A 57,671-nucleotide genomic window follows, 5' to 3' on the forward strand; every position below is an offset into this window, starting at 1 on the left:
CCATGGTAAAGGTTCAGAAGCAATAATGAGAGCAGAGGCACTATACAATATTGGAGATATTGAAAGTGCGGAAATATTATGCCATAAAGCTATATATATGGCAGAGAGCAGAGAACAGCATAGCATATATCTGTCAAGTCTTACATTACTTGGCAAGATAGCGATATATCGTGGTGAGTATGATACATTAAAAGATATAAAAGAACAGATTGAAAAGAAAAAAATTGTAAAGTCAGTAAAGATGTTTGGCAATGTTGATAATAGAGAACTTGTAGATCTAAGTATTGCTACACTTATGCTTAATGTAGATAATAGTGAAGCGATAGCTGATTGGCTAAAAGATGAGAATGAGATAGAGAATAGAGTAAGTCTGCTCAGCATGGGATATGCAGACATAATATATGGTAAATATCTTATACTTACAGGTCAACATATAAAACTTCTTGGAATAAGCGGTCAGTTCCTTGGGATAGCATCGAAGTATCCACAGGTATTGACAAAAGTGTATACATACATATATATAGCAATAGCTAATGAACGTATCGGCAATAAAGAGAAAGCTGACAAGATGATAAAGCTTGCTCTAGAAGATACCACATTGGACAAAGTATATATGCCATATGTAGAAAATTATAAATATATAAGAGATATTGTAAACAGAGTAGCTGTTGTTAATGGATATAAAAAAGATTTAGAAGCAATCGAAAAATTATATTCAGTATACAGTACTAATGTACGGGAACTGATAAAAATAATACAAGGTGAAGAGAATTATGGTCTTACAGGAAGAGAATGCGATGTTGCAAGGCTTGCAGCAATGAGACTTTCTAATAAAGAGATTGCAGAAAGACTGTATATAGCTGAGAGTACAGTTAAGTCAAATATGAAGACTATCTTTAGCAAACTTGGAATAAGAACGAGAACAGCACTTGCAGATTTTTTTACAAATACCCCCGAAAAGTAGGTAGTCATTTGAAAAATATCAGGGTATAATTAACTTGAATTATATAATTCATATAAAATATGGGAGGCGTTTAATGGCTTTAATTGACAGCGTTACACCAGGCGAAGGATACTTAATAGCTGTCTGTATGACGGGAGGAGATAAGATTACAGTGAATCTTTCTTCAAAAATTAATACTTGCAGATTTAAAAGCCTGGTAAACAGGGAGACATATTACAATGCGAAAACCGATGGTATATTTGTAATATGGAATAATGGAGAAGTGAAACTGAGCGTAAGTGAATTGCGCCAGTTAAGTAATCCGAAAGTCTGATAATATTACAGACCGAAAAAAGCTATAAAATTATGATTATGTCATATTTTATAGCTTTTTTTGAAAAATCATAATTCTTAATTATAAAGATGCCGATTATATTATAAGATTTATATGTCCTGTTATTGCGGATATATAGTTGAAAGGGGAACTTATATGGACATAAATGTTAAGAATTATGATACAATAGTTGGAAAATTTGAATTTGAACCGTATGGTGAATATGTGATTCGTAGTGTTGATATTAACTTTTGTAATATTATTGGCCTTGAAGAGAGTGCTGATATTACAATGAATGAGATATTAGCAGATGATTCATATGGTTTTTTTAAAGATGCAGTAGACGAAGCTAAGAATACCGGATGTGAGATGAGAGTTTGCGTGACCCTTGACACGACTTCTGAACACAATATAGTTACATATATTACGGGTGTCTATGATAAAAATGAGAATATAATAAAAGCATCTTTAATCGATATAACAATGATGAGTACCGGACTTGATTTTAATTCAACAGTATATTCAAGGACAGAATATGAATTTATACTCAATAATATTGAATGTCCTGTTATGATGTTTGATTTTAATATGGAACCAAAGATTATATTCGCTAACAGAAGTTATTATTCTATGATTGGATACAGTTCAGAAGAAGTGATTCAGGTATATAATCGAAGTGCAAATGCTTTTGTTAGATTCGAAGACAAAGAAAAGTATACGTCAGAAGAAGATATTAATCTAAAAGATGACAAATTTACTATAGCACTTACAATTAATACAAAACTAGAAGGTCCACTTCCTGTAACTATGATAGGTCAGAAGATAACACTTAACGATGGACGTATAGTAGCTTTGTGCGTTTTTTATCAAAATAAAAAGGAAATACAGTTAAATAAGATGGTTGAGCATTATCGTGACAGATTTGATATGACACTCAAACTTACTAATGATATTTTCTTTGAAATAGATTTTATAGCGCAGAAGATAACATTTTATAATTATGAATTTGATAGAATTAAACCGGGAACACCTATAGATTTTGAAGAAAGTACATTTAATAACAACAATCGCTTTCATCCAAAAGATTATACAAGATTGTGTGAATTAGAGTTTAACTCTGAAGACAGAGAGATTAAGACTACAAGTATAAGGATGATGAATAAAAAAGGATTTTATGAGAAATATACATTGGATATAATGCCAGTATTTGATGAAGATGGTGAGAATACAGCATTATTTTTCAAAGCAGTTAATGAGAATAGCGAGATGTATTCATCAAAAATGTCTAATAGGATTAATAATAAATTAGGTGTTGTGAAATTTGATGAGTGCAGAGAGATAATTAATGGCTATATTAATGCATATAGAGATGTACCGGGCATTGTTCATGAGATATTACTCATAAATATTGATAACTATGAGACATTAAAAGAGGCATATACAGAAGAAGAACTAAATGTATTCAAAGAAATGTTTATAAAAGTACTTAAGAGCATGATGAGAAGAGAAGATATTGTATCGCAGATAGCAGATCAGATGTTTCTTGTATTTGAAGGTGGAATGTTTGGATATGAATGGGCTAAGGTGATACCAGAAGACATAAAAGAGAGCATAGAGGCAATGAATGTACCTGATAATGCGATAAAACCTAAGTTAAGTATAGGTGTATCTATATGGCCGGATAATGGCGAGAATTATGATATGCTTTTTGAAAAAACACTTATAACACTTAATAGACAGCGTAGGAGTAGAGAATCTGGTATACTATTTTACAATAACGAGTTTAGTAAGCTTATATCTGATGAGAGTTATAAAGAAGACATTAATTACAAAGCTATAGAAGAATATATAACTAATCAGTTCCATAAGATGGCAGGTACATTTTTTACAGATACAAGTGATAAAGCAGTTGCAATTCATTATATGCTTGCATCAACAGGAAGTTATTTTGGACTCGATCGTATTAAGATTATTGATTTATATGATGATAATGAACGTATTATGTATTTTTGGAATAAAAGCGGTATTAAGAACAATAATGATCTTGAATGGCAGTATATGCAAAAACATAATAGAAAAATAACTAACGGTGAGAATGTATATATAGTAAATGATTTTAACGAGATATCGAATGAACACATAGCGCAGATAGCAGCAGAACTAGAGATAAGTGCGATAATGCAGCATAACATTGTAGTTGCAGGTGTAACAGTAGGATATATTCTCTTTGAAAAAGCATTAGGTGCTCATGTATGGAGCTTTGCAGAGAAGATAGCAGCAGACTTCATAGTTGATATGTTAGGCAAAGAGATCTATGAAAAAGACTCAAAAGCAGCATTAGAAAGAGAACTTCCAGGTTATATGGCAGATGAAAGTGTTCCGTTGTATGTTGTTGACAAAGAGACTATGAAGATAGATAGTAATAATCTTGCCTTTGATAGAATATTTGGCAATAATTGTAAAGGACAAAAGTGTTATAAAGCTATATTTGGTTATGAATCACCTTGCAAAAATTGTGTACTTGCATCAAAAGCTGTTAACGGAATAAAGACCAGAGAAGTATATGATAATAAAAGAGATGTATGGCTTAGCCAAAGAGCAGCAAAAAGTTCTGAAAAAAGCGAAAAATACTATGTTACAATCGTTGATATAACATCATTTGTAGAACGCATTAATGCTAAGGATGCACTTACAAAACTTGATTCTGTAGACGTATTTAAGCATAAGATGAAGAAAAAAATGGCCAATATATCTGAATATGGTTATGGACTTGCAACAATAGACTTTGATAAGTTTAAAGATGTAAACCAGACTATTGGATATGCAAAAGCTGATGAGCTTATAGTTGACTATTCAGAATATATGACAGAAATACTAAGTCCAGAAGAGATGCTTTGTCATGTTTCAGCTGATAAATTTATGTTGCTTTTTGCATATAAAAAAGACGATGATATATTACAATATATATCTACAAAGAATGATGCTGTTATAGAAAAAATCAATGATAAGTACAAGGCAGTGCAGTTATCAACAACAACCGGAATATATTGTATGAAGCCAAGTGATTATGACATTAATATAGCAATTGATAAGGCAAATATTGCGTCAAAAACTGTTAAAAATGTAAGACATACTTCGTATGCTATATATGATGATGAGATGGAACGACAGGCTATAAGGGAAAAAGAAATTGAAAACAAGATGTATAGAGCACTTAAGAATCATGAGTTTGTTATATATTATCAGCCAAAGACAGATCTTAAGACAGAAGGTGTAACAGGTGCAGAAGCACTTGTCAGATGGCAGGATAAACCGGGACATCTTGTTCCACCAATGGATTTTATCCCATTGTTTGAACGTAATGGATTTATAATAGATCTTGATTACTATATTTTTGAAGAAGTATTTAAGTTCATACGCAAGACAATAGATGAAGGACGCAGACCTATACCAGTTTCACTAAACGTATCAAGAGCACATATATATGAGCCAGATTTTGTAGAGAAGCTTATGAAGATAAAAGAAAAATATAATATTGATACGAAATGGATTGAACTTGAACTTACAGAAGGAACATTCTTAACAGATCAATATATGATACTTAAACTTATGAAAGAATTAAAAAAACTTGGGTTTAAGATATCAATAGATGATTTTGGCTCGGGATTCTCATCACTTAATATGTTAAAAGATCTTCCGATAGATGTACTAAAACTCGACAAAGAGTTTTTCCCTAAAGGAGATATGGATGAAAGAGTAAAGACTATATTCGTAAATGTTGTACGAATGACAAAAGAGCTTAATATAATACCACTTACAGAAGGTGTTGAGACAAAAGAACAAGCAGAATTCCTAAGAGAAGTTGGCTGTGTATTGGCACAGGGATATTACTATTCAAGACCACTTTCGGAAGCAGACTTTATAAAGTACTTAAGTGAACATGAGATTATAGAGATATAATGTCTGTTATCAGTTTTAAAATTATAAGAAAGTTTATCTGAGCTTAAAAAAACTAATTATATATGGCAGATAAAAATGACAAAGATAGTGACAAGTCTTTGTCATTTTTTTGGACATTTACCTGGTATGAGAGAAAAATGCCGGTTTTTTGTCAAATGTGTGAGAATTCTATATTGAAACCTGATACATTAGTATTAGGCATTTTAGATATAATTACAGACATCATACTTGAGATCGCAAATGCATATATGCATAAAAGATAGTTAATAATTGACAATAAAGTCATTTAATTTTATAATTGTTAAGGTGTTACGAAATTAGATATAGATTAATATAAACAAAGGAGTTTTTTGATATGACAGTATATGACGAATTAGTTGAAAGAGGGCTTATAGCACAAGTAACAGATGAAGAAGAGATAAAAGAACTTGTTAATAATGGAAAAGCTGTATTCTATATTGGATTTGATCCAACAGCAGACAGTCTTCATGTTGGACACTTTATGGCATTATGTCTTATGAAGCGTCTTCAGATGGCAGGTAACAAACCAATAGCTCTTATTGGTGGTGGTACAGCAATGATTGGAGATCCATCAGGAAGAACAGATATGAGACAGATGATGACTAAAGAGACAATTGCACATAATGTAGAATGTTTCAAAAAGCAGATGTCAAGATTTATTGATTTCTCAGATGATAAAGCACTCTTGGTTAATAATGCAGATTGGTTAATGGAGCTTAATTATGTTGACGTATTAAGAGAAGTCGGACCACATTTTAGTGTAAATAGAATGCTTACAGCAGAATGTTATAAGCAGAGAATGGAAAGAGGATTAAGTTTCCTTGAATTTAATTATATGATAATGCAAAGTTATGATTTCTTCGCATTATATCAGAAATATGGCTGTAATATGCAATTTGGTGGAGATGACCAGTGGAGCAATATGCTTGGTGGTACAGAATTAATCAGAAGAAAACTTGGCAAAAATGCATACGCAATGACAATTAATCTATTACTTAATTCAGAAGGTAAGAAGATGGGTAAGACTCAAAAAGGTGCTGTATGGCTTGATGCTGCCAAGACATCCCCATTCGAATTCTTCCAGTATTGGAGAAATGTTGCTGATAGCGATGTAATCAAATGTCTTAAGATGTTAACATTCTTACCATTAGAACAGATAAAAGAGATGGAAAGCTATGAAGGAAGCAAATTAAATGAAGCAAAAGAGATTTTAGCATTCGAACTTACAAAGCTTGTTCATGGTGAAGAAGAAGCAACAAAAGCTTTAGAAAGTGCCAAAGCATTATTTAGTGCAGGTAATGCAGCTAATATGCCAGAAGCAGAGATAACAGAAGACAATCTTACAGATGGAAGCATAGATATTATATCAATACTTGCTTTATCAGGACTTGTTCCATCAAAATCAGAAGGAAGAAGAGCTGTACAGCAGGGTGGCGTATCTGTTGATGGCGAGAAGATTGCAGATATAGCACAGTCATATACAGCCGAACAGTTAAAAGGCGATGGAATTATTGTAAAACGTGGTAAGAAGAACTTTAGAAAAGTATTTATGAAATAATATAAGTATATTTATGCGAAACTCATAGATAGATAGGTGTTTTGGATTGCCAGAGTATAAATATAATCAACAAAAACACGCTTGCGCTAAGTGTACATCGTAGCGGTACTAAGTTTGTTGTAAGGCTTTGCCTTCCAACGCACTAAGTGCCGACGATTACCACATTGTTTTCTTTTGATTATATTTATGCTCTGGCAATCCGATTTACGTTTTGATGAGTTTCGCAGCTATGTTTTCACACAATGTATCTATATCTATATATGAATGCGTAGATATAAATATAGATATAGATAGATATAGATAGATTTATGTTAAATACTGACTCTTGTCAAGAGTGAGGGTAAAAATACAGATTTATGTAAGCAGAACACTTGCAAGGCGTAATAATAATTATACTTTGTATAAGTGTACATCGTAAGTCGGTAATTCATTTGAAAATCTCTGAAAAGTGTATATTAACTACGCTCAGATTAATATGTATCAAAAGAAAACAATGTGGTAATCGTCGGCACTTAGTGCGCTATACATCTAAGATGTATGGCGAACTTAGTACCGTTACGATGTACACTTAGCGAGAGCGTGTTTTTGTTGATACATATTAATCTGGGTGTAGCACATAGATTATCTTGTGAGATTTTTAAATGTATAAGAATAAACTGAATAAGAAAAGTGTAATAGATCCCTCTGTGAATTCATATATTTTAATAATAAAATTCACAGGGGGATTATTCTATGGATTACAATACAGAGTATGATTTGTATAAGGATATAGAAAAACGGACTAATGGCGAATTGTATATAGGAGTTGTAGGACCGGTAAGGACTGGAAAGTCTACATTTGTTAGACGGTTTATGGAGATATTACTTGCAGAAGGTAAGATTAGTAGTGCAGGGGAGATAAAAGATCAGCTTCCATTAAGTGGCAAAGGCAGTGATATTACAACTGTTGAACCAAAGTTTATTCCGAAGAATGCCATAAAACTAAATATAGCAGATGATCTTGAGATTAAAGTTCGTCTGATTGACTCAGTTGGATATATAGTTGAGAGTGCAAAAGGTTATATGAGTGAGAATGGACCAAGAATGGTAAAGACACCATGGTTTGAACAGGAGATTCCATTTGCAAAAGCAGCAGAAGAAGGTACAAAAAGAGTAATACATGATCATTCTGCAATAGGTATAGTTGTAACAACGGATGGAAGTATCACTGATATTGCAAGAGAAGATTATGAGAAGACAGAAGAGAGAGTTATTAGAGAGCTTAAAGATATAGGAAAGCCCTATGTAATAATTCTTAATACCAGAAAACCGGCATCGAAGGATACATTAGAACTTGCAAAAACGCTTCAGGAAAAATACAATAATACAGTAATTCCAATTGACTGTGAACAACTTAAAAAATCAGATATAATATGGATATTAAAAGGAATTATTGATGAGTTCTATGTTACAGAACTTAAGTTTTATGTGCCTGAATGGGTACTTATGCTTGACAATTCACATTACATAAAGGAAGGACTTATAGATATATCAAGAAGTCTTATGCAGAAAGTTATAAAAATCAGAGATATAAGACAGATACAAAATGATACAGAATATAACTTTATTACCGGAGTAAAAGTAAATTCTGTTAATTCAGAAAGAGGAACAGCAGACATAGATATAAAGATTGATTCAAGATGTTATTATGAGACATTAAGCCAGATTACCGGTGTAGAGATGAAGAATGAGATTGAACTTATAGAGCTGATAAGAGAATTGTCTTTAAACAGACAGCGATATAATAGAATATCAGAAGCAGTAGAAAAAGTTAATTCAGAAGGTTATGCTGTAATATTGCCGGAAAAAGAGAATGTAGAGATATTCGAACCGGAAGTTATTAAGAATGGCAATCGATATGGAATTAAACTAAGAGCAAAAGCACCATCTATTCATATGATTCAGACGGACATAGAAACAGAGATAGCACCAATTGTTGGAGATATTAATCAGGCTAATGATCTGATTGAGTACATAAAAAATAGTAAAAATTCATACGACAGTGGTATTTGGGAGACCAATATTTTTGGTAAAACAGTTGAACAGATAGTGGATGATGGCTTTAATGCAAAAGTACTTAATATGACAGCAGAAAGTCAGGAAAAGATTAGAGAGACACTTGAAAAGGTTACCAATGATAATAATGGACTTGTGTGTATAATCGTGTGATTTATTCAAAAAATGAGTATTGCGAAACTATATTGTATGATATAGTGTTATATAATGATGCCAGGGTCAAAAGGTCTAAGCCCACATGAGCTTGCTCATAGGTGGGTGAAAGACCTTAGGACTCGCCCCGATATGAGCATAAAAGTGGGATGATAATCCTACGATATGCGAATATCCAGTAGGATTGTGGGAGTGCGTAGCACGGAGCAATCCGTAGGCATCAAAGTCGGGGGCTTTTGACCCCGACATCATATAATACCATCATCTAAATGCAGACATATAGTTTCGCAATTTTTTTGTTTCACGATTTTTTGTTTATTGACAAAATGTTAATTATTCTATACCCTATAATAAAAAACATGCAAAGGGGACTAATTATAATGGAATATATGAAGTATATTATTATTGCTGCAGGTGTAGTGATATTTCTCTTAATTATTAATATGCGTAATAAAAGAGAACAAAAAGAGCGACTTAGAAGAAAGATAAAAGCCAGATGGGGTGCACTTAACGAATCCGAGATGTCTTATGAAGAATATGATGCGATTGCTAATTATTATCGTAAAGTAAAAGGAGATAAAGAGACTGTAGACGACATAACTTGGAATGATCTTGATATGGACAGAGTATTTATTCTTGCTAATAATACATTCTCATCAATAGGGCAGGAGATGCTATATAAGATAATGAGAATGCCGGAATATGACAATGATACATTAATTGAACGAGATAGAATAATAGAATATTTTAAGAGTAATCCGGATGAAGCACAGAGACTTCAGGAGATATATGCTACAATAGGCAAAAATCCAAAGATATCATTTATCGAATCAATAAATAATCTTTGCAAATTAGAGAATAGAAGTAATATAAAACATCACATAATGAATGCTATGTATCTGGTTGGATTAGCAACACTTTTTGTTCATGCAGGATATGGAGTACTTATAATATTGGGAACAATGATATATGCACTTTTTTCATATTTTTCAGAAAAAGCACAGATTGAACCATACTTCATCTGCATAAAACATATAATCAGTATGAATAATGCTGCAAAAACTATTGCAAAAGCAGATATAAGTGCTATTAAAACATATAATGATACACTTTTAGCAGATTCTAAGAAACTTGCAGTATTCTTATCAAAATCACAGATGATAGAATCAGGTACTGCATTAAAAGGTTCACTTATGGATGTTGCAATGGATTATGCAAGAATGTCAACACATATTGATCTTATACAGTTCAATGCAATCGCAAGCAAAGCAAAAAAATATTATAATGAGATTATGGAAGTATATGAATTATTAGGATATATTGAAGCAATGATTGCGGCTGCTTCATTTAGAGAATTGCTTCCACAATATTGCAAACCTGAACTTACTGTTACAAAAGAAAAATATATAGAAGCAAAAGAATTATATCATCCACTTATATCAGAACCAGTTGCCAATTCTATTAATGAGAATAAATGTGTGCTTCTTACAGGTTCTAATGCTTCTGGTAAGTCAACTTTTTTAAAGACAGTAGCTATTAATGCAATATTATCTCAGACACTCTATACATCTGTTTCGGAATCATATAAAGCGCCATTTTACAGAGTATATTCATCAATGTCATTAAGTGATGATATTATGAATAATGAGAGTTATTATATGGCAGAGATAAAAGCACTTAAGAGAATTATTGATGCCGATTCGAAGAAATCAGATATTCCGGTACTTGCATTCGTTGATGAAGTATTAAGAGGTACGAATACTATCGAGAGAATAGCAGCATCAACAGAGATTCTTCTTAATCTTTCTAAGAAGAATGTATTTTGTTTTGCGGCAACACATGATATTGAATTAACACATCTGCTTGAAAGTGTATATTCTAATTATCATTTTCAGGAAGAGATTAGAGATGATGATATCCTCTTTAATTATAGATTGTATAAAGGAAGAGCAGAATCAAGAAATGCTATAAAACTACTTGGAATAATAGGATATAGTAAAGAGATAATAGACAGTGCATTAAAAAGAGCAGGGGATTTTGAAAAAGAAGGTGTCTGGAGTATATAGAATTATCTTAACTAAGTATATGTGTACTACATTAATATGTAGTTCTACAATATATGTTTGCACTGATGTGATATTAATGTCGAGAAGTTACAATGATGTGATGTTAATGATGAGATGAATAATAACTTCTTTAAAGAAGTACATCGAGAAGTTATACTGATGTTATATTAATGATGAGATGAATAATAACTTCTTTAAAGAAGTATATCGAGAAGTTACACTGAAGTTATATTAATGATATGATGAATCATATAGTAACAATACAATAGTAAGATAATGAAAAAATAGCGAAAACATAACGAATAAGACATACTCTGTAATTAATAAAATGTTAAAAAGATTAGGAAAATCTTACGATTTCTTACAAAACATGTGAAAGTATTTACTTTTAAGATATGATGATGTTATGATGAGAAATATATGAAAAAGACAAATAATGAATGACATGATGAAGATATAATTACATAAACGAAAAGGAGTATGCACTGCATATGTTAAAGAAAAAAGTGACACCACTTATAATTGTTATGATTTTTGTTATAGGTGTGATAGTAACATCTGTTAATTACAGAATCTATTCGGCAAAAACAGATTCTGTATATAAACAGATTGAAAAACAGAGAATTACTTATAATGATGTTGGTGATATAAGCAACAGAGAAGATATTGAAGGTGCACAAAACAAGGAAAATACCGACGAAAGTGCGATATCATCATCAGGTATATATAATTCATCTGTATTAAAGCAAGATATTGCAGAATTCTCGCTTGATGAGTATAGCGAATATTTAAAGTCGATAGAAGAAGACTACAGTAACAGATGGGCACAGACTGACAAATCTCAGCTTGCACTTGTTAAGAAGATAGCAGATTCAGAATATGAAGTATGGGATACAGAACTTAATTATATATATGGCATATTAAAAGATGTTATGTCAGAAGATGAATTTGAAAAGTTAAAAAATGAAGAAATTGAGTGGATTAATAGTAAAGAAACACATGCAAAAAATTCGGCTGCAGGTTATACCGGTAATACATATAATTATATGTATACCAATGCACTTATTGATACAACAAGAGATAGAACATATTATCTGCTTGATCTGTTAACATTTTTTACAGATGCAGATGGTCATATAAAAGAGAAATAATAAAACTTGAAAACATCTATCCACTGTGATAATATATAAAAATGGTAAATTAAGAATATAACATAGTAATGACGATATACATCTTAGGATTATGCATAGTGTATAATCGGTTGTTAACCAGAACAGGAGGTAATATATATGTATGATATTTATAATTTATTAAATGATGTATTTTTTGAAATATTAAGAATGCTTCTTTTGTTATGCGTAATGGGTGGCGGAATCTTTGTTGGTAAGAAATTAAGAGACCGTCATGACGGTAAAAAAACTGAAGAGGTAACTTTAGATAAGTAGGAGGAAATAGTTGTGAAGAAGTACGGTGTTAATGAACTTAGAAGAATGTACCTTGAATTTTTTGAAAGCAAGGGACATCTCGCAATGAAGAGTTTTTCTCTTGTTCCCCATAATGACAAGAGTTTATTACTAATCAATGCAGGTATGGCGCCTTTAAAGCCATATTTTACAGGACAGGAGATACCACCAAGAAGAAGAGTCACTACATGCCAGAAATGTGTGCGTACAGGTGATATCGAAAATGTTGGTAAGACAGCCAGACATCTTACTTTCTTCGAGATGCTCGGTAACTTCTCTTTTGGAGATTATTTTAAACATGAAGCTATTGCATGGTCATGGGAATTCCTTACAGAAGTATTGGGACTTGAGAAAGACAGATTATATCCATCAATATATGGTGAAGATGAAGAGGCATTTGAGATCTGGAATAAGGAGATAGGAGTTCCTGCTGACAGAATTACAAGATTCTACAGAGATGAGAATGGAGAATGTGATAATTTCTGGGAACATGGTGCAGGTCCATGTGGTCCATGTTCAGAGATATATTATGACAGAGGAATTAAGTATGGATGTGGCAAGCCTGACTGTAAAGTAGGTTGTGACTGTGACAGATTCATGGAAGTATGGAATAACGTATTTACACAGTTTAACGGTGACGGAAAAGGTGGATACGAAGAACTTAAACAGAAGAATATTGATACAGGTATGGGACTTGAGAGACTTGCAGTTGTTATGCAGGATGTAGATTCAGTATTTGATATTGATACAATGAAAGCAATAAGAGATAAGATATGTGAACTTTCACACAAAGAGTATCATGTTAATGATAAAGACGATGTATCAATCAGATTAATTACAGACCATATTCGTTCATCAACATTTATGATTTCTGATGGTATTCTTCCTTCTAATGAAGGACGTGGATATGTATTAAGAAGATTAATGAGAAGAGCAGCAAGACATGGAAGACTTCTTGGAATAGAAGGCAAATTCCTTGCTGATCTTAGTAATGTTGTAATTGAAGAATCAAAAGACGGATATCCAGAATTATATGATAATAGAGAATTTATCTTCAAAGTACTTACAGAAGAAGAAGAGAAGTTCAATAAGACAATTGATATGGGGCTTAGTATTCTTACAGATATGGCAAAAGAACTTACAGATAATGGTAAGAAAGTTCTATCTGGAGAAGATTCATTCAAGTTATATGATACTTATGGATTCCCACTTGATCTGACAAAAGAGATTCTTGAAGAAAAAGGTCTTGAGTTAGATGAAGAAGGCTTTGAAAGATGCATGCAGGAACAGCGTGAAAAAGCAAGAGATGCTAGAAAAACAACTAACTATATGGGTGCAGATGCTACTGTATATGATGATATTGATGTTATCATTACATCAAAATTCGATGGTTATGATAAGACTGAATTACAATCAGAGATTACAGTATTAACAACAGAAACAGAAGTTGTTGAAGCACTTTCAGATGGAGAAAAAGGAACTGTTATTGTAAATGTTACACCATTCTATGCTACAATGGGTGGACAGGTTGGTGATAAAGGTATTATCACAATAGGCGATTCAAAATTTGTAGTTGAAGATACTATCAAATTAAAAGGTGGAAGAATCGGACACGTTGGATATATGGAATCAGGTGCTTTAAAAGTTGGCGATAAAGTAACTTTAAAAGTAGATGATATATTAAGAGCTGATACATGTAAGAACCACAGTGCAACACATCTTTTACAGAAAGCATTAAAGATTGTACTTGGCGAACATGTAAAACAGGCAGGTTCACTTGTAACACCAGACAGACTTCGTTTTGACTTTACTCATTTTGCATCAATATCAAGAGAAGAACTTGATAAAGTAGAAGCTATTGTCAATGAAGAGATTGCTAAGAGTATTCCAGTTGTTACAGATGTAATGAACAAAGACGAAGCTAAGAAAACAGGTGCAATGGCATTATTTGATGACAAATATGCAGATGATGTACGAGTAGTATCAATGGGCGAATTCTCAAAAGAGTTATGTGGTGGTACACATGTTGCTAATACTGCTGATATCAGAATGTTTAAGATAGTGTCAGAAGCAGGTGTTGCATCAGGTGTAAGAAGAATTGAAGCTTTAACAGGTAATGGCGTTCTTAATTATTATAAAGAACTTGAAGCTACATTACATGAAGCATGTAAAGCAGCAAAAACAGATGTTGCTGGTGTTGTTAAGAAGATAGAGACACTTAATGAAGAGATTAAGACACTTGCATCAGAGAATGATAAGCTTAAGAATAAACTTGCTAAAGATTCTTTAGGCGATGTAATGAGCCAGGTAAAAGAAGTTAAAGGATACAAAGTTCTTGCAACAAAAGTTGAGAACGTTGACATGAATGCTTTGAGAAATCTTGGAGATCAGCTTAAAGAAAAGATTGGAAGTGGAGTTGTATTAGTAGCATCAAAAGTCGGTGAAGATAAAGTTAATCTTATTGCAATGGCTACAGATGATGCTGTTAAAGCAGGAGCACATGCAGGTAACCTTATCAAAGAAGTAGCAGCACTTGTTGGTGGCGGTGGCGGTGGACGTCCTAACATGGCACAAGCCGGTGGTAAGAATCCAGCAGGAATAGAAGCACTTTTAGCTAAGACATATGAGATTGTTGAGAGCCAGATAAAATAAAATGAATAAAAAACAAAAAAACTGTTGACTATAATAGAAAATATGGTATAATCTAAATAGTGCAGTAAAAAATACCCAAACAGTTGTATTATGCACAATACGCAACTGGAGGGAGGTTAGGTGTGAGACTATGTCAAATGTAATCGTAAAAGATAACGAGACTTTAGATAGTGCTTTACGCAGATTTAAAAGAAACTGTGCCAAAGCAGGTATTCAGCAGGAAATTCGTAAGAGAGAACATTACGAAAAACCAAGCGTTAAGCGTAAAAAGAAATCTGAAGCAGCTAGAAAGCGTAAATATAATTAATATGTGCAACGAAGTTGCCTTGCAGTGAGAACTGTAAGGCAACTTTTTTATGATACAGGCTTTTATGCAATAAACTTTCATAATATAGGTTTTTATGATGCAGATTTTTATGATACAGGCTTTTATGCAATAAACTTTCATAATATAGGTTTTTATGATGCAGATTTTTATGATACAGGCTTTTATGCAACAAACTTTTACAATATAGGCTTTAATGATAAGTTTTATGCAATAGATTTTGTACTAGAGTTTTTTCAGATTCTAAGATTATCTTTTGAAGAATGAACAATTATTAAGTAATAATAGAGATATATGAGCCATATTATGTAAGTAAGAAGTAAAAAAGCGAGATTGCTGTATGACTTCATCACATGACTATCTAATGAAAGATTGCATGATAGCAATAACCGGAAGACGTGAGATGTATATAGAGAATTATAAGAGCATACTGGAATTTGGCGAGAACAGAATACGAATAAGAACGAAAAATGGCAGAATTGAAGTTCTTGGAAAAAGATTGAAGATAGTATATTATTGTGATACAGATATGCAGATAACAGGATGTATAGATGAAGTAAAACTTAATGAGGTGATGTAGCCCTGAAATATATAAAGATGCTAGGGTATGCTATAATACGAATAAAAGGAAGTAATGCTGTAAGAATAATTAATATATGTAAAGCACAAGGAATATTCCTCTATGATATAACGAGATGTGAAGATATGGTTATCATTGAAGTAAGCCTTAATAATATAGAGCATATACAAGATATATGTTCAGATATGGGCGTTATATATGATGTGAAAAAAAAGACAGGAATAGTTCCATTTCTTCAGATGCATAGATATCGTATTATTATATTGTTGAGTCCACTTATCATGTTTATGATACTCTCAAGTCTTTCGTCACATATCTGGAAGATTAATATACATGATAATATAAGATATACAGATGAAGAGATAAAGGTATGCCTTGAAAATGAAAAGATTAATATAGGTATAGAAAAAAAGAAAGTTAATACAAAAGATATTGAACGTAAGATACGAGAAGAGTTTTTAGATGTTACATGGGTAAGCGTACAAAAGGATGGTTCAGTTCTTAATATATATGTAAAAGAGAATGAAGGAAGCGAGATTGTATCAGCGAATGAAGAACCAGTTGACATCTGTGCATCTACAGATGGAATAGTAAAAGATATAATAACACGCAGTGGTACAGCACTTGTCCACAAAGGAGATGTAGTTAAGAGTGGCGATGTAGTTGTAAGTGGTCTTATTGAATTAAAAGGTGATGATGGCAGTGTTATTGAAAAAAGATATGTTCATGCCGATGCAGATGTATCTATACAATATGAAAGAGAATATATTGAAAAAATATCAATAAAACATAATGTGAAAGTCTATGAAGATTCAGCCATACATTCTAAATACTTGCAAATTGGTAATATTGCTATTAATATACAGAAACCGGACATTAAAAAGAGCGGTAAAACAATCAAAAAGTGGTTCACAAAGATATCAGGGAAGATGAAAAATGAGAAAAAAGTACAAAATGAGAAAGAAGATGAAAAAGAATATTTTGAAGAAAAATTAACAATAATAGATAAAAGCGACTTTTTAGAAAATCTTGGAATAACAAATCAAAGTCAGAATATTGTAAGCAATAAGTATAGAATTGAGATACAGGAATATACTGATGAAGAGGGAATAGCAATGATTAACAAAAATATTTCTAAATATTTTAATAATTTAAGTGAAAAAGGTATTCAAATTGTAGAAAAAAATGTTAAAATATATAAAGACAGTGATTATATTTATGCAAATGTTTCTCTGAAACTTCTTACTGATGACATGCAGGAACAAAAATTGTATGAATTAACTGTGAATGACAGCAATTAGGAAAAGAGGAAAATTTATGAGTATTATTGAGAGTATATTAGATATACCGGCTGAACACAGCAGAAATGTATTTGGACAGTTTGACACTTATATTAAAAAGATTGAAAAAACACTCAAAGTTACAGTCATAGCAAGAGATAATGAACTTAAGATTATCGGAAGTGATATTATGGCAAAAAGGGCAGCAGCAGTTTTTAATAATCTAATCGAACTGTCAAAAAGAGGAAATACAATTACAGAGCAGAATGTCGATTATGCATTAGCACTATCATTTGAAGAAAAAACAGAAGCAATAACAGAGATTGATTCAGATGTTATATCAAGAACTATAGCCGGAAAGCCTATAAAGCCAAAGACATTAGGACAGAAATACTATGTTGATAAGATTAGAGAGAAGATGATCGTATTTGGTGTCGGACCTGCGGGAACAGGTAAGACATATCTTGCAATGGCAATGGCAATAGAAGCTTTTAAGAATAATGAAGTAGGACGTATAATTCTTACAAGACCGGCGATTGAAGCAGGTGAGAAACTGGGCTTTTTACCAGGTGATTTACAAAGTAAGATAGATCCTTACTTAAGACCACTATATGATGCATTATATCAGATAATGGGTGCAGACAGCTTTCTTCATAATTCAGAAAAAGGACTTATAGAAGTAGCTCCACTTGCTTATATGCGAGGAAGAACACTTGATAATGCTTTTATTATTCTTGATGAAGCACAGAATACAACTCCGGCACAGATGAAGATGTTCTTAACAAGAATAGGCTTTGGATCAAAAGTTGTTGTTACAGGAGATCTTTCACAAAAAGATCTGCCATCGGGAACGCAGTCAGGTCTTGATGTAGCAATGAAAGTTCTTCAAAAAGTTGATGATATTGCATTTGTTAAACTTACTAATCAGGATGTTGTAAGACATCCACTTGTACAAAAGATAGTAAAAGCATACGAAGAGTATGAGAATAAGCACAGTGAATCAGGCAGAAAATATGCTAAAAGCAGAAATGATGATTCTGATAAAAAACGTGATAAGAGTAGAAAAAAAGATATATAAAATACTTAATAAAAAATAAAAATGGCAGGTGGGGACAAATGAAGACATTAAATATAGGAAAAGATGCAAAGAAGATTTTTTGCATGATATTAATATCTTTTGTGGTAACATTTTTGTTTTATTTCTTTTTAGCAAAGTCAATGAACATGTGGGACAATGAAATTGCGGGATACATATTTTATGGAATGTTTCAATTTGCAATTATTTTATTTGCATTTAAGGAACAATTGCGATATGCTGATAAGGTCATGAATATGATAATTATATATGGAATATCACTTATATGTACAGGAATATCGATTAAAGTTAATTCTAATATTGTAGAACCTTTATTATGGATACCGGTAATATATGCATTATATACAGACTATAAGATTGCAATGATATCAGGAGTACTATCTGTATCTATGAAATATCTGTTCAATATGGATAATAGTGAACTATATATAATATATTATATAGTATGCATAGGAGCATGTGTATTTGTTCCATACATAACAGATTATAAGATAATGATAATCTCAGCAGTTGCATATGCCTTTATGTCAATACTTGCAACAGTAATTGTTGAATTTATTTTTAATGAGCAGATATTCATGTGGGTTGTAAAGAACATAATGGTAAATGTGTTAATAAATGTTATTATCATTATTGCAAGTCGGACGATTTGCGTATATAATAGTCCGGGTAAGAAACTAATCAGAGAACTTAAGTCTCTGATTGCTAATGATAATCAGCTCCTTATAAGATTCAAAGGCTATTCAATGCCGGCATACCTGCATGGTCAGGAAGTTGCTGAACTTGCGAGTGAAGCTGCAAAAGAGATAGGTGCAGATGAACTATTAGTAAAGTGTGCAGGTATATACCACGAAGTAGGGAGAATTAGTGGTGGTAAAGATATTGTTAATGAGACTTTGAAGGTTGCTATTGATAACAACTTCCCGGAACAGCTGATTAATATTATAAGAGAATATTCTGTCAAAGCAGGAAGACCACATAGCAGAGAAGCAGCCATAGTTATGCTCTGTGATACGGTTATTACTACTGCAGAATATATGTTACACAATAAGAAGAGTTTTACTTATGAAAAACTTACAGACAGTATCTTTTACCAGAGAATGAGCAAAGGATATCTTGATGAAGCAGGATTATCTATTGATGATTATAATCGTATAAAAGAATGCTTTATCAGAAATTTTAAAGAGAAATAGAGGTGATATTGTGACATATAATATCGAATATGAAGCAAAAAGACAACTTGACATACCATATGAAGATATAATTAATAGTGTTATTGAAGAAGCCTGTGATTATGTTGGATGTCCATATGAAGTATGTGTTAATGTTCTGATAACAGATAATGAGGAGATTCATGCTATTAATAAAGAGCATAGAGATGTAGACAGACCTACAGATGTGCTGTCATTTCCTATGCTTTGGTATAAGAGCCCTGGTATATTTGATGATGACAACATAACAGATGACTGTTTTGATCCGGATACAGGAGAACTTATTCTTGGTGATATTGTATTATCAGTAGACAAGATATATGAACAGGCCGAGAGTTATGGACATTCAACTAAAAGAGAGTTGGCTTTTTTAGTTGCACATAGTATGCTTCATCTGTTTGGCTATGACCATATGGAAGAAGACGAGATGAGAATAATGGAAGAAAAACAAAGAGAGATACTTGATAAACTTGGAATTACAAGAGATTAATATATGAAAATAGAGTAGTTAGCACAACAATTAAAAAACGCAGAAAGAAGGACTGAGTAATGAGAAAAAAGGTATTATTATCTATAATAACATTAAGTTCAGCCTTAGCATTATCAGGCTGTGGTAACAAAACAGAGACACCTGAGGTGACTTCAGTTGTCGAAGCTGTATCACTTGAACCGTTGACAGAACCTGTTACACAGACAGAAGCAGTAACAGAACCTGAGACAGTTGATCCATATTATATACCGGAAGGCATGATGAGAAGTTATCTTACCGGAGAGCTTATAAACGAAGGTCAGGGAAACAGAAGACCGGTTGCAATTATGCTTAATAATATAATTGATGCAATTCCACAGACAGGTATAAGTCGTGCCGGTGTTGTATATGAAGCACCTGTTGAAGGTGGACTTACAAGACTTATGGGAATCTTTGAGAATTATGATGATCTTGATAAGATAGGATCAGTAAGAAGTGCAAGAACATATTATGTATATTTTGCAAGAGAGTTTGATGCAATATATGCTCATTATGGACAATGTGAATATGCACTTCCATTGCTTAATAGTTCTGAGATTGATAATATAAGTGGACTTGAATCAGTCGGTAATGTAGCATATTATAGAACGAGCGATCGAAAAGCACCACATAATGCATATACAAGTGCAGAATGTATACAGGATGGTATAGATTATCTTGGATATAATACAGCTTATCCTGAAGGATATGACGGTCATTATACATTTGCACAAGGGAACGAAGTAGTTACTCTTGATGCAGGTGAAGATGCAAAAAAAGTTGTTGTCGGCTACCCTAATAATAAGCCATGGTTTGAATATAATGAGAGCGATAACCTATATTACAGATTTCAATATGGTGCTAAACATATAGATGATATGAATGGAGAACAGCTTGCATATCGTAATATTATAATGCAATACTGTGGATGGGAATCTTATTATGGTACACAATATCTTAATATTAATGTATCATCAGGTGGAGCAGGCAAATATATAACTAATGGTAAAGCCATTGATATTACATGGCAAAAAGACAGCCAATATGGTAAAACAAGATATTATGACGAAGCTGGTAATGAGATAGTTTTAAATCAGGGAAAGACCTGGGTATGTATTATACAAAAGGATCAGACTGACAGAATAGAGATATTGTCAGAGAACTGATATAGATAGGAGTTATATATGACAAACAGAGAATTATTAGATGCTGCAAGAAGAGGAATGGAGAATTCATATTCACCATACTCTGATTTTAAAGTAGGAGCAGCAGTTTTGGTTGATGATGGAACTGTATATACAGGATGCAATATTGAGAATGCATCGCTTGGTGCAACAATATGTGCAGAGAGGACAGCTATGGTTAAAGCTGTATCTGAAGGCCATAGACATTTTCAAAAAGTTGCAATAGTATCAAGTGGCAATTTTTTCACATATCCATGTGGAATATGCAGACAGTTTATGGTTGAATTTATGAAAGATGGAGTTGTCGTTCTTGAAGATAAGGATGAAGGAATAAGAGAATTTACACTCGAAGAACTTCTTCCAGGTGGATTTACGAATGATGATTTAAAAACACAGAAATAGAATAGTTGGGCGGAAATTATGAATACGAGAAAAAAAAGAAAGTCAAATTTTTTAATACAGGGCAGTATACTTGCTGTTTCATCAATTATTTCAAGAATTATTGGATTCGTATATAGAATTCCAATAACGAATGCACTTGGTGAAGAAGGAATGGGATACTATTCCCAGGCATACAGTATATATAGTATTTTGCTTATGCTCTCATGTCTAAGTCTTCCTTCAGCAGTTTCAAAACTTGTTGCGGAGAGATATACAACAGGTCAGAAGAGAAATGCTTTTACTGTTTTTAAAGCATCTATGTTATTTGCAATAATAGTAGGTTCGACTGCAACTCTTATAACATATTTTGGAGCATCGTTTTTTGCTAATCAGGTGCTTAATACACCGGGATGTGTATTTGCAATAAGAATGATAGCACCAACAATATTAGTTGTAGCTGTAACCGGTGTAATAAAAGGATATTTTCAAGGGATTGGAACTAATGTTCCGACAGCAATATCACAGCTTATAGATCAGATATTTAATGCGATAGTAAGTATTGTAGGATGTACACAGCTTATGAAAGCCGGACGTGTTGCAGACTTAGTTCTTTTTAATGGAGAGACTAATACTTATGCTCTTGGAAAAGGTGCATCAGGTGCAATTCTTGGAACTGCTGTTGGTGCATTTACAGGACTTGTATTTCTTGCAATAGTATTTCTTATGTACAGACGTTCTTTTGAAAGTCAGGTAAAAAGAGATATAACAAGAGAAAGAGAGTCATACAGTTCAATATATCCTATACTAATAGCTACAATAATACCTATTATCTTAAGCACGACAATATATAATATAAGTGAGATTCTTGATGCAAGTATATTCGGTCATGTCCTTAAGAGACAAGGAATAGATAATAAGACAAGAGCAGCATTATGGGGATCTATCACAAGTAAGTACAGACTATTTACTAATCTGCCTGTATCAATAGCTTCAGCACTTGCAGTATCAATACTTCCAAGTCTTACAAAAGCTGCCAAGACAGGTGATAAAGGCGATGCAGTAAGAAAAATACAGATGTCAATGCGATTTACAATGCTTATAGCTATTCCAAGTATGGTTGGTCTTGCAGTACTTGCAGGTCCGATATATGATACGATATATAGCAGCCAGGATAATACGACAGCGACAATATATACACAGATTGGTGCAATCACAGTTGTGTTATTCTCAATATCAACAGTAACTAATGCAATGCTTCAGGGACTTGGAAGATTAAAAGCACCGGTAAAACATGGTCTTATAGGGCTTATATCACATGTCATTGTAGTATATCTACTTCTTGCATTGTTCAGACTTGGCGGATATGCAATTGTTATTGGTGATATTGTGCTTGCAGGAGTAATATGTTACCTTAATATGAAGAAGATAAGAAAGATTACAAGGTACAGACAGGAAATCCGACGTACATTTGTCATACCATTTATCTGTTCTATTATAATGGGAGCAGCTGCGTATGGTATATATTTGGCTATATACAAAGTTACACAACGTAATATTTTTGCAATGCCAGTATCAATTATTGTTGCAGTAATAGTATATGGAATATCAATTATCAAGTTAAAAGGATTAAGTCAGGATGATATTATTAGTATGCCAATGGGTAAAAAACTCCTTGGAATATTTAAGAAATTGCATCTTATGTAATGATTGTAATGATGAAATCTCTTATTGATAAGCAATTTTGATATATTGAATAGTCTTTGAATCTTATTTGGATAGCATGGGATTATCATTCCACTATATAAGATAATTATATTTGAATAAAAAAAATAAAATGGCAGATAATATATGTAAAAAGGGGTGTTGACATGAAACCTAAATATATTATCTGCCTTATATTGTTGTGTGCTATTATGTTAACTGGATACATAATAGCATATAATGTGTCTTACAGAATTAATTATATACCGGAGAGTAAAAAGCAAAGTGAAGACTCTTCTAAAGATAGTATAAGTAATAATGACAGTCAGACACAAAATAGTGATTCACAGGCAAATGTTAAAACTGATACAGGAATTGATATAACAGTGAAGAAGAATATGGAATATGTTCTTGAAAAATATTATCTTGATGACTATTCGCTTGTAGAAGAAAAACGAAAAATCCCGACAGAACTTATAGGCAATTCGAGGGAACAGGTTATAAAGTATCTAAAAGAATATAGCGAATCTCCATCAATAGATGATATAAAAGAAGGAATAATATCCTATGAATTAATTGCATTTACCAATGAAAAGATGATACTTAGAAAGACCTATAAGAAACCTGAGACAGTATATGAGTACTATCTTAAGGCAGAGAATGATTATATAACAATATATTATATTGATAAGAAGACTGTTTACGATTATACTAGTATATGTGTTGACAGTCTGCCAAAAGCCGTCAAAATGGAAGTTACAAAAGGAAAGTATATAGAGACGATAGTTGATCTGTATGATTTTCTTGAATCCTATTCTAGTTAAACTTTTTGAAGCGTGTTAAGACTGATAAGTACGATAAAGATACAGGATGTGAATGCATCTATATAGCACATGAATATGAGTTTATCAACAACTTATATAAAGTTAAGGTAAAATACAGATATAAAAGAGGAGAATATAATAATATGAGTCATAGCGTATATGTTGTTGGTGCAGGTGCAGCCGGGATGATGGCGGCAATCACAGCAGCAAGACAGGGAAAAAAAGTGACAATAATTGAACATAGAGATAAAGCTGGTAAAAAGATCCTTGCAACAGGTAATGGAAAATGCAATTTTACCAATATGTATATGGATAAAGAATGTTTTAGAGGAAGTAATAATGATTATATTATGGATATATATAATCAGTTTGATAATAATGCTGTAATAGATTTTTTTAAGCATCTTGGGATATATCCTAAGATAAAGAACGGATATGTATATCCTAATTCCGGACAGGCTATATCTATCAGCGAAGCATTGCAAAATGAACTTAGATATCTTAATGTAGATATTATTACTAATACTAATATAAGAAAAATATATGATAATAAAGATGGATATCTTATAATTACAGATAAAGGAGAATATAAAACCGACTCTGTGATTATTGCAGCAGGTTCTAATGCATCACCAAAGTCTGGTTCTGATGGAAGTGGATATAGATTAGCCAAGAAGCTTGGACATACGATAGTTCCTGTATTGCCGGCACTTGTACAGTTAAGATCATCATCACCATTTTTTAAAGAAGTTGCAGGAGTGAGAACTGATGGAAGTGTAAGAATAATGAGTGGGAGAGAATGTGTTGCAAAAGACAGTGGTGAACTTATGCTGACTGATTATGGAATATCAGGAATACCAGTATTTCAGGTAAGCCGTTTTGCATCAGTACTTCTTAACAAGAATGAAAAAGTAATAGCCAGACTTGATTTTCTTCCTGAGATGGATTTTACAGAATGTAAAGAATATATAAGAGATAGAATATATTCATATCCTGATAAGAGTATAAAAGATAATTTTACAGGAATCTTAAATAGTAAACTTTTAAATGCTCTTTTAAAAGAACTAAAGATAGATATTAATATGAGTACAGGTAATCTTAGTGAAAAACAGATTATAGACATAGCTAATGGCTTTAAGAATTTTAGTATTAACATAACAGGGACTAATTCATTTGATAATGCACAGGTATGTTGTGGAGGTGTTTCTCTTGATGAACTTACTAAGAATACATTAGAGTCAAAATTGCATAAAGGACTTTTTTTCGCAGGAGAGATACTAGATGTAGATGGAATATGTGGTGGATATAATCTTCAATGGGCATGGTCATCAGGTTACGTTAGTGGAATTAATTGTTAGTAACAAAATTGTCTGCGATAATTATAGACTTGATATATGATAGATGTAATATACAAAAAAGGAGTTTGGATATGATAAGAGTTACACAGATAAGAGTTCCGATAGGGCATACAACACTTCAATTAGAAGAAGCGATAAAAAAAGAACTTGGATATAAAGGAGATATAAAAGGCAGGTATAATATAGTAAAACAGTCATTAGATGCAAGAAAAGGCCGAGAATTAAGTTATACTTATGCAATAGATGTAGAGATTTTAAATGAAGCAAAATATATAAAAAGATCTAAGAATGCAACAGTGTCACAGACAGTCAGTTACAGCTTCCCGGAACATGGGAATGAAGAAGTAAAAGGAAGAATAGTAATTGTAGGATGTGGTCCTGCAGGACTTTTTTGTGGATATATGTTAGCAAAAGAAGGATATAAGCCACTTATAATAGAGAGAGGCGAAGCAGTTGATGACAGAAAAAAGACTGTTGATGCTTTTTGGAATGGTGGCGAGCTTAACACTGAGTCTAATGTACAGTTTGGTGAAGGTGGAGCCGGAACATTCTCAGATGGTAAACTTAATACACTTGTAAAGGATTCTTCAGGACGTAACAAGAAGGTACTTGAGATATTTGTAAATGCAGGTGCAGATAAGGAGATTATGTACGTCAATAAGCCACATATTGGAACAGATGTATTGCATGAAGTTGTTCGCAATATGCGTAATGATATAATAAAATATGGTGGTGAAGTGCGTTTTAATACCAAACTTACAGATATATTCACAAAAAATGGAAAAGTATGTGCAATAGAAGTAAATGACAATGAGACAATAGAAACAGATGTAGTTGTACTTGCACTTGGGCATAGTGCAAGAGATACTTTTTATATGATTAATGATAGAGATTTTGAGATGATTCCAAAGGCATTCGCAGTTGGACTTAGAATTGAGCATCCACAGGAGATGATAAGTCAGTCACAATATCATGAGCATTATAAAAGTCTGCCTCCGGCATCATATAAACTTACATATCAGTCAGAAAAAGAAAAAAGAGGCATATATTCATTCTGTATGTGTCCGGGTGGATATGTCGTTAATGCATCATCAGAAAAAGGACGTCTTGCTGTTAATGGTATGAGTTATAATAAGCGTGATAGCGATAATGCAAACAGTGCCATGATAGTAACAGTGACACCTGATGATTTTAAGATTCAAGGTCCATTAGGAGGCGTTGAATTCCAAAGACAGTTAGAAGAGAATGCTTATAATGCAGGCGGAGGTAAAGTTCCGGTACAGCTTTTTGGCGATTATAAAGAGAATAGAAAAAGCACATCTTATGGAAGTGTAAAACCTCTTACAAAAGGTGCAAATGCTTTTGCTAATCTAAGAGATATACTGCCTGAATATATAAACAGAACCATGATAGAAGGTATAGACGCATTTGACAGAAATATTAAGAATTTTAATATGGCAGATGCGATATTATCAGGTGTTGAGAGTAGAACATCCTCGCCACTTAGAATTGTCAGAGATGAGAATTTTGAAGCTAATATAAAGGGCGTATATCCATGTGGAGAAGGTGCCGGTTATGCAGGTGGAATAACATCAGCTGCTATGGATGGAATAAAAGTAGCAGAGATGATAGCAAAAAAATTTCATTCATAAATTGACGGTTTCTTTTATTTAGTGTATCATAGTACTAAAACATTAAAGGAAAGACTTTTACAAATAAAGTCTTAGACAAAAGCATTAAATGGAAGGGATTGAAAAATGGAAGAATATAGGAAGAATCTAAGAGATAAGAAAAGAATTGTAGTAAAAATAGGATCATCATCACTTGTACATGAAGAAACAGGGAAACTTAATCTGACAAAAGTTGAAAAATTAGTAAGAGTGCTTAGTGATCTTCATAATTCGGGAAAAGATGTTGTACTTGTATCATCCGGTGCAATAGCAGTTGGTGCTAATTCACTTGGAATACATGGTAAACCGGAGAGTATTCCAAAAAAGCAGGCTTGTGCATCTATTGGCCAGGCAAAACTTATGATGACATATCAGAAATTATTTTCTGAATATAATCAGATAACTTCACAGGTACTTATTACTAAGATGACAATACTTAACGATCTTAGCAGAACCAACGCATATAATACTTTTACAGAATTATTTACTTATGGTGCTATACCGGTTGTTAATGAGAATGATACAGTATCAACATACGAGATTGAATTTGGTGATAATGACAGACTTTCTGCTATTGTCGCTGCGGTTATAAAAGCAGATCTTTTGATATTATTATCAGATATAGATGGTCTGTATACAGATGATCCTAATAATAACAAAGATGCCAAGTTTATAGAATTTGTACCAAAGATTACAGATGAGTTACTCTCAATGGGCAAATCAAGTTCAAAAAGCAGTGTTGGAACCGGTGGTATGTCTTCTAAGATTGCAGCAGCCGGAATAGCTACAGATGCAGGTGCAGATATGGTTATAGCCAATGGAGCAGATGTAAGTATAATCAATGATATAGTTGAAGGCAAAGACGTAGGAACATTGTTTATCGCTCATAAAAATGAAAAATTTAATCTTATAGACATGATATCATAGAATATATATGGATTTCCTGCATATTTTATGGTATCTTAGAGAATTGAGTACTGATATAATTGTAAAGTCGAAAGATGATTTTAGAAGTGAATAATACAGTTCTTAATAAAAATGTACTCTCGGAATCTTCTTTAAACAAATAATTCTGGCTATATTTCCGATATGCTGCTTCCATTTTCTCGTCGTACACACCGTGTACGCACTGCAAAAATGTTATTGCATATCAAAAATTTATCTCAGAATTCTTCATTTAGAAGATTCCGAGAGTACATAAAAGTAATATGGAGGAAAGAATAATGGATTTAAAAGATATTGAAAGAATTAATGAACTCTACAGAAAGTCAAAAAGTGAAGGACTTAATGATGCGGAAAAAGAAGAACAGGACAGACTTAGAAAGGCATATGTAAAGGCATTTAGAGATAATCTTAGAGGAACACTTAATACAATTTCAATAAAAAATCCTGATGGTACAATTGTTAATCTAGGAGAAAAATATGGAAATAAAGGAAAAGAAGAATACAATTAGAAAACAGTTAAAATCAAAGCGCAGTAGTATGGATTTGGCAGAAGTTAATGAACTTTCACATATAATATGTAATAATATAATCAATTCACAGGAATATGCAGAGGCTACGAATATATTATGTTATATGGCAATCAAGAATGAAGTTATTGTTAATGAAGTTATAGAAAAAGCACTTTTTGACGGTAAAAAAGTATATCTTCCAAAAGTATCAGGAAAAGATATGACTTTTTATGAGATACACAGTCTTAGTGATTGCATGATAGGAGCATATAATATATTAGAACCACGTCCTGTGAATCCATTCACAGATGAAAGCGGAGTTGTTGTAGTTCCGGGAGTTGGCTTTAATAAAAAACTTCAGAGAATAGGTTATGGTGCAGGCTATTATGACAGATATTTTGCAAACAGGACGAACTTGATAAAGATAGCAGCTGCATACGAATTACAGATTACAGATGAAGAATTCGAAGAAGATATATTCGATATACCAATGGATTATATATATACAGAGAATAACATATATGGAGGCACAAAGTAATGACAGATATGCATACAATCGGAGAGAGAGCAAAGAAAGCATCAAAAGAGACACAATTATTTACAACTGATCTTAAGAATAAGATTCTTAAAGATACAGCAGCTAATATTGTTGCGGCAGCAGATGACATTATAAAAGCTAATGAAGTGGATATCAAGAATGCTATAGAGAACAATATGCAGGCAGGGCTTGTCGATAGATTAAGACTTACCAAAGAACGTATACAGAGTATGGCAGATGGTGTTATTAAAGTTGCAGCACTTGATGATATAATCGGTGAAGTAACTAATATGAAAAAAAGACCTAATGGACTTATGATAGGTAAAAAAATAGTACCTCTTGGTGTTGTCGCAGTTATATATGAATCAAGACCTAATGTTACACTTGACGTATTTGCACTTACATTAAAGACAGGCAATGCTGTAATATTAAAAGGTGGAAGTGATGCAATTAATTCAAATATTGCAATAGCATCTGTAATTAGAAAAACACTTAAAGAAAATGGTGTTAATGAAGATGCACTTATACTTATTGAGGATACTAACAGAGATTGTGTAAAAGAACTTATGCGTCTTAATGAATATGTTGATGTCATTATTCCAAGAGGAAGCAGAGGACTTATCAATTATGTTGTTAATAATAGTACAGTACCTGTAATAGAGACTGGAACAGGTAATTGTCATATATATGTTGACAGTAGTGCTGATTTTGATATGGCACTTGACATAATATATAATGCAAAGACTCAGAGAATTGGTGTATGTAATGCCTGCGAATCACTTGTTATACATAGAGATATTGCGAATCAGTTCATACCACTGCTTGTTGAACGTCTTAAGAAGAAAGATGTTGTGATAAAAGGTGATGATATATCATGTGCAATAAGTTCATATATAGAACCGGCAACTATAGAAGATTATGCAACAGAATATCTTGATTATAAGATCTCATTAAAGACAGTTGCAACTATAGAAGAAGCAATAGAACATATCAATAGATATAACAGTGGACATTCAGAGTCTATAATAACAAAAGACTATGCTAATTCTCAGAGATTCTTAGATGAGGTTGATGCAGCATGTGTCTATGTTAATGCATCAACAAGATTTACAGATGGTTTTGAATTTGGCTTTGGAGCAGAGATTGGAATAAGCACACAAAAACTTCATGCAAGAGGTCCTATGGGATTAGAAGCACTCACATCATACAAGTATATAATATATGGAGATGGACAGATAAGAGAATAATTAGGCATGTAAGTGAATAAATAGTTAAGTAGTCATAGATAATCAGACAGATAGCAGATAAATATATTGTGAGAATATTGAATGATTACAATAGTAATATTTGTGCCATAATAGGGGTATTGTATTGACTATACAGATAATAAATGCCACTTTAACGGGATAAATAAACACATTGATAATGCTTTAATTACCGTGTTTGACAGATGAGAAAGAATGGCTATAATAATATACAGATAATGTGTACGAAGGGGTAACTTAGATTATAATCCTAAGCTATCCTTTTTGTCATACAAAGATAATGGAGGAATATTATGGCAATTCAGAAGACAAAAATAGCAGTTGTAGGTTGTGGATTTGTAGGCTCATCAGTAGCATTCAGTCTTGTAACACAAGGAGTATGTGATGAGATATTAATGATTGACATTAACAAAGAAAGAGCATACGGGGAGGCACTTGATCTTAAACATGGTATAGAATATCTTAATAGAAATATTAAAATAGAAACCGGAACTTATGAAGATTGTGGAGATGCCAATATTATTGTAATTACAGCGGGAGCTCCACCAAAGCCAGGTCAGTCAAGACTTGATACACTTGAGATGTCAGCAAAGATTATGGAATCAATAGTTAATCCTATTATGAAGAGCGGATTTAATGGACACTTTATAGTGATATCTAATCCTGTAGATATAATAGCACATTATGTATACAAGTTGTCAGGACTTCCAAAATCACATGTAATTGGTACAGGTACATCACTTGATTCAGCAAGACTTAAGAATTTTATCGGCGAGATATGTAAAGTAGATCCAAGAAGTGTTCAGGCATATTCAATGGGTGAACATGGTGATTCACAGATGGTACCATGGTCTGTTGTAACAGTCGGAGGTAAGTCTTTTTATGATGTTGTAAGAGATAATAAGGAACGACTTGGCAATGTCGATTTTGATGCACTTGTCAAAGAGACAACGCAGGCAGGCTGGGAAGTATTTAATCGTAAAGGAACAACGTATTATGGTATTGCGTGTGCATGTGTTGGTATAATAAAAGCGATTATGTATGATGAAAATAGAATAATTCCTGTATCAACACTTCTTGAAGGTGAGTTTGGACAGCATGATGTATTCTGTGGTGTACCTGCGATTCTCAACAGAACAGGAGTTAAGGAAGTTGTCGAGATACATATGTCAGAAGATGAACTGTCAAGATTTGAAAAGTCAGCGCAAATTATTAAAATTAACATTGAAAAACTAAACGAAAGATTAAAATAATGCTAAAAAAAGTCCAATTCTTCATTAAATTGGACTTTTTTAGTACTAATTTCTCATTTAAAATAAGACGGATATCGATAATAATGATATCATAGCACCGAACACATAAAAAGTTTTTAAAAAAAATTGGAATAAGTAGTTGAAAAAATTCTAATAATTATATATGATGTATGTTGCGTGTGTTAAGATATAACGGGTGCAGACTGTAAAAAAATGGTCTGTTTAACACAAAAATAAGGTAGAAGTATCAGCTTCTTAGTTATAAGGATGAGGTATACATGAACGAATCAAAAACATTGTTTAAAGACAAATTAAGTGAATTACTTGAGATTGCAAAAAAGAAGAAAAATACACTTGAATATCCAGAAGTGGCAGCTTTCTTTAAGGAGCTTAATTTTGACAAAAGTCAGATTGACAAGGTAGTTTCATATTTAGAGAAGAATGGTGTTGATGTTCTTCGCATGGAAGAGGAAGAACCAGATGATGATTTATTATTAAATGCAGACGAGGATATAATAGTAGATGATTTGTCAGTTCCAGATGGAATTAACACAGAAGATCCTGTGCGTATGTATTTAAAAGAGATTGGTAACTTCCCACTTTTAACAATTGAAGAAGAGATTGAAGTTGCGAAGAAGATGGAAGCCGGAGATGAGATGGCGAAGAAGCAGTTGACAGAAGCCAACTTAAGACTTGTTGTAAGTATAGCAAAGAGATATGTCGGAAGAGGTATGCAGCTTCTTGATCTGATTCAGGAAGGCAATCTTGGACTTATTAAAGCTGTTGATAAATTTGATTATACAAAAGGGTACAAATTCAGTACATATGCTACGTGGTGGATTAGACAGGCTATAACAAGAGCACTTGCTGATCAGTCAAGAACAATCCGAATTCCGGTGCATATGGTAGAGACAATTAATAGAACAATTCGTGTTCAGAGACAGTTAATACTTGATCTTGGACGTGAGCCATCAGCAGATGAGATAGCTAAAGAGATGGGAGTTTCTGTAGAAAAAGTAGAAGAGATATTAAAGATATCAAGAGAACCAGTATCACTTGATACTCCTGTTGGTGATGAAGAAGACAGCCATATTGGAGATTTCGTTGCTGATGAGACAATCGGAACAACAGATGATGCGGCAACAATTACTATCCTTCGTGAAGAGATTAATGCAGCAATGTCAGCTCTTACAGAGAGAGAACAAGAGATTATAAGATTACGTTTTGGACTTGATGATGGACGTGCAAGAACACTTGAAGAAGTAGGACAGCATTTTAATGTAACAAGAGAGAGAATAAGACAGATTGAAGCTAAAGCATTAAGAAAGCTAAGACATCCTTCAAGAAGTAAAAAATTAATAGATTTCTTAAATTAGAGGTATTTTAGATGATTAACGAGATAAATTTTGACAATATTGATATTACAAGTGGAATTATCCCGGAGACAGAACCTGAAAGACAATATTATTATATGGCATTATGTCGTAAGATGGTAAAAGATGAAAGTGAGAGGCTTAAAAGGCCCCTTACTTTCTTTATTGCCACTTTTGGCTGCCAGATGAATGCAAGAGATTCTGAAAAACTCCAGGGTATTCTTGAAGAGATTGGTTATGTTGAAGGCAAAGATGAGAGTGCAGACTTTGTAATATATAACACATGTACAGTAAGAGAGAATGCGAATACAAGAGTATATGGCAGACTTGGACATCTTAATAGTCTTAAGAAGAAAAATCCATCAATGAAGATTGCATTATGTGGATGCATGATGCAGGAAAAAGAAGTCGTTGATAAGATCAAATCATCATATAGATTTGTAGATATTATATTTGGAACACATAATATCTACAAATTAGCAGAACTTATATTTGCAAGATATAATTCAGAAAGTATGATTGTTAATGTACTTAAAGATACAGAACTTGTAGTTGAAGACCTTCCAAGTATTAGAAAATATCCTTTTAAATCAGGTGTTAATATAATGTTTGGATGTAATAATTTCTGTAGTTATTGTATAGTTCCTTATGTACGAGGACGTGAGAGAAGCAGAGAACCAAAAGATATAATAAGAGAGATAGAGAAGTTAGTAGCTGATGGTGTTGTTGAAGTTATGCTTCTTGGACAGAATGTTAATTCTTATGGTAAGAATCTTGAGAATCCAATATCTTTTGCAGAACTTCTTAAGGAAGTAGAGAAGATAGAAGGACTTAAGAGAATAAGATTTATGACACCACATCCTAAGGATCTGTCAGATGATGTTATTGAAGTTATGAAACATTCAAAGAAGATATGTGCACATGTACATCTTCCATTACAGTCAGGAAGTTCAAGACTTCTTAAGATCATGAATCGTCACTATACTAAGGAACGTTATCTTGAACTTGCTGAGAAGATTAAGAGAGAGATTCCTGATGTATCTCTTACAACAGATATTATCGTTGGTTTTCCAGGAGAGACAGAAGAGGATTTTGAAGATACACTTGATGTTGTAAGAAAAGCCGGATTTGACAGTGCATATACTTTTATATACTCAAAGAGAACGGGTACACCTGCAGCTACTATGGATGGGCAGGTTCCGGAAGACGTTGTAAAAGAAAGATTTAACAGACTTCTAAAAGTAGTACAGGAAGGCTCAGAAAAATATTGCAAACGTCATGAAGGAAGAGTGATGGAAGTATTGTGCGAAGATGTCAATGAACAGGACGATACAATGCTTACAGGACGATTAAGTAATAATATTCTTGTTCACTTTAAGGGTGACAGAAGCCTTATTGGTAAGATTGTTAATGTCAAACTTAATGAATCAAAAGGATTCTATTACATAGGTGAGATTGCAGAGTAGTATTAATGTAAAAAATATAGGAATATAAAGTACAAAAATAACAAGTATAAGTATATGATATATAAGCATATAAAATACAAAAATAACAAATATAAGTATATGATATATAAGCATATAATATACAAAATACCAAATATAAGTATATAAGATACAAGCATATAATATATCATAAAAATAAATAGCCTGATTTTGAACAAGAATCTAATGTCTGATTTTACTCCGACTTTTAGAATATGTTCAAGATCAGGCTATTGCACGTTTGATATTTTTTAATTGCATATCTGTATTATGCATCTTATCATTTTGTCTAAGAATTGTAGAAAGTCTTAATTATTGCGATTTAAGAATCGCTAATCAAGAACTTCAAATCTCTTCGGGAACAATTGCTTACTGCATACATGCTTATTACCATCAGATTCTATTATAATATAATCTCCTTCTTTGATAAATGAACGTCCTCGTCTGTTGGATATATATGGACATACGATAGTTTTATCTTTTTCGAACTTGATGAGATTATCGCAGTTAATCCAACCGTTAGTTATGACTTCAACATATGGCTCAAAACCATCTTCATATCCTTTGCCTGGTTCATAGGGTACTGCTTCTACTACAAGTGCTGTTCTTTGGCATTTCATACAAAGTGACCTCCTTCGCAATATATATGTTTTATATCGAATATCCAATATAAAAATATACAAAAAGACGGAATAGTTAACAAAAAATTTATAAATATCTTATAAAAAAACGCTAATTGTTATTTATCACTTGAAAATTGGACAGTATAGATTTATGATTAATTGTCACTTTTTTCGACAAAAAAGCAGATATGTATAAAATGGAGGATAAAATGGAAACTTTAAAGCCAAAGTTGTTTTCTACAATGAAAACATACACAAAAGAACAATTTATTAAAGATTTGATCTCTGGTATTATTGTTGCGATTATAGCATTACCATTGTCAATAGCTTTAGCATTAGCTTCAGGTGTTAATCCTGAACAAGGTATATATACAGCTATTGTTGCTGGATTTCTTATATCTTTTCTTGGAGGAAGCAGGGTTCAGATAGCAGGACCTACAGCAGCATTTGCAACAATAGTTGCAGGTATAGTAGCAAAAAATGGAATGGAAGGACTTATTGCAGCAACAATAGTTGCAGGTATATTCTTAATACTTATGGGAATATTAAGACTTGGAAGCCTTATAAGATTTATTCCATATACAATTACAACAGGATTTACAGCAGGTATAGCTGTTACAATTATTATTGGACAGGTAAAAGATTTTCTTGGACTTACATTTACAACATCACCAATTGAGACAATGGATAAAGTAAAAGCAATTGGAATGAGTATAACAACAATTAATTTTATGGCACTTGTAATAGGACTTTTAGCACTTGTAATTCAGATTGTATGGCCTAAAATCAAGGGACTTAACAAGATTCCGGGTTCACTAATCGCTGTAGTTGTTACTGCGGCACTTGTTAAGTGTCTTGACTTGAACGTTAATACAATAGGCGATCTATATGATATATCATCTAAGATACCAACACCGGCATTACCTAAGATGTCACTTAAGATATTTAGAGATGTCGTTCCAGATGCTTTTACAATAGCAATACTTGCAGCTATTGAATCTCTATTATCATGTGTAGTTGCTGATGGTATGGTTGGTGACAGACATAATTCTAATATGGAACTTATAGCACAGGGCGTTGGTAATATTGGTTCAGCCATTTTTGGAGGAATTCCTGCAACAGGAGCGATTGCAAGAACTGCAGCCAATATTAAAAATGGCGGACGTACACCAATTGCCGGAATGATACATGCAATATGTCTTCTTCTCATACTTGTACTTCTTATGCCTTATGCGGCACTTATTCCGATGCCATGTATAGCAGCAATTCTGTTTATAGTAGCTTATAATATGAGTTCATGGAGATCATGTGTAAGCCTTGTAAAGTTATCACCTAAGAGTGATATTCTCGTATTTGCAGTTACATTTGTGCTTACAGTTGTATTCGATCTTGTAATTGCAATAGCAGCAGGACTATTACTTGCAGTTATACTTTTTGTTAAGAGAATGGCAGATGTAACAGAAGTATCCGGATGGACATATATAGATGAGAATGAAGATGTTGACAGAATAGGTTTAAAAGCAGTTCCTAAAGATACACTTGTATATGAGATTAGCGGACCAATGTTCTTTGGAGCAGCAGATCAGTTTATGAAAGTTGCTTTTGATAATAGTAAAAAAGTTGTTATCCTCAGAATGAGAAGTGTTCCAGCAATGGATATATCAGCACTTAATACACTTCGTAAATTGAATGAACAGTGTAAGAGAGCAGATGTCAAATTGATATTCTCACATGTTAATGAACAGCCATATAAGATGATGAAAAAGGCATGCTTTGTAGAAGAGATAGGTGAAGAGAATTTCTGCAAGAATATTGATGATGCATTATTAAGAGCAGTTGAGATATCAAAGAAAAAATAAAAAACTGGGCAATAAAGATTAAGATATCAAAAAATAGTTTATGAAAACTAATTCATAAATATTGGCTTAAAATGATAAAGTTTAATCTGCAAAAGCCTAAGATAACAAAGATTAAATTATAAAAACCACATTTACATAATAAGAAATTGTATTTTCTAAAATGATATATTGATATATGTTTTTTACAATGATACAGTTTCATATTGTGGAATGTGGTTTTTTGACATTATAAAACTCTTGTGAATTGCATCTATAACTGATATAATAATAAAGTCGATTTTAAGAAAAATAGTAAACGAGGTAATATAAATGTCAGAAATAAATTCAGTGTTAAAGCAGATAACAAAAAAAGTTAATCTTGAAACAAATCTTTCAAAATATAGTAACTATATGATGAGTATGTATAATGGCTTCTCATATACAAAAGTTGCTCTTAACTACTATACACTCTGTGATCTGATACAGGAGAGAACATCAAAAGAAGATAAGATAGTAGAGCTTATGTCAAGACTTAATGTTCTTGTTGATAAATATGTTATCAATCAGTCAGTAGAAGATATTGAGTCAGGAGTTAAAGAGATTGATTCTATAAGAAGAAAAGTAATGGAGACAATGAGTGTACTTACTTCTTATGCAGATCATTTTAATATCTATGAATATATTCTTAACAGAATTGAGTACAAATTCTCTGATGAAGAATATGATGATACTTATTATAAGAATGAACTTGGTAAAGATATAATGAATTATATTGTCAGTGAGCGAGAGAATAATACAATTAATCTTAAGATAAGTGAGATGATAGGTCAGTTGCCTGTTAGAATGACAAAGTCAAAATTCTTAGAGCATCTTTCTGATACATTTACACTTTATAAAGGTGCAACTGTTAAAACTGTTGATGATTTTATCTATATGATAAGAACATCAGCAACAATACTAAGACCGGAAGGCTTTGAAAATGAACTTCCAGAACTATATGATATCCTAAATCAGTTTGAGAGTGAAGATTTTGCAAAAGATGATGAACAGATGTATACAAAGAATAGAGATCTTCTTACTATTGCAGCCGAAAAAGTATATGCACTTTCAGATCTATATATGATATTTGAGGAAGTAGTTAATGATGTATATGCAATTATACTTTCTAATGCTTATGCAATTAATGAAGTTGAGAAAATTGATGCAGCAAAGACTATTTTAAAATATGCATATAATGGATATAATAAGATTGAATCAGAATTAACAGAAAATGATATTGATATAGCATTCGATAAGCTAGAAGGTGAACAGGAGAGAATATCAGAGATTATTATGTCATCAGAATATGTACTTGATGATGTTATTAATGATTCTATGGATATGTGCAGAAGTCTTATGCTTGATAAGATATATGCAACACTTAAAGTTATCTCACAGTTACAGTCTACAAGTATCTTTATTGAACTTGATGCAGACAATGGAGCAGAAGATATTATAGATGAGAATGTTCTTATGAATAAGAGAGATGAACTTATAGACGAATTTGCAGCATTTCTTACAGGTAAGACTAAGCAGTTTAACAGAGCTGTTATGTCAGTAGTGTTAAGCTCGCTTCCAGTATTTTTCAATTCTCTTAATGAAGTTACAGAATATGTAGAGAATTCATTGTTTGGATGTAGTGATGAAGCTGAAAAGAGAGCTGTTGAAGAGATTATTAAAAATATTATATTTGAATAATACAGATTGGGGGTGCGACAATGGAGATATATAGCAGACTATATATAAGTGAAGAAGCAAAACCCAAAGAAAAGAAGATAATTAGCAAGTTAAAAAGAAGAAAGATGCAGATTGGAGTATATGTTATTACACTTCCAATAGGAGATAATGATTTGCTTGAGATATATTCAGCGGCAGAGCTTACACAGAAGTTTTATCACAGAATCAGCCTGAAAGTTGTAGGAATAGCAGGCAGTTATATGGAAGCAGTTGTGCTTGCAGGCCAGATAATTAATGAAATATATGAGAATACAGGCGGATTTGACACGAGAGAATATCTGAAATAATGTAAACGGAGATGTGTATATGCTACATATTTTATTAATGATTTTAAAAATAATAGGAATAATTCTTCTGGCGATAATAGGAATAGCACTTCTTATTGTCATACTCATATTATTCGTGCCAATAAGATACAGAATACAGGCACACAGATATGATGATACAATGGCAAAAGTCAATGTCTCGTGGCTTTTGTCGGCTATTCGCTTTACATTAAAATATGATGGAGCTGAAGTAGATACTAAGATAAGAATACTAGGCTTTGACGGTTCAAAGTTCATAAATGGTGACACGAAACAGAAACAGGAAGATATTATTGATTATACCAATGAAGAGGAAAAGACAGGGCCTAAGATGGAGCCTAAGGCTTGTGATACTGATGCATTAGATGAGAATAAATCTGATAATGTCAGTAATAATACTAATGGTATTGATAAATCTGATGATACTAATACAGATAATGGTATCGATACAAAAGATGGCACTAATACAGATAATGGTATTGATACAAAAGATAGCACTAATAAAGATAATGATATCGATACAGAAGATGGTACTAATAAAGATAATGATATCGATACAGAAGATAGCACTAATACAGATAATGGTATCGATACAGAAGATAGTATTAATCAGAGCGATATCAGTTCATCAAAAGAGCAAAAGAAAAAGAATACCAGAAAGCCAAAGAATATATTTAGCAGGCTTGTATTTAAAGCTAAAAAGATATATCATAAGTTTAAAACATGGTGCAAAAAGCTTATGAATATGTTAAAGAAAGCAGATGACATTAAGACTAAATTATTAGCATTAGCAGAGTTTATAGACAGTAGAGAATTCAAGGATAATTTCGCATTTGCGAAAGTGCAGCTAGGCAGGCTTTTTAAGCATATTATGCCATTAAAACATAGGATAAAACTTGAATTTGGTACAGGAAGCCCGGATACTACCGGAGAGATTCTTGGAGCTTTGGCTGTTGTTATGGCACTTACAGGAATGAATATACAAGTTATGCCTGATTTTGATAATGCAATATTTAGAGGAGAGATATATATGAAAGGCAGAATCCGCCTTTTTAATATATTGATAATTGCTTTAAAAGTATACTTTAACAAGGAGTTAAGGAGAGTAGCAGACAAACTTATAAACAGGAGGTTTTAATTATGGCAGAAGAAAACAAATTTGGTTCAACAGTAGATTCTTTATTTAAAGGAATGAATAATTTTATATCATCAAAGACAGTTGTAGGTGATGCTGTAACAGTTAATGATACAATCATATTACCTTTGGTAGATGTTTCATTTGGTGTTGGAGCAGGAGCTTTTTTAGATGGAAATAAGAATAAGTCAGCCGGTGGTCTTGGAGGTAAGATGTCACCAAGTGCAGTTTTGGTTATACAGAATGGTCATACTAAACTTGTTAATATTAAAAATCAGGATGCAGTTACTAAGATAATAGATCTTGTTCCTGATGTTATTGATAAGTTTACTTCAAAAGGAACATCGGAAGATGAAAGCGTTGATAAAGCTGTAGATGATATTGTAAATACAATGTCAGAAGATAAGCAGGATAAGTAACAGGCAGGAGATGCTATTAATATCTTTGAAACTGGTAGTAAGCATTAGTAGTAGATTGATATTAATGTACGAAAGCTAAGTTATATATTGCAATTAAAAAGCATAGTATTATAAAAAGATTGTATTTTGGTAAAATATGAGAAGATTATTAGGATTTATTTTGTTTTGGATAGCAATTGGAATGATAATAAGCATTTTCATTACAACATATTTCTGGTTATGGGTTGTAATAATATTTTGTATTTTGCTAGGATACAATCTTTTTTGTTGCTAATGTGTTGGCTGTTAATATGTTAGTTGCTAATACGTTAGCTGTTAATATGTTAGTTGTTAATATGTTAGCTATTAATGTGTTATTTGAATAATAACAAAGAGTCAAAAAAACAAGGCAGTTACAAAAGTATCGATTCCTTTTGTAACTGCCTTATTAAAATTTTAGATTACGCACGTTCAACTTTGCCTGATTTTAAGCAAGAAGTACATACATACATTTTCTGTGCATTTCCGTTAACTTTAACCTTAACTGATTTTACGTTTGATTTCCACATTTTGTTTGATCTTCTATGAGAATGACTCACAGCGTTACCAAAGTGAGCACCTTTTTCACAAATAGCGCATTTAGCCATAATAGCACCTCCTTAAATAAATTAAGTCGTTTTTAACTCACAACATAAAATATTCTAACAGAAAAAGTAAAATAATGCAAGCAAATTATTTAAAAAATTATAAAGTTAATTAATAGAGCTGTTCTACTAAGATGTAAGAGCCGTTTTGATATATTTTTTCAATTGTATGTATTGACAAAATATGATACATAAGATATAGTGTTCCTAAACAGAACTACTATTTGTTACAACTAACTTAGATGTAGTATGTATGAAATAATATATATGAATTATTATATGTATGTATATTGACAATTTTATGTATACATATATATGCATATATGATGAGAGGTGGTATTATTGGAATTAGTTGACGGCTTGATGGAATTCGGGCTTACAAGACAGGAAGCTTGTATATATATTGAGTTAGTTAAGAATGGAAGCCTGACAGGATATGAAGTATCAAAGAATACCGGTATATCAAGATCTAATACATATATGGCACTTGCGGGACTTGTTGATAAAGGAGCTGCATATATAACCGAGAGTACAGCAACGAGATATGTAGCGGTCGATACCCTGGAATTCTGTAATAACAAGATAGAACATCTTAAGAGATTAAGTACAGAAGTTATGATATCTATGCCGCTTAAACAGTATAAGTCAGAAGGATATATAACTATTGAAGGAAGAAGACATATAGAAGATAAGATTCGTAATCTGCTTAAAGATACAGAAAAAAGAGTATATATAAGTCTTGATTATGAGTTCCTTAAGAATTACAAAGAACAGCTTTTAGAATTGGTAAGAACATCCAGAAAAGTAGTGATTATCACTAATAGAAGCATAGAACTTGAAGGAACGATAGAATATATTACAGATAATAGTCATAATGGACAGATAAGACTTATAACTGATTCGCAGAATGTCTTAACAGGTGATATAGTTGATGAATATTCAACATGTCTATATTCAGACAAGAAGAATCTGGTTGATATATTTAAGGAAGCACTTAGTAATGAAATAAAACTTATTGAATTAACGAAGGGAGAATTATAATGGAAAAGAAACCATTTGTAACACTTGAACAGCTAAAAGAGATTGAAAAAACTTATAAGACACCATATCATCTATATGATGAAGCGGGTATCAGAAAGAATGCAGAGGATCTAAAAAAAGCATTTTCCTGGAACAAAGGTTACAGAGAATATTTTGCAGTAAAAGCAACACCTAATCCATATCTTGTTAATATATTAAGAGAATATGGATGTGGTCTTGATTGTTCATCACTTACAGAGCTTATGTTTGCAAAAGCACTTGATGTAAAAGGTGAAGAGATTATGTTCTCATCTAATGATACACCGGCAGAAGAGTTCGAATATGCACATAAGATTGGAGCAACAATTAATCTTGATGATTTTACACATATAGAATTCCTTGACAAGATATGTGGAATTCCTGAGACAATAAGCTGTAGATTTAATCCGGGTGGATATTTTAAGATTGCTAATTCTATTATGGACAATCCGGGCGATGCCAAATATGGTTTTACAAAAGAACAGTTAATCGAAGGCTTTAAGATTTTAAAAGCAAAAGGAGCTAAGAATTTTGGTATTCATGCATTCCTTGCAAGCAATACAGTAAGCAATGAATACTATCCGGAACTTGCGAGAATATTATTCGAACTTGCAGTTGAACTAAAAGAACTTACAGGCGTATCAATCAAATTTATCAACTTGTCAGGTGGAATAGGTATTCCTTACAGACCAGATCAGGAGAAGAATGATATATTTGTTATCGGTGAGGGCGTAAGAAAAGCATTTGAAGACATTCTTGTACCTAATGGAATGGGTGATGTTGCGATATATACAGAGCTTGGAAGATATATGCTTGCACCTTATGGATGCCTTGTAACTAAAGCTATTCATGAAAAACATACATATAAAGAATATATTGGTGTTGATGCATGTGCAGTTAATCTTATGAGACCGGCAATGTATGGTGCATATCATCATATAACAGTAATGGGAAAAGAAAATGAACCTTGCGATCACAAATATGATATTACAGGATCATTATGTGAGAATAATGATAAATTCGCTATAGACAGAATGCTTCCTAAGATTGATATGGGAGACTTTTTAGTAATACATGATACTGGTGCACATGGTTTCTCAATGGGATATAATTATAATGGTAAGTTAAAATCAGCAGAACTTCTTCTAAAAGAGGATGGAAGTGTTCAGATGATAAGAAGAGCTGAGACACCTAGAGATTATTTCCAGACGTTTGATTATACACATATTTTTGATAAAGTACTAGAAGAAAATGAATAAGAGTGGTATTATAAGAAGTGTAACAGAAGTTAATATGCATGACATATAATCAGACAGTTTACTGTGAATAATATGATAATATTATTGCAGTTATATAACGGAAAGTGAGGCGTTAATATGAAATTAGTATATGCAATTGTAAGCAGTGATGATGATAACAGAGTAATGGCGCAGCTTAATAAGAATAATTTTTCAGTTACCAAATTAGCAACAACAGGTGGATTTCTCCGTTCAGGTAATACAACATTAATAATTGGTACAGAAGAAGAACAGGTAGATAAAGTTATTGGAATAATAACAGCTGAATGTGGTGAGAGAAAGCATATTGTAGCAAATCCTGTAATGACATCTAATTATTCGGACTTTACACCTCAGCCGGTTTCTGTTGATGTTGGTGGAGCAACAATTTTTGTATTAGACGTTGAACAATTTATTAAAATTTGATTAGTACATATATCGGGAAAAACGTGTTTTATCTCGGTTATTGGTCAGTATAAGACAGAACATAAACAGTTCTGTCTTATATTTTTGTAAAAAAGATTAGTAATTTGCTGATATAATGAGATATTTTGTCATATTATGATATAAAAAATGTTCTTTTAAAAATTAATTTTAAATGTTATAATTTTATTTACGTGAGTAACAACAAAGAGCCATAAAATAGTGATATACAGGCTATTACCACGATAAATCCTGATAATTGCAAAATACATTTTGACTTGCAAAATTAAGGCTAAGAAAGGAAGAATAATAGTGGGACAGTTAACACCAATGATGCAAAAATATGTTGAGACAAAAGAGCAATATAAAGATTGCATTTTATTTTATAGATTGGGTGATTTTTATGAGATGTTTTTTGAAGATGCAATTACTGCATCAAAAGAGTTAGAGATCACTCTTACAGGAAAAGACTGTGGACTTGAAGAGAGAGCACCGATGTGTGGAATACCTTATCATGCAGCAGATACATACCTTAATAGGCTTGTAGCTAAGGGATATAAAGTCGCAATATGTGAACAGGTAGAAGATCCTAAGCTTGCAAAAGGATTAGTAAAAAGAGAAGTAATTCGTGTTGTTACACCTGGTACGAATCTTAATATTCAGGCACTTGACGAAAGCAGAAATAATTACCTGATGTGTATAGTATATACAGATAATATGTATGGAATCTCTACAGTTGATATCTCTACTGGTGATTATTATGTTACAGAAGTTGAAACAGACAGAGAATTATTAGATGAGATTAACAGATTTGTTCCTTCGGAGATTATCTGTAATGAACCATTTTACATGAGTGGAATTGATATATCTGATATGGTCGACAGAATGCATATAGCAATGTCATCGCTTGAAGCATGGTATTTTGGAGATGAGATGTGCACCGGTATATTAAAAGAACATTTTAAGACTTCATCGCTTAACGGACTTGGTCTTATGGATCTTGATGCAGGAATAATTGCAGCAGGAGCATTACTTAAATATCTATATGAGACTCAGAAGAACTCATTATCACAACTTACTAAGATAACACCATATTCTACAGGCAAGTATATGATAATTGATAGCTTTACAAGACGTAATCTAGAACTTGTTGAGACACTTCGTGAAAAACAGAAAAAAGGTTCTCTTTTATGGGTACTTGATAAGACAAAAACTGCAATGGGTGCAAGATATTTAAGACAGATTATTGAACAGCCGCTTGTTAACAAAAGGCAGATTATAGCACGTCAGGATGCGATTGAAGAATTCAATAATGACATGATAACAAGAGAAGAGATAAGAGAATATCTTAATCCGGTATATGATCTTGAACGACTGATAAGCAGAGTGGCATATAAGACTGCCAATCCAAGAGATCTTATTGCATTAAAAAGTTCATTAGAGATGTTACCTCATATTAAAGCAATGCTTGCATCTTTTAAGACAGAGCTTCTTAAGACATCATGTGATAATCTTGATACACTTGATGATATATATGAACTTATAGAAAAAGCAATAGTTGAAGAACCACCTATTCAGATAAAAGAAGGTGGTATAATAAAAGAAGGCTTTAATGAAGAAGTTGACAGGTTAAGAAGAGCCAAAACAGATGGTAAGACATGGCTTGCAGAACTTGAACTTAAAGAGAGGGAAAGAACAGGAATTAAGAATCTTAAGATAAAATATAATAAAGTATTTGGATATTATCTTGAAGTCAGTAATTCAAATCTGTCACAAGTTCCTGATGATTATACAAGAAAACAGACACTTACTAATGGAGAGAGATTCATAACACCAAAGCTAAAAGAATTAGAAGATATAATTCTTGGAGCAGAAGATAAATTATTCTCACTTGAATATAATATTTTTAGCGAGATAAGAGATACAATAGCAGGTGAAGTTAAACGTATACAGGATACAGCCAAAGCTATCTCTGTTATTGATGTATTTACATCGTTGGCTGTTGTTGCTGAACATAATAATTATGTAAGACCTAAGATTAATGAAAAAGGTATAATTGATATAAAAGATGGCAGACATCCTGTAGTAGAAAAAGTTATAAAGAATGATTTGTTTGTTGCAAATGATACATATCTTGATAATAATAATAGCAGAATAGCGATAATAACAGGTCCTAATATGGCTGGTAAATCTACATATATGAGACAGGCTGCACTTATAGTTCTTATGGCTCAGATTGGTTCATTTGTTCCGGCAAGAAGTGCTAATATTGGAATTGTTGACAGAATATTTACAAGAGTTGGAGCTTCAGATGATCTTGCAAGTGGTCAGAGTACATTCATGGTTGAGATGACAGAAGTTGCTAATATTCTTCGAAATGCAACATCAAACAGTTTGCTTGTTCTTGATGAAATAGGAAGAGGAACCAGTACATTTGATGGACTTAGTATAGCATGGGCTGTTGTTGAACATATAAGTAATCCTAAACTACTTGGTGCAAAGACACTTTTTGCAACTCATTATCATGAGATGACAGAACTTGAAGGCGTCCTTAATAATGTATCTAATTATTGTATAGCAGTAAAAGAACAGGGAGATGACATTGTATTTCTCAGAAAAATTGTTAAAGGCGGTGCAGATAAAAGCTATGGTATTCAGGTTGCCAAACTTGCAGGAGTGCCAGACAGCGTAATAAAGAGAGCTAAGGAACTTGTTGAGGAACTTAGTAATAATGATATATCACAAAAAGCTAAAGAGATAGCACTTAATACCGGATGCAAGAATAAAGGTAAAAATAATCCAATGGTGAATTATAATGTTGTTGAGATGGAACAGATGTCATTGTTTGATACAGTCAAAGATGATGATATAATAACAGAATTAAAGGATCTTGATCTTGGCAATATGACACCGATTGATGCACTTAATACTTTGTATAAATTGCAAAATAAATTAAAAAACAGGTGGTGATTAAATGGCTAATATAGCAGTTCTTGATCAGACTACAATTAATCAGATTGCAGCAGGTGAAGTAATAGAAAGACCTTCATCTGTTGTCAAGGAATTAGTTGAGAATTCAATAGATGCCGGTGCAACAGCAATTACAGTTGAGATAAAAGAAGGCGGAATATCTTTTATAAGAATTACAGATAATGGAAGTGGTATAGAAGAAAAAGAACTTCCATTAGCATTCCTACGCCATTCAACAAGCAAGATAAAATCAGCAATAGATCTTATGAGTGTAAAAAGTCTTGGCTTTAGAGGTGAAGCACTTTCAAGTATAGCTGCTGTAGCACAGGTAGAATTAATAACTAAGACAAAAGAAGCTTTTACAGGTGCAAGATATGTCATAGAAGGTGGTAAGGAAGTATCTATTGAGTCAATAGGTGCACCATGTGGAACAACGTTTATTGTAAGAAATCTTTTTTTTAATACACCTGCAAGACGTAAATTCCTTAAAACGCCTGCAACAGAGGCCGGTTATATAAGTGAGCTTATAGAGAGACTTGCAATATCGCACCCTGATATATCATTCAGATTTATTAATAATAATCAGCCAAAGCTTCATACTTCAGGCAATACCAATGTTAAAGATATAATATATCATATATATGGACGAGATATAGCAGCTAATGTAATTAACGTATCAGCTGCAGAAGAAGGAATATCGGTAAGTGGATTCATTGGTAAACCTGTTGTTACAAGAGGAAATCGTAATTATGAGAATTATTTTATAAATGGTAGATATGTTAAGAGTAATATAATATCAAAAGCGATAGAAGAAGCATATCAGCCATATATTATGCAACACAGATATCCTTTTACAGCATTGCATTTTACTATTAAGTCAGATACTCTGGATATTAATGTACATCCGACTAAGATGGAATTAAGATTTTCGAATAATCAGCAGGTATATAACTTTGTATTGAATACATTATCGCATGCACTTTCGCATAGAGAGATGATACCTGATGTTGTGATTGATGATAAAGAAAATGAGAAGAGCATACAGATTGAGAAGAAAGCCATTAATTCAACAAGAATGCCGGAACCGTTTGAGAACAGGCGGTTAAGTTTTAATACAGCTAATAATTCTTATATAAGCAATAGCATTGGTAATGCGACTGTAAAAAAAGAGATGAATAACAGTCTGGATAATAAGAATACTTCTGATAGTATTAATATGCAGAAAAACAGTAGTATTAATATACAGGAAAATGGTAGTGGCAATATACAGGAACAGCTAATAAGAGAAGAGAATGCTCCATATAAGAGTAAGAATGTAGAAGAACAGGCAGGCAATATGCAAAACAGTAATATGCCTGTAAAATCAGAAGATGTAAGTGTACATACAGTAACTGGCGTGACAGAAAACGTTAGTGCTAATAAAGAGACTGATGCAGGATTAGTAGCAGAAAATGGCAATGAAACTAATAAAATAGTAATATCAGAGAAAATACCAGAGAAAGAGCAATATGAGCAGTTAAAATTCCTTGATGAAAAAGCTATGATCTCGCATAGAATAATAGGTCAGCTTTTTGATACATATTGGCTTGTAGAATATGGAAAGAATCTCTATATGATAGATCAGCATGCTGCACATGAAAAAGTCCTGTATGAAAGAATGATGAAGAGACTTAAAGAAGATGGAAGATGTGAAAGCCAATACATCTCACCACCTATAGTACTCTCTCTTAGTATGCGTGAAGAAGAAGTACTTAAAGAGAATATGGAACTTTTTAAGAATCTTGGTTATGAAATAGAACCTTTTGGTGGAAAAGAATATTCAATAAGTGCAGTTCCATCGAATATCCCCGGTGTTGCTGACAGTGAACTTCTTATAGAAGTTCTTGACGGACTTGTTGAAGATAACAAAAAAGGTGAGGCAGATGTTATAAGAGAAAAGATAGCATCAATGTCATGTAAAGCAGCAGTAAAAGGCAATAATAGACTTTCACTAGATGAGATAAAGACACTTATTGACGAACTTTTATCGCTTGATAATCCTTATAATTGTCCACATGGACGACCAACTATTATATCAATGAGTAAATATGAGATTGAAAGAAAGTTTAAGAGGATTGTATAATGAAGAGACCATTAATAATATTAACGGGGCCAACAGCTGTTGGAAAGACCAGTCTTTCGATTAAACTTGCGAAGGCTGTGAATGCAGAGATAATAAGTGCAGATTCAATGCAAGTATACAAATATATGGATATTGGAACTGCCAAGATAACAGAAGAAGAGAAGATGGGTGTACCACATTATATGATAGACGAGTTTGAACCGGATGAAGAATTCAATGTATTTATCTTCAAGCAAAAAGTAGATAAGTATATTGAAGAAATCTATCAAAGAGGTCATATTCCTATGATAGTAGGTGGAACAGGATTTTATATTCAGTCAATATATAAGAATGTGGAATTCACCGAGACAGACACAGACCATACATATCGTGAGGAACTTATAGAACTTGCAAAAGAAAAAGGCAACCAGTATATTCATGATATGTTAAAAAAAGTAGATCCGGTATCTGCGGAGAATATTCATATGAATAACGTAAAAAGAGTTGCAAGAGCACTTGAATATTATAAACAGACTGGAGAACTTATGTCAAAACACAATGAGGAGCAGAGCGAAAAAGAATCACCTTATAATTATGTATACTTTGTCCTTAATGATGACAGAGAAGTATTATATAATCGAATTAATGAGAGAATTGATAAAATGGTTGAAGATGGTTTGATTAATGAGGTTGAAAGTCTGTTAAAAAAGGGGTATAATGAGAACTTGGTGTCAATGCAAGGACTTGGATATAAGGAGATAGTTCCATATATTAAAGGCGAGTGTACACTTTTAGAAGCTCTATATATACTAAAACGTGATACAAGACATTTTGCAAAAAGGCAGCTTACATGGTTTAGAAGAGAACCGGATGTAACAATGCTTGATATAAGTCAATATGGCAGCAAAGAAAAAGTATATGAAAAAATGCTTGAGATATTAAAAGAAAGAGAGATAACGAAGTAATGGAATTTAGTACAGATATGATGTATGAAGAACTTGGAATTTCAAAAGAAGTTATTAAGTTTGGTACTGAAATCGAAAAAAATTTAAAAGAACGATTTGAAAAAATTGATCTTGTTGCAGAATATAATCAGATGAAAGTTATAAAAGCAATGCAAAAGAATAAGCTTAGTGATGTTCACTTTGGAGCTACAACAGGATATGGTTATAATGACCTTGGAAGAGATACTCTAGAAGCCGTATATGCAGATGTGTTTCATGCTGAGGCAGCACTTGTAAGACCACAGATTACTTGTGGAACACATGCACTTAATGTTGCACTTGCTGGTAATTTAAGACCGGGAGATGAACTTCTCTCACCAGTTGGTAAACCTTATGATACAATGGATGAGATTATTGGAATAAGACCATCTAATGGTTCACTTGCTGAATATGGAATATCATATAGACAGGTTGATCTGCTTCCTGATGGAAGTTTTGATTATGAGAATATAAAAAAAGCAATTAATGACAAGACAAAACTTGTTACAATACAGCGTTCAAAAGGATATGCATCACGTCCTACATTATCAGTAGCACGTATTGGAGAACTTATAAGTTTTATTAAAGGTATTAAACCGGATGTTATATGTATGGTAGATAACTGTTATGGCGAGTTTGTAGAGACAATAGAACCGACAGATGTAGGTGCAGATCTTTGCGTAGGTTCACTAATCAAGAACCCGGGTGGTGGACTTGCACCTATTGGAGGATATATTGTCGGTAAAGAAGAATATGTTACTAATGCGGCATATAGACTTACTTCACCGGGACTTGGTAAAGAAGTAGGTGCAACACTTGGAATTAATCAGACACTTTTCCAGGGATTTTTCTTAGCACCTACAGTAGTAAGTGGTGCATTAAAAGGTGCAATTTTTGCAGCTAATGTATATGAAAAATTAGGATTTAATGTAATACCTAATGGAACAGAATCAAGACATGATATTATTCAGGCAATAGAATTTGGAAAACCGGAAGGTGTAATTGAATTCTGCAAAGGAATTCAGGCAGCAGCACCGGTAGACAGTTATGTAACGCCTGAACCATGGGCAATGCCAGGATATGATTCAGATGTAATTATGGCAGCTGGAGCATTTGTACAGGGTTCATCAATAGAACTTAGTGCAGACGGTCCTATAAAGCCACCTTATACTGTATTTTTCCAGGGTGGACTTACATGGTATCATGCAAAATTGGGTATAATGATGAGTCTTGAAAAGATAGTGCATGCAAATTTAGCACATTTAAAATAATTATTTTGTATACAAGTATCATAAAATATGCTAGTATAAATATGTTGGTTTAAATACTTACAGAGATTCCGTTTAGAGGAAGAGTATGGCGGAATATATAAAAATTAAAGATATGCATCCCGAGGAACGACCTTATGAAAAATGCGAAAAGTATGGCGCAGAAGCACTTACGGAAGTAGAATTATTGGCAGCGATTATAAAAACCGGTGTAAGAGGAGCTAGTTCTACAGACCTTGCAAGGGAGATTATAAGTATGACGGGCGAGAAGAAGATAGCTGGAATCGCAAGACTTTCACTTGAAGAACTTATGACAATTAAGGGCATTGGAAAAGTAAAGGTAATTCAGATTATGTGTATAGCAGAACTGTCAAGAAGAATTGCAAAGAGCAGAGCTGATATAAAGCTTAGATTTGATAATCCTGAGACCATAGCGGATTACTATATGGAAGACTTACGTCACAAAGACAGGGAATATCTTGTGCTGGTAATGCTCGACAGTAAATGCCGGCTTATAAGTGAGAAGACTATGACGGTAGGAACTGTTAATGCATCACTTATATCAGCAAGAGAGATTTATATCGAAGCAGTTAAGAAGCAGGCAGTTAATATAGTTTTGTTACATAATCATCCAAGTGGTGATTCGACTCCAAGCACACAAGATATATATAGCACGAAGAAAGTAATTGAAGCAGGAAGAATAATTGGAATTTCCTTAATAGACCATATAATAATTGGTGATAATAATTACGTAAGTTTAAAAGAACGGGGCATAATAGATTGAAAGGAGTCCATTTATGTTACACAGCGTTTTTGGTGTTGACTGTGGCACCAGTAATATAAAAATATATAATAGTTCAACAAAAGAGATTTTAGACGAGAAGAATATAATTGCAATCAAGAATAAAAGGGAACTTTTTGCATTTGGAGATGAAGCCTATGATATGTATGAAAAAGCACCTAAGAATATTGCATTATCATATCCTGTAAAGTTTGGTGTGATTGCAGATATCAAGAATATGGTTGCTCTTACGATAAGTTTTTTAAACAGATCAGCAGGCAAAAAAGGTAATGTGAATAATTCAGACTTTTATATGGCTGTTCCATATGACATTACTGAAGTTGAAAAGAGAGCATTTTATGATCTTATTAAGAGTACAAAATTAAAGTCAAAAAAGATATGTGTTGTAGATAAACCAGTAGCAGATGCAATAGGCGTTGGAGTTGATGTTAACAAAGCAAGAGGTATTCTTGTAGCTAATATCGGTGCAGATACAACTGAGATCTCAGTATTATCACTTGGTGGTATTGTACTCTCAAAACTTATCAAATTCGGTGGTAACAGATTTGAAGATATCATTATCAATGATGTGAAGAAACAGTATAATCTTATAATTGGTATTAAAACTGCTGAGAACATAAAAAAAGAATTAGGAAGTGCGACACCGGGACTTAACAAGACAATAACTGTAGTTGGCCGTCATGTAGTAACAGGACTTCCAGCTGAATGTACAGTTTCATCAGATCTTGTATATGAATCAATGATAGAATCTATCAGAACTATAATAGATTCTATAAAAATCATATTAGAGAGAACACCACCAGAACTTGCTTCAGATATTATAGATACAGGTGTATTTATAACAGGAGGTTCATCTAATATTAGAAATCTTGGAGAATTAATTACAAGGGAGACAGATCTTAAAGTAAACATCTGTGAGAATCCATCACAAAGTGTTGCAAGAGGTCTTAAAGAGATTATTGAGAATCCTGAATATAGAGATTTGGCATATTCTCCAAAAGACAAATCATATTGTTAGGGGAATGATATTTTATGAAGAGAAGAAGCAAAATAACTATACCTGCAAAGTATTATTTAACAGGACTGTCAGCACTATGCGTAGTGCTGATGCTTGTTTCGTATGCCACTGATGTTATTGACACACCACTTAATAAGATAACAGGCTATGTTATTACACCTGTTCAAAATGGTGTGAATTATATAGGAATGCTTCTTTCAGACAGAGTAGATAATCTTGCTAATCTTAAAGAAGTTATGAATGAGAATGAGTCTCTTCAGGCAAAAGTTGCGGAACTTACAGAAGATAATAATATGCTCATGCAGGAAAAGTACGAACTTGATAATTTAAGAGAGTTATATAACCTTGATCAGCTGTATCCTACATACAGTAAAGTGGCAGCAAGAGTTGTAAGCAAAGATACAAGCAACTACTTTTGTACATTTACAATAGATAAAGGTTCTAATGATGGTATAGCAGTTGATATGAATGTAATTGCCGATGGCGGACTTGTTGGTATTGTAACAAGTGTAGGCCCTAGTTATTCAACTGTTATGTCAATTATTGATGATTCAAGTAATGTCAGTGCAATGGTATTATCAACTTCAGATATATGTTATATAAGAGGCGATTTGCAACTTATGAATGATGGACTTTTACATCTTGAAAAGCTTAATAAAGATGTTGAAGTCGAGAATGGTGCAAAAATTGTAACCTCACATGTAAGTAGCAAATATCTGCAGGGAATATTAATAGGCTATGTTACAGAGATTACAACAGATTCCAATAATCTTACAAAATCAGGATATATAAGTCCGGTTGTAGATTTTGAGCATTTACAGAATGTGCTTGTAATAACAGAACTTAAACAGACACAGGATAATAAGGAGTGATAAAATGTTAAGATTATGCGTGGAAGCGTTATTTGTAATAGTTACATTTGTATTGCAGTCAACACTATTTCAGGCAATTTCACTAGCTAGTATTGCTCCTAATGCAATAATAATGCTTGTGTCTGTATATGGATTTATAAGAGGCAAGAAGTCGGGAATGTTCATAGGATTTTTCTCAGGACTTCTTGTTGATATATTCTATGGTGATATTATAGGTTTTTATGCATTGTTATATATGGTAGTCGGTTATCTTAATGGCTTTTTCCATGCACGTTATTACAAAGAAGAGATTTTTCTTCCAATGGGACTTGTTATAGGAAGTGATATATTATATGGAATAATGGTATATGTACTAAGATTCGCACTTAGAAACAGAAGCTCATTTGTATATAATTTTGTACATGTAATTATTCCGGAGACAATATATACACTTGTTATTACTATCATATTGTACAGAGTAATTCTAGTGATTAACAGAAAAGTTGAAGAAATAGAAAAAAGGAGTGCAAGTAAATTTGATTAAAGATTTTTTTGAAGCAGTTCTCAATGTATTAAAGTCAAGAATACTTGTAGTATCAATAGTATTTGTATTATTATTTGCAATTCTTATTAACAGGTTATATCAGTTACAGGTAGTAAGCGGCAGTGATTATTGGGAACAGTATATAGTAAGAATAAAGAGAGATACAACGATCGACAGCACACGAGGTAATATATATGATCGTAATGGTGTGTTGCTTGCATATAATGAATTGGCATTCTGTGTTGTAATAGAAGACAGTGGACATTATATATCAACAAAAGAAAAGAATAAAAAGCTCAATGATACAATATATAAGATGATAACAATAATTGAGCAAAATGGTGATAAGATGGACAACGATTATTCAATTGTTGTTAATGACAGTGGCAACTATGAATATGTTGTTAGTGATGATTCACTTCTCAGATTTTTAAGAGATGCGTATGGACATAGCAAAGTAAGTGAACTTAAAGCAGAAGAAAAGGTAGCAACACCAGATGATGTAATCGAGTATCTCTGTTCAGCTAAAGTATATGGAATAGATCAGACCAAATATAGCAAAGCAGATATATTAAAGATTATTACAATAAGAACAGCACTTTCAACTAATGCATATAAGAGATATGTTAAGACAACAGTTGCTACAGATGTATCAGACGAGACAGTAGCAGCGATATTAGAGAACTCTAATGATCTTATAGGTGTCTCAATAGAAGAAGACTATGTAAGACGATATAATCACAGTGTTGAAATGGCACATATTCTTGGATATACAGGTAAGATTAACCAGGAACAGTTAGACGAATTATCAATAAGTGATAGTTCTTATGATCTTAATGACGATGTTGGTAAATCAGGTATTGAAGAAAGCATGGAATTACAGCTTAATGGTAAAAAAGGCAGCGAAACAGTATATGTTGATAATGTAGGACGAGTATTAGAGACAGCAGACCGAGTAGAGCCGGAAGCTGGTAATGATGTATATCTGAGCATAGATGTCAATTTACAAAGTAAGATATATCATGCACTTGAACAGGAACTTGCCGATATTCTTGTGAGCAATATAACAACATCAGATACTGCAGTTATATCTTCAGGCTCATCGACAAAAGTGCAGATACCTATAAAAGATGTATACTATGCATTAATTAATAACAATGTTCTCTCAATGAGTAAGATTGCAGCCCCTGATGGAACAGATACAGAACAGAATGTATATGCAAAGTTCCTTGATAAGAGAGATACACAACTAGAGGTATTACGAGAAGAACTTACAGGCGAAGGGACAGCATATAAGAACCTATCAGAAGAGATGGAAGTATATATATATTATATATATAACATGCTTCTTGATAATAATGTTATAGTACGTTCAGAGATTGATGAAACAGATGAGACATATCAGGCATGGAATTCAGATGAATTAAGTCTGTCAGAGATACTCAAATACTATATATCAATGAACTGGGTTGATCTGTCAGCTGTTAATACAGATGTACAATATTCAAGCCTTGATGAGACATACAATATACTTGTAGATTATATAATTAATACAATAACAGATGATAGTGGCTTTGCCAAAAAGTTATATAAATTCCTTATTAAAGATGGTGCAGTAACAGGCAGAGAAGTATGTCTTATGTTATATGAGCAGGGAATACTAGATGATGCCGATGGAATGTATGAATCAATACAAAATGGTGCATCAACATATGATTTTATGATTAATAAGATATCATCACTTGAGATAACACCGGCACAGCTTGCACTTGATCCATGTTCAGGCTCGTGTGTTGTAACTAATTCTAATACAGGTGAAGTATTAGCAATGGTATCTTATCCAAGTTATGATAACAATGAGATGTCAGGTTCTATAGATGCCGCTTATTATAGTATGTTACTTAATGATGCATCAAAACCACTTCTTAATAGAGCAACAACTCAGACGCTTGCGCCTGGTTCAACTTATAAGATGATATCTTCTATCACAGGTCTTGAAGAAGGTGTAATTGGCCGTAATGAAGTAATCAACTGCGAAGGTATATTCAAGACAGTAACTCCATCGCCAAAATGTTGGATATATCCATCAGCACATGGCGCTACAGATGTTGAGAGAGCGATAGAAGTTTCATGTAACTACTTCTTCTATGAAGTAGGATATAGACTTAGCTTTAACTCTAATGGAGACTTTGATAACAACGTTGGTCTGGAAAAATTAAAGAAATATGCTACAATGTTTGGACTTGGTGAAAAGTCAGGCGTTGAAGTATATGAAACAGAACCAAAGATCTCTGACAATAATTCAATCTCATCAGCAATTGGTCAGGGCTCAAACAGCTATTCAGCAATTCAGCTTGCAAAATATGTAACAGCAATTGCAAATAGTGGAACTTGTTATAATCTTACTTTATTAGACAAAGTTGTTGATTCTTCAGGAAATGTAGTAATGGACTGCGCACCGGTAGTGTACAATCAGATACAGCTTAGTAATTCAACATGGACAGCAGTACATGAAGGAATGCGAAGAGTTATTACAGAGGCCTCAAAATCAACGTTCTCAGATTTACCAATAGCAGTAGCAGGTAAATCTGGTACTGCACAGCAGGAAGAAGACAGGGCGAACCATGCAACATTCGTTGCATATGCACCTTATGAGAACCCTGAGATTGGAATAAGTGTTCAGTTACCATACGCTTATTCATCATCTAATTCAGCACTGATGTGTAAAAAAATAGTTCAACTCTATTATGGAATTGAAGATAATGGAAGTACAACAATAAGTACAAGTAATTCAATTACAGATTAAATGTGAGAGGTGGATAAAATGGATAATTCTGTTATGATAAAAGGCGATAAATATGGAATTGTCCTGGTTATGGACAAGGACATGCCTTTTAGCGATTTGTTAGAGAAGATTGCAGAGAAGTTTTCAAGTGCCGCAAAGTTCTATGGAAATGCGACAATGG

49 protein-coding genes (2 of these 49 cut by a window edge) are annotated in these 57,671 nt (G+C 32.8%); 47 read left to right on the forward strand and 2 right to left on the reverse strand.

The annotated features are described in order from the left end of the window. The 29 genes from KQI85_RS16875 to miaB form a co-directional block, all read left to right on the forward strand. Positions 1-964: the 3' end of a LuxR C-terminal-related transcriptional regulator gene (locus KQI85_RS16875; RefSeq protein ID WP_305854890.1), read on the forward strand. It extends 1,550 nt beyond the left edge of the window; the window shows 964 of its 2,514 coding nt (coding positions 1,551-2,514); its start codon lies off the left edge, out of view; the stop codon is at positions 962-964. 73 nt (positions 965-1,037) lie between these two features. Further along, positions 1,038-1,277 carry a hypothetical protein gene (locus tag KQI85_RS10450; RefSeq protein WP_216576031.1) on the forward strand — a complete coding sequence of 80 codons (240 nt, stop codon included), beginning with the start codon at positions 1,038-1,040 and terminating at the stop codon, positions 1,275-1,277. Between the two features lie 156 nt (positions 1,278-1,433). After that, on the forward strand, positions 1,434-5,237 hold the full coding sequence (locus KQI85_RS10455; RefSeq protein ID WP_216576032.1) for an EAL domain-containing protein: 3,804 nt from the start codon (positions 1,434-1,436) through the stop codon (positions 5,235-5,237). A gap of 355 nt (positions 5,238-5,592) precedes the next feature. Then, on the forward strand, positions 5,593-6,816 hold the full coding sequence (gene tyrS / locus KQI85_RS10460; RefSeq protein WP_216576033.1) for a tyrosine--tRNA ligase: 1,224 nt from the start codon (positions 5,593-5,595) through the stop codon (positions 6,814-6,816). A 732-nt stretch (positions 6,817-7,548) separates the two neighbouring features. Further along, positions 7,549-9,024 (forward strand): stage IV sporulation protein A, encoded by a 1,476-nt coding sequence (gene spoIVA, locus KQI85_RS10465; protein WP_216576034.1) that lies wholly within the window; start codon positions 7,549-7,551, stop codon positions 9,022-9,024. A gap of 380 nt (positions 9,025-9,404) precedes the next feature. After that, complete coding sequence (locus tag KQI85_RS10470) at positions 9,405-11,090, forward strand: hypothetical protein (protein WP_216576035.1); 1,686 nt, start codon at positions 9,405-9,407, stop codon at positions 11,088-11,090. A gap of 491 nt (positions 11,091-11,581) precedes the next feature. Next, the gene (locus KQI85_RS10475) at positions 11,582-12,241 is read left to right on the forward strand and encodes a lysozyme inhibitor LprI family protein (RefSeq protein ID WP_216576036.1); all 660 of its coding nucleotides are present in this window, start codon (positions 11,582-11,584) and stop codon (positions 12,239-12,241) included. 138 nt (positions 12,242-12,379) lie between these two features. Next, positions 12,380-12,535, forward strand: a complete 156-nt coding sequence (locus KQI85_RS10480; protein ID WP_216576037.1) for a hypothetical protein — start codon at positions 12,380-12,382, stop codon at positions 12,533-12,535. Positions 12,536-12,580: 45 nt separating this feature from the next. Further along, positions 12,581-15,205 carry an alanine--tRNA ligase gene (gene alaS, locus KQI85_RS10485; protein ID WP_216576103.1) on the forward strand — a complete coding sequence of 875 codons (2,625 nt, stop codon included), beginning with the start codon at positions 12,581-12,583 and terminating at the stop codon, positions 15,203-15,205. A 130-nt stretch (positions 15,206-15,335) separates the two neighbouring features. Further along, positions 15,336-15,512: a 30S ribosomal protein S21 gene (rpsU, locus tag KQI85_RS10490; RefSeq protein ID WP_094377655.1), complete on the forward strand. Its 177-nt coding sequence runs from the start codon at positions 15,336-15,338 to the stop codon at positions 15,510-15,512. Positions 15,513-15,536: 24 nt separating this feature from the next. Next, positions 15,537-15,797 carry a pentapeptide repeat-containing protein gene (locus KQI85_RS16970; protein ID WP_216576038.1) on the forward strand — a complete coding sequence of 87 codons (261 nt, stop codon included), beginning with the start codon at positions 15,537-15,539 and terminating at the stop codon, positions 15,795-15,797. 73 nt (positions 15,798-15,870) lie between these two features. Further along, positions 15,871-16,110, forward strand: a complete 240-nt coding sequence (locus tag KQI85_RS10500; RefSeq protein WP_216576039.1) for a YabP/YqfC family sporulation protein — start codon at positions 15,871-15,873, stop codon at positions 16,108-16,110. A gap of 17 nt (positions 16,111-16,127) precedes the next feature. Further along, the gene (locus KQI85_RS10505) at positions 16,128-17,411 is read left to right on the forward strand and encodes a sporulation protein YqfD (RefSeq protein ID WP_216576040.1); all 1,284 of its coding nucleotides are present in this window, start codon (positions 16,128-16,130) and stop codon (positions 17,409-17,411) included. Between the two features lie 16 nt (positions 17,412-17,427). Then, the gene (locus KQI85_RS10510; RefSeq protein WP_216576041.1) at positions 17,428-18,468 is read left to right on the forward strand and encodes a PhoH family protein; all 1,041 of its coding nucleotides are present in this window, start codon (positions 17,428-17,430) and stop codon (positions 18,466-18,468) included. Between the two features lie 38 nt (positions 18,469-18,506). Continuing rightward, positions 18,507-19,679: an HDIG domain-containing metalloprotein gene (locus tag KQI85_RS10515; RefSeq protein WP_216576042.1), complete on the forward strand. Its 1,173-nt coding sequence runs from the start codon at positions 18,507-18,509 to the stop codon at positions 19,677-19,679. 10 nt (positions 19,680-19,689) lie between these two features. Then, a complete protein-coding gene (gene ybeY / locus KQI85_RS10520) occupies positions 19,690-20,187 on the forward strand; it encodes an rRNA maturation RNase YbeY (protein ID WP_216576043.1) in 498 nt (165 codons plus the stop codon). Positions 20,188-20,246: 59 nt separating this feature from the next. Beyond that, entirely contained in the window at positions 20,247-21,371 is a 1,125-nt protein-coding gene (locus tag KQI85_RS10525) for a DUF3048 domain-containing protein (protein ID WP_216576044.1), read from the forward strand. Between the two features lie 18 nt (positions 21,372-21,389). Further along, a complete protein-coding gene (locus tag KQI85_RS10530; RefSeq protein ID WP_216576045.1) occupies positions 21,390-21,791 on the forward strand; it encodes a cytidine deaminase in 402 nt (133 codons plus the stop codon). 18 nt (positions 21,792-21,809) lie between these two features. Further along, entirely contained in the window at positions 21,810-23,474 is a 1,665-nt protein-coding gene (locus KQI85_RS10535) for a polysaccharide biosynthesis protein (protein ID WP_216576046.1), read from the forward strand. A gap of 164 nt (positions 23,475-23,638) precedes the next feature. Further along, positions 23,639-24,295 carry a hypothetical protein gene (locus tag KQI85_RS10540; RefSeq protein WP_216576047.1) on the forward strand — a complete coding sequence of 219 codons (657 nt, stop codon included), beginning with the start codon at positions 23,639-23,641 and terminating at the stop codon, positions 24,293-24,295. Between the two features lie 143 nt (positions 24,296-24,438). Continuing rightward, positions 24,439-25,653, forward strand: coding sequence for an NAD(P)/FAD-dependent oxidoreductase (locus KQI85_RS10545; RefSeq protein WP_216576048.1), 1,215 nt, complete (start codon positions 24,439-24,441; stop codon positions 25,651-25,653). Between the two features lie 71 nt (positions 25,654-25,724). After that, positions 25,725-27,305 carry an NAD(P)/FAD-dependent oxidoreductase gene (locus tag KQI85_RS10550; protein ID WP_216576049.1) on the forward strand — a complete coding sequence of 527 codons (1,581 nt, stop codon included), beginning with the start codon at positions 25,725-25,727 and terminating at the stop codon, positions 27,303-27,305. Positions 27,306-27,410: 105 nt separating this feature from the next. Next, positions 27,411-28,250, forward strand: a complete 840-nt coding sequence (proB, locus tag KQI85_RS10555) for a glutamate 5-kinase (RefSeq protein WP_216576050.1) — start codon at positions 27,411-27,413, stop codon at positions 28,248-28,250. A gap of 296 nt (positions 28,251-28,546) precedes the next feature. Next, positions 28,547-28,777 (forward strand): DUF896 domain-containing protein, encoded by a 231-nt coding sequence (locus KQI85_RS10560; protein WP_216576051.1) that lies wholly within the window; start codon positions 28,547-28,549, stop codon positions 28,775-28,777. Next, a complete protein-coding gene (locus KQI85_RS10565; RefSeq protein WP_216576052.1) occupies positions 28,746-29,315 on the forward strand; it encodes a 5-formyltetrahydrofolate cyclo-ligase in 570 nt (189 codons plus the stop codon). The genes KQI85_RS10560 and KQI85_RS10565 overlap by 32 nt, the downstream gene beginning before the upstream one ends. Further along, positions 29,315-30,562, forward strand: a complete 1,248-nt coding sequence (locus KQI85_RS10570) for a glutamate-5-semialdehyde dehydrogenase (RefSeq protein ID WP_216576053.1) — start codon at positions 29,315-29,317, stop codon at positions 30,560-30,562. Before KQI85_RS10565 ends, KQI85_RS10570 begins: the two co-directional genes overlap by 1 nt. Before the next feature lie 311 nt (positions 30,563-30,873). Further along, positions 30,874-31,833, forward strand: a complete 960-nt coding sequence (locus KQI85_RS10575; protein WP_216576054.1) for an L-lactate dehydrogenase — start codon at positions 30,874-30,876, stop codon at positions 31,831-31,833. Between the two features lie 278 nt (positions 31,834-32,111). Further along, entirely contained in the window at positions 32,112-33,209 is a 1,098-nt protein-coding gene (rpoD, locus tag KQI85_RS10580; protein WP_216576055.1) for an RNA polymerase sigma factor RpoD, read from the forward strand. A gap of 11 nt (positions 33,210-33,220) precedes the next feature. Then, complete coding sequence (miaB, locus tag KQI85_RS10585) at positions 33,221-34,672, forward strand: tRNA (N6-isopentenyl adenosine(37)-C2)-methylthiotransferase MiaB (RefSeq protein ID WP_216576056.1); 1,452 nt, start codon at positions 33,221-33,223, stop codon at positions 34,670-34,672. Positions 34,673-35,022: 350 nt separating this feature from the next. Here miaB and KQI85_RS10590 read toward each other — a convergent pair whose 3' ends face one another. Next, on the reverse strand, positions 35,023-35,310 hold the full coding sequence (locus KQI85_RS10590) for a hypothetical protein (protein WP_216576057.1): 288 nt from the start codon (positions 35,308-35,310) through the stop codon (positions 35,023-35,025). Positions 35,311-35,522: 212 nt separating this feature from the next. On the opposite strand from KQI85_RS10590, the gene KQI85_RS10595 reads away from it, so the two are divergent. The 5 genes from KQI85_RS10595 (at position 35,523) to KQI85_RS10615 (ending at position 40,786) form a co-directional block, all read left to right on the forward strand. Then, positions 35,523-37,172 (forward strand): SulP family inorganic anion transporter, encoded by a 1,650-nt coding sequence (locus tag KQI85_RS10595; RefSeq protein WP_216576058.1) that lies wholly within the window; start codon positions 35,523-35,525, stop codon positions 37,170-37,172. A gap of 309 nt (positions 37,173-37,481) precedes the next feature. Further along, on the forward strand, positions 37,482-38,888 hold the full coding sequence (locus KQI85_RS10600) for a hypothetical protein (protein WP_216576059.1): 1,407 nt from the start codon (positions 37,482-37,484) through the stop codon (positions 38,886-38,888). Positions 38,889-38,908: 20 nt separating this feature from the next. Next, complete coding sequence (locus KQI85_RS10605; RefSeq protein ID WP_253293837.1) at positions 38,909-39,214, forward strand: hypothetical protein; 306 nt, start codon at positions 38,909-38,911, stop codon at positions 39,212-39,214. Positions 39,215-39,233: 19 nt separating this feature from the next. After that, complete coding sequence (locus tag KQI85_RS10610) at positions 39,234-40,370, forward strand: MSCRAMM family adhesin SdrC (protein ID WP_216576060.1); 1,137 nt, start codon at positions 39,234-39,236, stop codon at positions 40,368-40,370. A gap of 2 nt (positions 40,371-40,372) precedes the next feature. Beyond that, a complete protein-coding gene (locus KQI85_RS10615; protein WP_216576061.1) occupies positions 40,373-40,786 on the forward strand; it encodes a GerW family sporulation protein in 414 nt (137 codons plus the stop codon). A 440-nt stretch (positions 40,787-41,226) separates the two neighbouring features. On the opposite strand, the gene rpmB is transcribed toward KQI85_RS10615, so the two are convergent. Further along, complete coding sequence (gene rpmB, locus KQI85_RS10620) at positions 41,227-41,412, reverse strand: 50S ribosomal protein L28 (protein WP_216576062.1); 186 nt, start codon at positions 41,410-41,412, stop codon at positions 41,227-41,229. A gap of 339 nt (positions 41,413-41,751) precedes the next feature. On the opposite strand from rpmB, the gene KQI85_RS10625 reads away from it, so the two are divergent. The 13 genes from KQI85_RS10625 to minC form a co-directional block, all read left to right on the forward strand. Beyond that, on the forward strand, positions 41,752-42,450 hold the full coding sequence (locus tag KQI85_RS10625) for a TrmB family transcriptional regulator (RefSeq protein ID WP_216576063.1): 699 nt from the start codon (positions 41,752-41,754) through the stop codon (positions 42,448-42,450). Beyond that, a complete protein-coding gene (locus KQI85_RS10630) occupies positions 42,450-43,727 on the forward strand; it encodes a diaminopimelate decarboxylase (RefSeq protein ID WP_216576064.1) in 1,278 nt (425 codons plus the stop codon). The genes KQI85_RS10625 and KQI85_RS10630 overlap by 1 nt, the downstream gene beginning before the upstream one ends. A gap of 117 nt (positions 43,728-43,844) precedes the next feature. Next, positions 43,845-44,171 carry a cyclic-di-AMP receptor gene (locus KQI85_RS10635; protein ID WP_216576065.1) on the forward strand — a complete coding sequence of 109 codons (327 nt, stop codon included), beginning with the start codon at positions 43,845-43,847 and terminating at the stop codon, positions 44,169-44,171. 327 nt (positions 44,172-44,498) lie between these two features. Continuing rightward, positions 44,499-47,138: a DNA mismatch repair protein MutS gene (gene mutS / locus KQI85_RS10640; RefSeq protein WP_216576105.1), complete on the forward strand. Its 2,640-nt coding sequence runs from the start codon at positions 44,499-44,501 to the stop codon at positions 47,136-47,138. Positions 47,139-47,142: 4 nt separating this feature from the next. Next, positions 47,143-49,260: a DNA mismatch repair endonuclease MutL gene (gene mutL, locus KQI85_RS10645; RefSeq protein WP_216576066.1), complete on the forward strand. Its 2,118-nt coding sequence runs from the start codon at positions 47,143-47,145 to the stop codon at positions 49,258-49,260. Further along, positions 49,260-50,204: a tRNA (adenosine(37)-N6)-dimethylallyltransferase MiaA gene (miaA, locus tag KQI85_RS10650; protein ID WP_216576067.1), complete on the forward strand. Its 945-nt coding sequence runs from the start codon at positions 49,260-49,262 to the stop codon at positions 50,202-50,204. The genes mutL and miaA overlap by 1 nt, the downstream gene beginning before the upstream one ends. Continuing rightward, complete coding sequence (locus tag KQI85_RS10655) at positions 50,204-51,493, forward strand: methionine gamma-lyase family protein (RefSeq protein WP_216576068.1); 1,290 nt, start codon at positions 50,204-50,206, stop codon at positions 51,491-51,493. Before miaA ends, KQI85_RS10655 begins: the two co-directional genes overlap by 1 nt. 85 nt (positions 51,494-51,578) lie before the next feature. Then, positions 51,579-52,274, forward strand: a complete 696-nt coding sequence (gene radC, locus KQI85_RS10660) for a DNA repair protein RadC (protein WP_216576069.1) — start codon at positions 51,579-51,581, stop codon at positions 52,272-52,274. 13 nt (positions 52,275-52,287) lie between these two features. Continuing rightward, positions 52,288-53,310, forward strand: a complete 1,023-nt coding sequence (locus KQI85_RS10665) for a rod shape-determining protein (protein ID WP_216576070.1) — start codon at positions 52,288-52,290, stop codon at positions 53,308-53,310. A 14-nt stretch (positions 53,311-53,324) separates the two neighbouring features. Further along, entirely contained in the window at positions 53,325-54,182 is an 858-nt protein-coding gene (mreC, locus tag KQI85_RS10670) for a rod shape-determining protein MreC (RefSeq protein WP_216576071.1), read from the forward strand. Positions 54,183-54,186: 4 nt separating this feature from the next. Then, a complete protein-coding gene (gene mreD, locus KQI85_RS10675; protein ID WP_216576072.1) occupies positions 54,187-54,705 on the forward strand; it encodes a rod shape-determining protein MreD in 519 nt (172 codons plus the stop codon). Next, a complete protein-coding gene (locus tag KQI85_RS10680; protein WP_216576073.1) occupies positions 54,698-57,511 on the forward strand; it encodes a penicillin-binding transpeptidase domain-containing protein in 2,814 nt (937 codons plus the stop codon). The genes mreD and KQI85_RS10680 overlap by 8 nt, the downstream gene beginning before the upstream one ends. 18 nt (positions 57,512-57,529) lie before the next feature. Further along, positions 57,530-57,671 carry the 5' portion of a septum site-determining protein MinC gene (gene minC / locus KQI85_RS10685; protein ID WP_216576074.1) on the forward strand. It continues 530 nt past the right edge of the window, so the window shows 142 of its 672 coding nt (coding positions 1-142); the start codon lies at positions 57,530-57,532; its stop codon lies beyond the right edge, outside the window.

The sequence above is a fragment of the Falcatimonas sp. MSJ-15 genome, assembly GCF_018918265.1.
Lineage (GTDB): Bacteria > Bacillota > Clostridia > Lachnospirales > Lachnospiraceae > Falcatimonas.

Coding starts and splice junctions, on each gene's coding strand:
- KQI85_RS10450 (WP_216576031.1), top strand. CDS start 1,038: ATGGCTTTAATTGACAGCGTTACACCAGGCGAAGGATACTTAATAGCT.
- KQI85_RS10455 (WP_216576032.1), top strand. CDS start 1,434: ATGGACATAAATGTTAAGAATTATGATACAATAGTTGGAAAATTTGAA.
- tyrS (WP_216576033.1), top strand. CDS start 5,593: ATGACAGTATATGACGAATTAGTTGAAAGAGGGCTTATAGCACAAGTA.
- spoIVA (WP_216576034.1), top strand. CDS start 7,549: ATGGATTACAATACAGAGTATGATTTGTATAAGGATATAGAAAAACGG.
- KQI85_RS10470 (WP_216576035.1), top strand. CDS start 9,405: ATGGAATATATGAAGTATATTATTATTGCTGCAGGTGTAGTGATATTT.
- KQI85_RS10475 (WP_216576036.1), top strand. CDS start 11,582: ATGTTAAAGAAAAAAGTGACACCACTTATAATTGTTATGATTTTTGTT.
- KQI85_RS10480 (WP_216576037.1), top strand. CDS start 12,380: ATGTATGATATTTATAATTTATTAAATGATGTATTTTTTGAAATATTA.
- alaS (WP_216576103.1), top strand. CDS start 12,581: ATGTACCTTGAATTTTTTGAAAGCAAGGGACATCTCGCAATGAAGAGT.
- rpsU (WP_094377655.1), top strand. CDS start 15,336: ATGTCAAATGTAATCGTAAAAGATAACGAGACTTTAGATAGTGCTTTA.
- KQI85_RS10500 (WP_216576039.1), top strand. CDS start 15,871: ATGACTTCATCACATGACTATCTAATGAAAGATTGCATGATAGCAATA.
- KQI85_RS10505 (WP_216576040.1), top strand. CDS start 16,128: ATGCTAGGGTATGCTATAATACGAATAAAAGGAAGTAATGCTGTAAGA.
- KQI85_RS10510 (WP_216576041.1), top strand. CDS start 17,428: ATGAGTATTATTGAGAGTATATTAGATATACCGGCTGAACACAGCAGA.
- KQI85_RS10515 (WP_216576042.1), top strand. CDS start 18,507: ATGAAGACATTAAATATAGGAAAAGATGCAAAGAAGATTTTTTGCATG.
- KQI85_RS10525 (WP_216576044.1), top strand. CDS start 20,247: ATGAGAAAAAAGGTATTATTATCTATAATAACATTAAGTTCAGCCTTA.
- KQI85_RS10530 (WP_216576045.1), top strand. CDS start 21,390: ATGACAAACAGAGAATTATTAGATGCTGCAAGAAGAGGAATGGAGAAT.
- KQI85_RS10535 (WP_216576046.1), top strand. CDS start 21,810: ATGAATACGAGAAAAAAAAGAAAGTCAAATTTTTTAATACAGGGCAGT.
- KQI85_RS10540 (WP_216576047.1), top strand. CDS start 23,639: ATGAAACCTAAATATATTATCTGCCTTATATTGTTGTGTGCTATTATG.
- KQI85_RS10545 (WP_216576048.1), top strand. CDS start 24,439: ATGAGTCATAGCGTATATGTTGTTGGTGCAGGTGCAGCCGGGATGATG.
- KQI85_RS10550 (WP_216576049.1), top strand. CDS start 25,725: ATGATAAGAGTTACACAGATAAGAGTTCCGATAGGGCATACAACACTT.
- proB (WP_216576050.1), top strand. CDS start 27,411: ATGGAAGAATATAGGAAGAATCTAAGAGATAAGAAAAGAATTGTAGTA.
- KQI85_RS10560 (WP_216576051.1), top strand. CDS start 28,547: ATGGATTTAAAAGATATTGAAAGAATTAATGAACTCTACAGAAAGTCA.
- KQI85_RS10565 (WP_216576052.1), top strand. CDS start 28,746: ATGGAAATAAAGGAAAAGAAGAATACAATTAGAAAACAGTTAAAATCA.
- KQI85_RS10570 (WP_216576053.1), top strand. CDS start 29,315: ATGACAGATATGCATACAATCGGAGAGAGAGCAAAGAAAGCATCAAAA.
- KQI85_RS10575 (WP_216576054.1), top strand. CDS start 30,874: ATGGCAATTCAGAAGACAAAAATAGCAGTTGTAGGTTGTGGATTTGTA.
- rpoD (WP_216576055.1), top strand. CDS start 32,112: ATGAACGAATCAAAAACATTGTTTAAAGACAAATTAAGTGAATTACTT.
- miaB (WP_216576056.1), top strand. CDS start 33,221: ATGATTAACGAGATAAATTTTGACAATATTGATATTACAAGTGGAATT.
- KQI85_RS10590 (WP_216576057.1), bottom strand. CDS start 35,310: ATGAAATGCCAAAGAACAGCACTTGTAGTAGAAGCAGTACCCTATGAA.
- KQI85_RS10595 (WP_216576058.1), top strand. CDS start 35,523: ATGGAAACTTTAAAGCCAAAGTTGTTTTCTACAATGAAAACATACACA.
- KQI85_RS10600 (WP_216576059.1), top strand. CDS start 37,482: ATGTCAGAAATAAATTCAGTGTTAAAGCAGATAACAAAAAAAGTTAAT.
- KQI85_RS10605 (WP_253293837.1), top strand. CDS start 38,909: ATGGAGATATATAGCAGACTATATATAAGTGAAGAAGCAAAACCCAAA.
- KQI85_RS10610 (WP_216576060.1), top strand. CDS start 39,234: ATGCTACATATTTTATTAATGATTTTAAAAATAATAGGAATAATTCTT.
- KQI85_RS10615 (WP_216576061.1), top strand. CDS start 40,373: ATGGCAGAAGAAAACAAATTTGGTTCAACAGTAGATTCTTTATTTAAA.
- rpmB (WP_216576062.1), bottom strand. CDS start 41,412: ATGGCTAAATGCGCTATTTGTGAAAAAGGTGCTCACTTTGGTAACGCT.
- KQI85_RS10630 (WP_216576064.1), top strand. CDS start 42,450: ATGGAAAAGAAACCATTTGTAACACTTGAACAGCTAAAAGAGATTGAA.
- KQI85_RS10635 (WP_216576065.1), top strand. CDS start 43,845: ATGAAATTAGTATATGCAATTGTAAGCAGTGATGATGATAACAGAGTA.
- mutS (WP_216576105.1), top strand. CDS start 44,499: ATGATGCAAAAATATGTTGAGACAAAAGAGCAATATAAAGATTGCATT.
- mutL (WP_216576066.1), top strand. CDS start 47,143: ATGGCTAATATAGCAGTTCTTGATCAGACTACAATTAATCAGATTGCA.
- miaA (WP_216576067.1), top strand. CDS start 49,260: ATGAAGAGACCATTAATAATATTAACGGGGCCAACAGCTGTTGGAAAG.
- KQI85_RS10655 (WP_216576068.1), top strand. CDS start 50,204: ATGGAATTTAGTACAGATATGATGTATGAAGAACTTGGAATTTCAAAA.
- radC (WP_216576069.1), top strand. CDS start 51,579: ATGGCGGAATATATAAAAATTAAAGATATGCATCCCGAGGAACGACCT.
- KQI85_RS10665 (WP_216576070.1), top strand. CDS start 52,288: ATGTTACACAGCGTTTTTGGTGTTGACTGTGGCACCAGTAATATAAAA.
- mreC (WP_216576071.1), top strand. CDS start 53,325: ATGAAGAGAAGAAGCAAAATAACTATACCTGCAAAGTATTATTTAACA.
- mreD (WP_216576072.1), top strand. CDS start 54,187: ATGTTAAGATTATGCGTGGAAGCGTTATTTGTAATAGTTACATTTGTA.